Origin of the sequence: Fulvimarina uroteuthidis, from assembly GCF_034321785.1 — a bacterium.
In the GTDB taxonomy this organism is placed as follows: Bacteria; Pseudomonadota; Alphaproteobacteria; order Rhizobiales; family Rhizobiaceae; genus Fulvimarina; species Fulvimarina uroteuthidis.
Map to the genome: position 1 here is coordinate 226,852 of NZ_JAXLPB010000004.1, position 57,671 is coordinate 284,522.

Consider the following 57,671-nt stretch of genomic DNA (forward strand, 5'->3'; position numbering starts at 1 on the left):
CACGCCGGCCATCAGGTCGACGACTGAAGCGACCGGGATGCTACGCAAGCGTCTTAGTTGCTGGATTCCGTCGTCGTCCCGTTACCGGAGCCGGACGTCGCGCCGCTGTTGTTGTTGCTGCTGCCGGAGTGCGGCGATGCCGTGCTGCCGGCCGACGGTGCCTTCTGGGCGCCCATGACGCGACCGCTGGTGTCGATCATCATGAGAACCTGCTCGCCATCGGGGGTCTTGGCCTGAACCATGTAGGCCGCATCCATGATCGATGCGTCCTCATATCCGGCCTTTTCCAGAGCACCCAGGACCTTTTCCTGCGATGCGACCATGTCCTCGGCCGACATCGACGAGGACGTGCTGGCGCCCGACGATGCGGCGGCACTGTCGCTGGTCGCCGCGTCCGGCGACGACGTACCGGAATCGCTGGTCTGAGCCATGACGGGCGAAATGCCGAATGCGAGGACGGCGGCGGTGAGAAGTGTCTTTTTCATGAAGATGTTTCCTTATTCGTATGGATTTATGGATCTTGCCTTGGATCCCGGCAGCGTCGCGCGCCTGGGATCCTTCGACCGTGTCGCGGTGACCGGTCAGGCATGACGACCCGTCGCCCCACGCCCATGTCGTGATCTGTCTTTCCACCCCCCGGTGCCCGCTCCGAACCGAGCCGCGTGGCAAGGGTCCGCGTGGACACCAGGGACCGGCAATCGCCATGACAGCGGGGGCGAAAGTCGGCTGTCAGTCCGGAGTGATCAGTTCCACCAGCCTTCGTCGACGCCAGGCATGGACTCAAGCTCTTCCTCGGAATAACGCGTGACGAAGATGTAGGACTGGTCGTCGACCGGTATCAGATCGACATCCGCCACGCGCAGCAGCACATGCTTGTCGCCGATATCCAGGAATCCGCCGACCTCGGCGACGATCCCGACGAACTGCCCCGACTGATCGAGAATGACGTCTTCGATCTCGCCGATTTCGTTCCAGTCCGAGCCAAGCGCGTCATAGCCCGACTCGCCCCAGGCATCGTCGTCCGAAACGTTCCAGGAGCCTTCGTCATAGGCTTCATTCGTCGTATAAACCGCACCACCCGTAATATCGCGGGTACGGATCAGTTCGCCCCAATTGTTGACCGCCTCGTTCACGCCCGCCGCGGGCGTATTCACGTCGCTCGTGGAAGCATCCTGAGCAATTGCCGGCGAGCCTGCCAGCATAACGGCCGAAAGGGTTGCAACGATATATTTCATGATGGTTCCTCCATATTTCCGATATCTGTAAAGCCAACGGAGCGGATCGCCCCATGTTCCGAAAAAACTGGATTGATTGATGCGCCGTGTTCGATACCGAACATTTACCTTGGCTAAATCGCGCTGAAGAGCACATTTTGCGAACGCAATGCTGAGCCAGTTCTATCGATTCGGATCAGGATCATGTCGCATTGTTTCAAGCCGGTTGCGGAGGGCAGCGGCGGAGCGGAGCGCCGAGACGCCTTCGGGGGCGCTGGGGCCGTGGCGGGTGGCATCCGCCCTTGCCGTTGGCGAAGATGAGACCGCTCCACCCTCGAGACCCGTCAATCCGAAGCCTGCCACGGAACGCCGCGCGGACGGACCGTCGACGCGCCATCGGCGCATCCATGATCCGGCGTAGCGCGCAGAACGTCAGCCTCTCCATGACGCGGGCACCCGTTCGACGCTCTCACAGCGACGGATCGCGACCCGAACGAATGATGGTCTCAGGAGGAAAACCTGGGTAGGGTCCGGTTTGAATTCAGAAATACGGCAAACTCCTCCAACGCTCGCAGGTATTGATGAAATTCGGTTTCAAGTTCTCGAAGATCGTCCGCCAGATGTGGTTTTTGCCGGCGGTGTTCTCCCTCGTGGCGATCGCCACGGCCTCCGCTGCCCGCTACTCGGCCTTTCTGTTGCCGGAGGAGTTGCCTCTCGAAGTCTCGCAGAACGCCATCGAGACCATTCTTACCATCGTCGCGACGAGCATGCTGACCGTTGCGACATTCGCCCTGGCGACCATGGTCAGTGCCTTCTTCGGCGCAGCACAGGGGACCACGCCGCGGGCCGTCAGACTGATTGCCGAGGACAGGGCCGCCCAAGCGCCCATCTCGATCTTCATAGGATCGTTTCTCTTCAGTATCGTCGGCATCATCGCGCTTTCCAGCGGGTTCTACAGCGCTTCGGGACGGTTGATATTGTTCGGCGCCACGATCCTCGTCGTCGGACTGCTTGTCGGCGCGCTCATCCGCTGGATCAACAAGATCCCGTCGATCGGCCAGGTCGGTGAAACGATCAAGCGAATGGAGACCGCAACGTCGGGCGCCTTCGACGAGATTGCACGTCGGCCGCTTCTGGGCTGCCTGAAGACAACGGCGGCGGCGGAGAAGGGAGTGCCGCTTCACGCGAGCCGCATAGGATATGTCCAGCACGTCCAGCCGGACGAGTTGCAGTCGATTGCCGAAGAGTGCGATCTCCTCATCCACATATCAGCCCGTCCCGGCGTCTACGTGACGGCCATCAGGCCCCTTGTCCTCGTCGATGGCGTCGTGACCGACGCCGTCGCGGAGAAAATTCGCGCCGCGTTCATCCTCGGCCGCGATCGAACGTTCGACCACGATCCGCGTTTTGGCCTCATCGTTCTCGGTGAAATCGCCTCTCGCGCGCTTTCTCCCGGCATCAACGACCCGGGAACCGCGATCAACGTGATTCAGACGCACGTTCGCATCCTGACCGATTGGTTCAACGGCGAAGCCGACGCCAACCACGACTGCGAGCATGACCGGGTTTCGATCGTTCCGATCCTGCCCGAACAGATTCTGCACGACGCCTTCCGAGCGATCGCGCGTGACGGAGCCGACAATGTCGAGGTCTGCCTGAAGCTGTTCGAGGCGCTGGAAGCGATCCATGCTGTCGCGCCATGCCGGTTTGACGCTCCCATCGCGCACTTCGCCGAAGACGCTCTGGAACGGGTTCGCGGGGCCATGTCCCATCAGAGGGATCTCCGCGTCGTTGAGGCGGCGGCTGAATGGCTGCACGGACGGCGCGGCCTGCATGACCCCGAACCGTGACCAGTCTCGAACGTCCCTGAGCGGATGCAGGGAAGCGGGCGACCGCCCGAGCGAAGAGAAGGGTTCCTGCTCGATTCGAAGCGTGCGTCCGGCATGCCGGCGGTTCCGACGGCAAGGGCATGTCGCGGCTTCATCCGGGCACCGGCCACCGTCGACATCATCGCAACATGCGTCGTCTGGCCCACATAGCCAATGAGACCGCAACGGAAGGACGCCGCATGACGAAAGACCATGGAAAGCAGAAGGCCGCTACGAAGTCGGGGTCCGAGAAGATCAAAGTGTCCGAGAAGGCCGCCGACAAGATCGAGGCTTTCCAGGCGCTGGCGAACCGGATCGCTTCCGGGGAGCAGGTCGTCCCACCGATTTACATGACGGGTCAGATGCGTCGGGAGCATGTTCGCTCGACGTTGCGGGAGGACCATGCACAGCGGATCGAGCAGCGGAACGAAGGGGCAGAAGAGAAGTTCGAGGAACTGGCGGACAATTTCTTCAAGTTCTTTCGGGGAACGGCATTGCTGTTCTACCGCGACATGGTGGGTGCGGACGCTCACATGCCGACGGTCATGGCCCTTGGCGATGTTCACCCCGAGAACTTCGGCGTGATGCCGGACGAGCACGGCGCCCCCATCTTCGGTGTCAATGATTTCGACGAGGCCCTCTACGCCCCGTTCACCTGGGATCTGAAGCGCGGGGCCGTCGGGTTCTGGATCGGGGCCCGCCAGGAAGGCGGTCTGAAGCGAAAGAAGCGGCGGAAGATCGTCAAGGAGTTCGTGAAGGGCTACCTCGACGCGATGGAGGCATATTCCGAGCACGCGACGGAGAAGAACGACAGCTATCGGATGGACAATTCGCCGAAGGTCATCCAGCGGCTTTTCGAGGAAGCCTGGGAGGAACGGAAAGACTGGCTTTGGGACGATTATCTCAAGGCTTCGGGGCAAGGCTTCCGGCCCAGCGACGAATTGCAGCCAATCTCCAGCGAAGTCGGCAAATTTCAGAAGGCCATCGACGATCTGGCGAAAGCGAACGGCATTTCCGGGCTCGCGCGGGCCGGTGAACTGAAGGTCAAGGACGTCTGTATGCGTCATGGACAGGGCACGGCGTCCCTTGGTCTGCCCCGATACTACGTCCTGATCGAAGGCCCGTCGAAAGACGCAAGCGACGATCTCATCATCGAGTTCAAGCGGGCGCGGACCTCGGCCCTCGACGGGCTGATACCGCAATCCGAGTTCAGTGCCGGCGACAAGGCGGACCGGATTGCCCACGGGCAGGCCGTGCAGCTTGCCCATGGCGACGTCTTTTACGGCGCCGTCGAGATCGACGGAATGAGCTTCATGAGTCGCGAGCGAGCCCCTTTCCGCGACGACATAGATCTCGACGAGCTCAGCTACGGCACATGGAAAGAGTATGCGCGAACCTGCGGAGCGGTTCTGGCACAGGCCCACGCGCTCTCCGACGATCTCGGCCAGATCGACTACGACCTCGAGCCATCGATCATCGCGGCGGCAAGTCCTCGCGCTCTCTTCGTCGCCGATCTTGTCCGATTTGCCGAGGAGGCCGCCGATCGGCTCGAAACCGATCACAAACTGTTCCGCGAGGACCATGCCAACGGGGCATTCGAAAGTGTCGACATGGTCTACCGGTAAGACATGCGGGCCGGATCCCGCCGGGTTTCGGACGCACGTTCGAAGCGTTCGGGATTTTCCGTGACCGGGCAAGATCGCTGACGCCGACCAGGACCCGATCCGGCCGAGCGTGCTCGTCTTCTAGCCGGCGCCGGCAGCGGTCGGTGCACGAAGCGGCAGCACCTTCGCATTTTCGGCCGGAGGGTTCGCTTCGAGATCTGCGATCAGCCGCTTCATCTCGTCGATCTCCCGAACCTGCGCGGCGATGATCTCGTCGGCCAGCTCACGCACCCGCGGATCGGTGATCTCGGCCCGTCTGCTGGTCATGATGGCAATCGAATGATGCGGGATCATCGCTTTCATGTAGGCGACATCGCCCACCGTCTCCTGACTGCGCACGAGGAACAGCGAAGCGGCGAAGATCAAGGCGGCACCGACCAGAATGGCGATGTTGGCGGTCTTGTTCGTATACATCGACCACATGAAAGCGAGCATCACGATCGCCATCACGGCGCCCATGTAGATCGCCATCCAAGTCCGCGTCTGGCTGTAGAACACATGGTCCAGAGCGTAGGTGTTGAGATACATGAGACCGAACATGAGAATGGTCGACGTGACGATCATCGCGCCGAAGCGTGTGTAGGTCATGGGTTGGCTTTCTTTTCCATTTGTCTGACGAACGCGGATCGCCTGGCATTGCCGAAGTTCCGGGCGCCCCGCGTCACGGCGCGGCGGTCTGCACGTGGCTCGGAATGGAGCATCGGCTCCGCGTGCCGCGCCCCTTGCAACATCCCGTCACTGCTGCCGACCGGTCGACGTGCCCTTCTTCCAAGGCAGTCGCCCCTCGATCTCGATCTCGAGCGCGAAGCTGAGAAAGGTCCGGACCAGAACGACGCCCGCGAGGACCGCGACGCTTTCCAGCGTCGGTTCGATGGCGACAGTGTTGATGATGTCGGCCGCGACCAGGAATTCGAGACCGAGAAGTATGGAACGCCCGAGGCTGGCTCGAAACTCGTGATAAGAACCGGAACCGTCTCCGACGAGCCGTCGCTTGAGGAAGGTGATCGTCGCGATGATCGTTCCCACGACGATCACGAAAATTCCCGCAATCTCGATGCTGCGTGTCGTCCAGTGCAACACGGTGCTCAAAGTCTCGTCCATTCGAAATGTCCTGCATCTTCGTGGAAAAATCGTCCCGAGCATGCGCAGGTGCGGATCACGGGATGGCCGGCGCGGCTTGTCCGAGCCGATGGGAAGTCCAGCGTGACGCGCAGCGGCGCCACGGGGAACGGCTCTGGACGTCCTTGCCGAGTTCTTCGAGACGCGCCTGAAGCGGCGTGGCGCCGACGCACTGTCCCGGCTTCGGATCGTAATACGAACGTATGACTTACAGTCAGTTGGTCCAGATGCGGGGCGCGACAAGTTCGAAAGGCCGCAAGGACGATGCCGGCAGCGTGGGCGGGCAAGGTGCGGGAGGCGCATTTCCTCACCTGGCAAGGCATGGGGCGGTGAGGACAGACCCGACACGGTAACGCTTCGCCCGAGATCGCCCGAGAGCGACGACGCCGGACCGATGGGCACCGCAGAGGCGTGACGGTGACGTCGCGCATGAGCGGCCGCGGGCTCCTAGTCGTCCGACAGGAGCCTGGTCGTTTGGGGGTCCGGCGCGCCGCCGTAGAACTCGTCGAGGCCTTCCTGGAAAAGCCGATCATCCTCCGGGCTCGAAGACGCGGCCTTGAACAAGGTCAGGGAGGAGCGGAATTTCATGTCGTCGGGGGTGCCGAGAATGGCGGTGGCTGTCTTCGTCTTGTGTTGGAGCATCAGGCGCACATGCTGGCGCAGCCTGTTTCCGAGGACAGGATCGTCGAGGTAACGGCGCGCCTGCTCCAGATCCGCAATGGCGTACCGCTGTGCGGTCGAAGAGTGGCCGAGCCCGGCCAGCTGCGGGAATATGAACCACATCCAGTGAGACCGTTTCCGGCCGGCGGCGAGCTCCCCGTCGACCTGCGAAAGGACGCCGTCCTGCGCGGTGATGAAGCGTTCCAGATCGATGTCCGTCATGGCGCCGTCCTCTTCCAGGTTCCGCAAGCCGCGTTGTCCGCCGTGACAACGAACAGGGCCGCTCGCCGCATCATTCGGCTGATCCTATCCGACCATCCGCCTGTCATGAACGTCGCCCGATCGCTTCCGGTTCACACCCGACAGAGACTGCCGCCGGCAGGATGGACGTCCCCCGCTTCGATCCGCCCGGCATCGAGGGTCGATGCGCATCCTGCTGGACGATGCAAGCAACCAATCCCCGAGACCGCGCCGACCAGTCTTCATGGCGCCAGGCACATGTCCGGGCGCTGGCGGCACAGCCGAGCGCGAACTGGAGCATGTCGGACATGGCGACAGTCCGGAACGATCTGACAATATTCTGGTTTAACCATGAATGACAGGTCTTGCGCCTGCGGGTTCAAGCCGCGCGTCGCGTCGTCTTTTGATCGGACCGATTATCTCATGCGTAAAAGGCAGACCTCATTGGCCGGCAAGGTCATCGTCGTCACGGGCGCAAGTTCGGGCATCGGCCTGATCACGGCCCGGCGCGCGGCGTCAAGGGGAGCGCGCGTCGTGCTCGTCTCGCGCGATGCTCCGGTCATCGACCAGATCGCACGGGAAATCGGCAAAGGAGGCGGGCACGCGCTCGCGGTAAGGGGAGACGTCAGCATCGAAGCCGATGTCCAGGCCGTCGTTGAGGCGGCTGTCGGGCGGTTTGGACGGATCGACGTCTGGGTCAACAATGCCGGCGTCGCGGCCTACGCAACGCTCGTCGATCTTCCGATCGATGTGCATCGCCGCCTCTTCGAAACCAATTACTGGGGCCTCGTCTACGGATCGCTCGCCGCCGTCCGCCATTTCCGGACGCGCCGGGGGATCGGTCGACTGATCAATATCGGCTCTGTCAATTCCGATGTCGCCGTTCCCTTGCTGAGCGCCTATTCGGCCACCAAACACGCGGTCAAGGGCTTCAACAATGCCCTTCGCCGCGAGCTCATGGTGTCGGATCCGCAGGTCACGGTCACCCTGATCAAGCCCTCCGGCATCGCGACGGCGTTTCCCCAGCATGCGCGCAATTTCCTCAAGGTCGAGCCACGCGTCGTGCCGCCGCTCTACACCCCCGAAATCGTCGCGAACGCGATTCTCCACGCCGCCGCGCACGGACCCCGCGAAATCATCGTCGGGGCCGTGGGGCCGGCGCTGTCCATTCCGCAGGCGCTGATCCCACGGCTTGTCGATCGGCTGCTGGCGAAAGTGGTGCCGCCCCTGTCGAAATCGGCCAATGCGATCACCCGGACCGACAATCTCGACACGCCGACGGGCGGCGCCGAGAGCCACTATCCGCACGCCCCGGGCCTGCCCATCAGCCCGTACACGATGGCCCAGAAACGACCGGTGCTCAGCGCGATCGTCGTCGCGGGCGCCGGCGCGATGGCGCTCGCCTGGGCTCTCGCCCGCACCAGACGCTCCTGAGCAATTGCCGGTGTCCCCAAGCCGGCGAGACACCGTCGCAGACCGCGCGCAGCCTTTGGTGGGTACACCGATGCGAGCCGACCAGCCGCGGAACTTTCAAGAAAACTCCGGGCAGCGCTTCCATCGTCGTCTTCGTCGAAGACGTTCTCGACATTCGCTCGCAGGTCGACCGGTCTGTCGTGGGGACCGGCGACCGTGGATTGGAGACCTGCGTCGATGCGTGTCCAGTCATCGACCCTTTGCAGGTTCGCCTCATCGTAGAACGAGGTGCTAGCGTTGATCGCGCGACCTTGGACGGCCGGCCATCGGTCAGCCTGGGCAGATCGTATTCGGCATAAAGGTTGACCTGAACGTCCGCGACACCGGGCGCCCGTTTGCCATGGAACTCGCCGCTCTGCGATCGCGAATTCTGCATCGAGGAAGGCCAGGCCGTCCAGCAAACGGAAACTGCCGAACCATCCGCAATTCCTATGAATTTCCTATTTCTTTGCCCCTTCCGCCCTCTCGAACCCCTATGCGGTTCCAACCGATATTCTCACCGACAGACGCGAACGGTCGCAAATGTCTGGATCGCTGCCTCGGCAGCCCCGCCGTCCAGCATTCGGGGCCCTCGTCCGTATCGGAACCGGAGACCGCCACCTGGCGCCTCCCATCAGAGACGATCGCAATGACCTTCGAATATCTCCTCAGCGGTGCCGTCACCCTCTTCGTCACGGCCTACCTCATCTATGCGCTGCTTCGGCCGGAGCGTTTCTAGGGTCCCGCCCCCACCGAACGATCGCCGGGCCAATTCCGCACTTTTCCCAAGTCGCACGCCACGAGATCCGGAAGGGCCGAAAGCCTTCCCGCGCATCGGGCATCGTCCCCGCCATGACCGCGGTGTCGCCGGTGTCCGCACGCGACGCCCGGTCCATCAGGCAGGTGTCCGGGCAGAGCCGACGGGCCCGCCGCCGCCATCACACGTCCCACGCTGGAGCCACCCATGAGCCAGTCCAAATCCGCCAGTATCCTCGATACCCGCATTCTTGTCCCCGCGCTCGGGGGCGCATTCAGGAAACTCGACCCGCGCACGCTGTCGAAGAATCCGGTGATGTTCGTCGTCGGCGTCGTGTCGGTCCTGACGACGGTCTTGTTCCTGCGGGATCTCGCGGTCGGGGCGGACGATCTCGGCTTCTCCTTCCAGATCATTCTCTGGCTCTGGTTCACGATCCTGTTCGCGAACTTTGCCGAGGCGGTTGCAGAGGGGCGCGGCAGGGCGCAGGCGGATTCCCTTCGCCGCTCGCGTACCGAAACGCAGGCCAAGCGCCTGACCGGTCCCGACGGACGCCAGGTGAAACTCGTGCCGGGGACCAGCCTGAAGACCGGCGACATCGTCCTCGTCGAGGCCGGCGACATCATTCCCTCCGACGGCGAGATCGTCGAGGGCATCGCCTCGGTCAACGAGGCGGCGATCACCGGCGAATCCGCACCGGTCATTCGCGAGTCCGGCGGCGACCGTTCGGCCGTGACCGGGGGCACGCAGGTTCTGTCCGACTGGATCAAGGTAAGGATCACGGCGGAAGCCGGTTCGACCTTCATCGACCGGATGATTGCCCTCGTCGAAGGCGCCGAGCGCCAGAAGACCCCGAACGAAATCGCGCTCAACGTGCTGCTGGCCGGGCTTACGCTGATCTTCGTGCTGGCCACGGCGACCATCCCCGCCTTCGCCGCCTATGCCGGCGGGTCGATCCCGGTCGTCGTGCTGGTGGCGCTGTTCGTGACGCTGATCCCGACCACGATCGGGGCGCTGCTGTCGGCCATCGGCATTGCCGGCATGGACCGTCTCGTGCGCTTCAACGTGCTGGCCATGTCCGGTCGCGCCGTCGAGGCGGCGGGCGATGTCGACACGCTGCTGCTCGACAAGACCGGTACCATCACGCTCGGCAACCGCCAGGCGACCGAGTTCCGCCCCGTCGAGGGCGTCAGCGAACAGGAACTTGCCGACGCCGCGCAGCTTGCCTCGCTTGCCGACGAAACGCCGGAGGGCCGCTCGATCGTCGTGCTCGCCAAGGAGAAGTACGGCATCCGCGGGCGGGACATGCAGTCGCTCAATGCGACCTTCGTGCCGTTCACCGCGCAAAGCCGCATGAGCGGCGTCGATTTCGACGGTTCGTCGATCCGGAAGGGCGCGGTCGATGCGGTGCTGAGGCAGGTCGAACAGGCATCGGCCGCGAACGGGGTCACCCGCGCCAGCACCGCCAGGGCGAGCGAACTCGAAGTGATCGCCGCCGACATCGCGACCACCGGCGGCACGCCGCTCGCCGTTGTGAAGGACGGGCGGCTTCTGGGCGTCGTGCAGCTCAAGGACATCGTCAAGGGCGGCATCCGCGAACGCTTCGCCGAGCTTCGACGCATGGGCATCCGCACGGTGATGATCACCGGTGACAATCCGATGACGGCGGCGGCGATCGCGGCCGAGGCGGGCGTCGACGATTTCCTGGCCGAAGCGACACCGGAGAACAAGCTGACGCTGATCCGCGAGGAGCAGGCCAAGGGCAAGCTGGTCGCCATGTGCGGCGACGGCACAAACGACGCGCCGGCGCTCGCCCAGGCCGATGTCGGCGTCGCCATGAACACCGGAACGGTCGCTGCTCGCGAGGCCGGCAACATGGTCGACCTGGATTCCGATCCGACCAAGCTCATCGAGATCGTCGAGATCGGCAAGCAGCTCCTGATGACCCGCGGGGCGCTCACCACCTTCTCGATCGCCAACGACGTCGCGAAATATTTCGCGATCGTGCCGGCCATGTTCGTCGTCCTCTATCCCCAGCTGGACGCCCTCAACATCATGGGCCTGGCGACACCGCAAAGCGCCATCCTGTCGGCGATCATCTTCAACGCGCTGATCATCATCGCGCTGATCCCCCTGTCGCTGAATGGCGTTGCCTACAAGGCGATCGGCGCCGACCGGCTCCTGCGCCGCAACCTGTTCATCTATGGGCTCGGCGGCCTGATCGTCCCGTTCATCGGCATCAAGGCGATCGACCTCGCCATCACCGCCATCGGCCTCGCCTGACCCGAAGGAACCCTTCCCATGACCCTGTTCTGTCTGCTTCTCGGCCTCGCCGTCTTCGGTCTTCTCTTGGTGATGACCAACGCCGTCGACCGAGCCTGATCTTTCCAGCGATGTCGGAGACATTCCAATGCTGATCCAATCGATCCTGTTCGTCGTTCTCGTCGTTGGCGGGACGGCACTCCTCTCCTGGCCGCTCGGCCTCTACATGACATGGGCAATGGACCCGGGCGATCCTTCCTCCGGCATCGCCGGATGGAAGAACCGCGCCTTCCGGGCCATTGGCGGCCCCCTGACCGGTCAGGAACAGACGTGGAAGCGCTACATGGTCGCCCTGTTCGCCTTCAACGTCGTGATGTTCGTGGTCGTCTACGGCTTCCTGGCGCTGCAGCAATATCTGCCGCTCAATCCGGACGGCAAGCAGGCGCTCGAAGGCAGCCTGATCTTCAACACGGCCGCCTCATTCACGACGAACACCAACCTCCAGCATTATTCGGGCGAGGTGTCGCTGAGCTACCTGACGCAGCTCGGCGGCCTGATGTGGCTTCAGTTCGTCTCGGCAGCCACGGGCATCGCGGCTCTCGCCGCGCTGGCCCGCGGACTTTCGGGCAGGCCACTCGGCAATTTCTTCGTCGACGTGCAGCGTGCCTCCTTCCTCGTCCTGTTGCCTTTGGCTTTCGTCATGGCGATCCTGCTCGTCATGGGCGGCGTGCCGATGACGTTCGACGGCGCCGCCGTCGCGACGACCCTCGAAGGGGTGCAGCAGACCATCGCGCGCGGTCCCGTCGCGGCCTTCGTCGCGATCAAGCAGCTCGGCACCAATGGCGGCGGCTTCTTCGGTCCCAACTCGACGCATCCGCTGGAGAATCCGGGGTTCTGGACCAACATTCTCGAGATGGTCGCCATCATCATCATTCCGATGGCCTGCGTGTGGATGTTCGGCCGGATCATCGGCCGCATGCGCCATGCCGGCGTGATCTTCGCGGTGATGCTGGCGTTCCTCATGGTCAAGACCGTCGGCGCCGTGTCCTTCGAGGCTGCACCGACCTGGGCCTTCGCCGACCTGCCCATCGAGCAGAATGTCGGCAATCTCGAAGGCAAGGAACTTCGCTTCGGCGCCACGGGCGGCCCGCTCTGGTCGGTGCTGACCACGTCGACCTCGAACGGCTCCGTCGGTTCCATGCATGACAGCCTCAATCCGATGACCGGGCTGATGCCGATGATCGGCATGTGGCTCAACGCCACCTTCGGCGGCGTCGGCGTCGGCATGATCAACATGTTCCTCTACATCCTGGTCGGCGTGTTCATTGCCGGGATGATGATCGGCCGCACGCCGGAATATCTCGGTTGGCGCGTCGAGGCCCGGGAAGTGAAGCTCGCGCTGTTCGCGCTGCTCGCCCATGGCCTGTTCATCCTGGGCGGCACCGCGATCTTCGCGGCAACCCCATGGGGTGCCGACACGCTGAACAATGTCGGGCCACACGGTTTTTCGGAGATCCTCTACGAGTTCACGTCGGCAAGCGCGAACAACGGTTCGGGCTTCGAGGGGCTCGGCGACAACACCGTGGCGTGGAATCTGGCAACCGGCATCGTGATGCTCTTCGCCCGCTTCATCCCGATCATCCTGCCGCTGGCCATCGTCGCCTCGTTGTCGGCCAAGCGCCGCAGCGCGGAATCGAGCGGCTCACTCAGTGTCGAGGGCGGTGTCTTCGCCACGATGCTGGCGGCCACCATCGTCGTCGTCGGCGCGCTCACCTTCTTCCCGGCGGCAACGCTGGGGCCGATCGCCGAACATGTCATGACCACGTACTGACCTGGAGAACAGGACCATGCAGTCTCTACTTGCCAGCATCCGCATCGCTGCGGCGACCATGCTGATCTGCGTCGCCGGCTACGCCACCGCCGTCTGGGCCGTTGCCCAGACCCTCGCCCCGGACACGGCGAACGGCTCGCTCGTCACGGGTGCGGACGGTGCGATCATCGGCAGTCGCCAGGTGGCGCAAGCCTTCACGCAGCCCGGCTATTTCTGGCCGCGCCCCTCGGCGGTGGACTACGACGCCGCGGCCGCCGGCGGCAGCAACAAGTCCCCGACCAGCCCGGACGTCGCCGACCGGGGCCTGGAAATGGTGGAACGCTACGGCGCAACGCCGCAGAACCCGCTCCCGGCCGATCTCGCCGCCGCGTCCGGCGCCGGCCTCGACCCGCATATCTCCGAGGCCGGTGCCCTCTATCAGGCGGCCCGGATTGCCGAGGCGCGCGGTCTGGATCCGGTCCGGGTCGAAGGCCTGGTCCGCAGTGGAGCCTTCTCGCCCGGCGGCCTCCTCGCGGCAGATCGGATCGTCAATGTCCTCGAACTCAATCTGGCACTCGACGCGATGGATCGTGCCCGGGCGGAGTAGCGCGGCGTTCGCCCGCCCTGCCCGACCCCACACCCGTCCGCCCGCCTTCATCGCGCCGGCGCGACGACCCTCTGCGCCCCCGGGACGCCGCTGCCACAGCATTCGGGGCACCGGCCTTCCGGGCCGATCGCCGAAGGCCGGCTCGAAAACCGGGGGCATGGGGCCGGATGCGTTGCATAGGTCGGCCTCGACGGGCAAAACTTCGCCGCATACGGGAAGAGGACGATGAACCTGGAGACAATGGCCCACGACACGAAGCGGCCTTCACCCGATGCGCTGCTGGAGAAGGCGCAGCAGGAGACCCGCGGTCGCCTGAAGATCTTTCTCGGCGCATCCCCGGGCGTCGGCAAGACCTACGAAATGCTGACGTCCGGACGCGCCCGCAAGTCCGATGGCAAGGATGTGGTCGTCGGCATCGTGGAAACCCACGGCCGGGCGGAGACGGAGGCTCTGGTGCAAGGCCTCGAGATCGTTCCGCGAAGCCGGATCGAATACAAGGGCCGCGTGCTTGAGGAAATGGACCTCGACGCGGTGCTGGAACGCCGGCCGTCGCTGGTGCTGGTGGACGAACTGGCGCACACCAATGCGCCCGGCAGCCGGCACCCCAAGCGATATTTCGATGTACTCGAACTTCTCGACCGCGGCATCGACGTCTACACCACCCTCAACATCCAGCACCTGGAAAGCCTCAACGACGTGGTCACCCAGATCACGCGGATCCGGGTGCGTGAGACCCTGCCCGATTCCATCGTCGACAAGGCCGACGACGTCGAGATCATCGACATCACTCCCGACGACCTGATCCGGCGGCTGAACGAGGGGAAGGTCTATGTGCCGAAGACCGCCGAACGCGCCATCGAGAATTATTTCTCCCCCCGCAACCTGACGGCGCTGCGCGAACTGGCACTGCGGCGGACCGCCCAGCGGGTCGACCAGCAATTGCTCACCCAAATGCGACAGAGCGCGATCGAGGGCCCCTGGCCCGCAGGCGAACGCATTCTCGTCTGCATCAGCGAGGATCCGCGTTCGGCAGGGCTGGTGCGGTATGGCAAGCGGCTTGCCGACCGCCTGCACGCACCCTGGGTCGCCCTGTATGTCGAAGGCCGGCGCGCGCAGGACTTGGGCGAGGACGGGCGCGATCGCGTGGCCGAAGCGCTGCGGCTGGCCCAGAGCCTCGAAGGGGAAGCCGTCACCGTTCCCGGCGGTGACGGACGGATCTCCGCCGAGGTCGTGGCCTATGCGCGTGCGAACAACATCACCCATATCGTCATCGGAAAGAGCAGCCGGTCGCGGTGGTTCGAGATCCTGCACGGCTCGGTGGTGCACGAACTCGTTCGCAGTGCCGGCGACATCAGCGTCCATGTGGTGGCCGGCAGCCGGCAGACCGATGTCCGCGCGTCCAGAACATCGGTCGAAACCGCCGACCAGCGGCTGCGCCCGAACTGGGTGGCCTATGCCAAGTCGACCGCCGTGGTGGCGGTCGCGATCGGCACCGGGCTGTTGCTGTGGCCCTTCGTCGGCGTCGAGCACGTCGGCCTGATCTTCCTCACGGGGGTCGTGGCGGTCGCGGTCTGGTTCGGTCTTCTGCCGTCGCTCTATGCCAGCGTCATCTCGGCGGCCTGCTACAATTTCTTCTTTACCGATCCGTATCATACGCTGCTGATCTCGCGGCCGCGCGAGGTCATCTCGGTCGTCTTCTTCACGATCGTGGCCATCATCGTCTCGAATGTCGCCGCCCAGGCGCGCGCGCAGACGGTCGCCGCCAAGGCGAGAGCCCGCACGACCGAGTCCCTCTATTCCTTCAGCCGCAAGCTGGCGGGGGCCGGAACGCTGGACGACGTCCTGTGGGCCTCGGCGCATCAGATGGCATCGATGCTGAAGCTGCGGGTGGTCATTCTCCTGCCCGAAGGGGAAACCGTCACCGTGCGCGCGGGATATCCTCCGGACGACACGCTGGTCGACGCCGACATCGCCGCTGCGCGCTGGGCCTGGGAGCACAATCGCCCGGCGGGACGCGGAGCCGACACGCTCCCGGGGGCCAGGCGCCTCTACCTGCCGCTGGTCACCGGAAAGGCCCCGGTCGGCGTCGTCGGACTGGACAGCGACAGGGAGGGGCCGCTTCTCACGCCGGAACAGCAAAGACTGATCGACGCGCTGACAGACCAGGCGGCGGTCGCCATCGAGCGCATCCAGCTCGTCGCCGACGTCGACAGGGCGCGGCTGGCGGCGGAAGCGGACAAGCTGCGTTCGGCGCTGCTCGCTTCGATCTCCCATGACTTGAAGACGCCGCTGGCGGCGATCCTGGGCGCCGCCGGCACGCTGCGCGACTATTTCCAGGCGATGCCCCAAGCCGATCGAACCGACATGCTGTCCACCATCGTCGACGAGTCGGAGCGGCTGAACCGTTTCATCGTCAATCTTCTCGACATGTCGCGGATCGAGACGGGCGCAATGGAGCCGAACGCGTCCCTTCATTATCTCGACGACATGGTCGGATCCACGTTGCGCCGTGCGGACAAGATCCTCTCGCATCACGAGACGCGCACCGACATTCCGGCCAGCCTGCCGATGATCAGGGTCGATCCCGTCCTGTTCGAGCAGGTGCTGTTCAACCTCCTCGACAACGCGACGAAATACGCACCGCCGGACACACCCATCCGCATCCGCGCCTGGGAGGACGGCCACTGGGCGACGATCCAGGTCCTGGACGAAGGACCCGGTATCCCGCCGGCCGATCTGGACAAGGTCTTCGACAGTTTCTACCGCGTGCGCAAACGCGACCACGTGCTGGCCGGGACAGGCCTCGGCCTGTCCATCTGCAAGGGGTTCGTCGAGGCGATGGGCGGCACGATCAGCGCCGGCAACCGGACCGATCGCAGCGGGGCGATCTTCACGATCCGCATGCCGATTGCGCCCGCACCGCCGAGAATGGGAGAGATGGATGACGAATCCGATCGTGAAGATCCTCATCGTCGATGACGAGCCCCCCATCCGCAAGCTGCTGCGCGTGGGACTGACCGCGGAAGGCTTTGCCGTCGTCAATGCGACCAACGCCGCCGATGCGATGGCCAAGGTCGAAGTCGAAAAGCCCGACCTGATCCTTCTCGATCTGGGGCTGCCGGACATGCAGGGCCACGATCTGCTGGCAAGGTGGCGCCACGCTCTGATCGAGCTGCCGATCATCATCCTGTCGAGCCGCACGGACGAACCCGGGATCGTCAAGGCCCTCGAGCTCGGCGCCGACGATTACGTGACCAAGCCTTTCGGAACGAAGGAACTGGTCGCGCGCATCCGCGTCGCCTTGCGCCACAGGCTGCAGCAGCAAGGCGAGCGTCCGGTCTTCCAGACCGGCGCACTGTCCGTCGATCTCGTGAAGCGGATCGTAAAGGTCGCCGGCAAGGAGGTGAAGCTGTCGCCCAAGGAGTACGAGATCCTGCGGGTCCTCGTACAGCACGCCGGCAAGGTCATCACGCATCAGCATCTTCTCAAGCAGGTGTGGAGCGGCTCGACCGACGTGCAGTATCTGCGCGTCTACGTCCGCCAGCTGCGCCAGAAGATCGAGCTCGGCTCCAACGAGCCGCAATACATCACCACGGAGACGGGGGTCGGCTACCGGCTGCGCGAGGCCGACTGAGGGACCCCGCAGAGTGCAGGACCTGTCAGCGCTCGAGCCATCCGGGGGCGGCGAGACGGAGGACGCCGGGGACGGCAGCGGTTTTATCGTTTCGGCTTGCGACGGCACGCAACGCCGTCGAACGGATCGGGGTCGCAGTGCCGGGCCGGCGTCGCCTCCAAAGCGACAAGAACCCTTGAAGGCTTTGAAATGGTTCACAGATGCGTTTTCAAATCATTCTCTGACGAAACACCTGAAGGACCATGATGATGCGCCTCGCCACTGTTCTTGCCGCGACGGTCTTCGCCGTTCCGCAACTCGCCCATGCCCAGGCGGGTGCTGGTGCCAACGATGCGATCGAGGGCCTGACCAAGGGGGAGGAAGGCGTGCAGATCGTCGGCCACGTGATCAAGCCGCTCGCCCTCGATTGGAACGAGAAGCGAATGGCCGGGCTTGGCCTTCCCGAAGGTTTCACGATCGACGTCTTCGCCGACGATCTCGAGAATCCGCGCATGATGGACGTTGCCGACGATGGAACGCTCTACGTCACGCGCCGCCAGAACGGCGACGTCATGATGCTGCGTGACACGGACGGCGACGGCAAGTCCGACGACCGTCAGGTGGTCGCTCGCAAGGATGGCATGCACGGCATCGAGATCGACGGGGATACGGTCTATCTCATGACCGTCGAGGAGGTCTATCGCGCATCGCGCAACGAGGACGGCACGCTCGGCGAACTGGAACTCGTCGCCGAGGATTTCCCGGCGGGCGGCCAGCATCCGAACCGCATGGTCCAGATGGGGCCGGACGGCAAGCTCTACCTGTCCGTCGGCTCCACCTGCAACGCCTGCGGCGAGACCGACCCGGAGAACGCGACGATCGTGTCGATGAACGCTGACGGTTCCGAACGTTCGATCTTCGCCTCAGGCCTTCGCAACACCATCGGCTACGGGTTCGAGCCGTCATCGGGAACGCTCTACGGCTTCGACCACGGGATCGACTGGCTCGGCGACAACGAGCAACATGGCGAGTTCAACCGGATCGAGGAAGGCGAGCGCTACGGGTGGCCCTACGTCTACGGCTTGTCGCGTCCCAACCCTCAGGACGTTCCGCCCGACTCCTCTTTCGAGGAGTATGCGGCCAACAGCGTCGAGCCGATCGGCCTGCACACGCCCCACGCGGCCCCGATGCAGATGGTGTTCTACACGGGCGATGCCTTCCCGGGCGACTATCAGGGCGATGCCTTCGTCGCCTTCCGCGGATCGTGGAACCGCCAGCCGCCCTCCGGCTACGAGGTGATGCGCGTCGATTTCGAGAACGGCGAACCGGTGGCCATGGAGCCGTTCGTGACCGGCTTCCTCATGCGCGACGAGGAAAGCCCGACCGGATGGGGTCATATGGGCCGCCTCGCCGGCATGACACAAGGGCCGGATGGTGCGCTCTATCTGTCCGACGACACCGGTGGGATCATCTACCGGATCACCTACGAGGGCGAGACAGCGCCGGACCGTCCGGAACCCGCGTTCACGAACGCGGACAGTTCGGCTCTCGATCTTGGCCTGGTATCGGCAAGCCGGCGGAACTGACCGGCCGTCGCGGACCGTTTCGCTCCCGGCAACGACGTCGACAGGCCCTTAGGCCCGCCGAGCGTTGGACCGGGAGTCGAGCACCGTGCGGGGGCGAAGCGGCTCGATCGGATCCACGCCGAAACGCGAACCCGGCCCTCGAACGCTGCCTACCGCGCGACGGCGCGACGGCGAAGTCAGCTTGCGACGAGCGATCATCGTTCGGGGACGGCACCTGCCTGTGCCGTCCGTTCCAGGAGGGCGAAATCCTGGAAGACGAGCGTGTCGGGCGTCGAGGCCACGCCATCGAGTTTGCAGATTACGGCGCGCACCCGCCGCCGCGGGAAGCGGAAGAGCACAGAACGATGCAAACCGACGCTCTGTGCTCTTGTGCAAGATGACGCGACTTCTGTGCGCATCAGCCCAGGTGATCGGCGCGGTCCGGATCCCGAATCGCTCGGCCGTTCACGCGCTCGCGGAACGCGGCCGAGCGGTCGTAAGGCGATTTGCGGGCGCGATTGATCGAGCCCATCGGACGATGCGCGGCGATCCCGTTCCAGGGGGCGAACCGCATCGCGTCGTCGACGGCGGCCGAGCGTTTCTGCGTCCAGGCCGGCTGTGAGTTCGCCGTCACCGTCGCGACCGTGGCGAAAGGAAAGTCGATCTCGTCCCAGACCACTGTCGCGTCCTCGACCGGCTGCTTGTCCAGGTCGCGCAGAAGCTGCACCCGCAAATCCCATTCGACGGATTCGCTGCGCATCGTCCGATCGATGTCTTCGCGCAACGCATCGGGCCGACCGGCCGTGTCGATCTCTTTGCCCGAAAGGCTCCGCAGGTTCTGCGATACGGGCACGAGTTGCAGTTTGGCCACGTAGTCGCCATAGCGGTAAGCGGTTTGCGTGTAGAACGTCTCGCCGAGCGGATGGGTATTCGGGGCGCCCCCGAGCGTCTGGATCGTCGCCGAGGCCCCCACGGTGTCTTCGAGCACTTTCCCAACGCCCTGCAAGGCTCTGGACAGCAGCTTCTTGCCCCATTCCGCGCGATCGGTCGTCGCGGCAAGAAGCTTCAGCGTTTTGGCGAACTCCCTTGCCGACTTTGCGCTGAACGCCGGTCCGTTGATCATCACGAAATCCTGCGAGGCGCTCTCATAGTCCGTGTCGAGCCTCTCGCCTTCGACGTTCAGAACCTTCAGCGCCAATCCGCGGGGAACCGACACGCCGTCATGCAGAAGATCGCCCGGATTGGTCGAAATGCGCAGGATCGCATCGTGCGTCCCGGGCGCGGCGAAGATCCCCTGACGCAGTTCGTCGGGCAGATCGTCGTGAATGCGAAGCTTGCCCGCGATGATACCATGGCTTTTGGCATGGACCGATCGATAGGCGTGGCTCTCGTCCTTCGCCACCCGATCCAGGATCGTTCGCATCGTCTCGTTCATGTCCTCGATCGTCTCGCTTTCGTCCTCGGCGACGGTCTCGAGATTGTCGTGGTAGGCGACCGGATCATTCATGGTCTCGTCCTTCACAGTTAAGGGAAATCGCTGAGCCCCGGCGGTGGCGTGGAATTCCAGGTCGTCACGGGGCCGTCGGATCGACAGGCAGCCGCGCGCATTGCTGGTGCACAGATCAAACTTGAAAAAATATTTCGGCCCTGCGAGCCCGTCAGACGCTGTGAGCGTAGACCGGCTGCGTCGCCTGGAAGGTTCCAGGGTGTTCCGTCCCCCGGAGTGCAATCGGGATCGCGACCCTCGCGTGATCGACTATCATTGGCAGGCTCCCATCGGATACGTCGACCTTTATGGAACGATCGTTCCAGCAAGAACGCGACTTTCCGTCCGTGGTTCCCAAAGAGGGTGGAACGAGCGATCGGACGCCGACAGCTTACGCAATGATCCGTTCGAGGATCGTCCGGATCGTAGCAAGAGGCATGCCGACCTTGCGCATCGTCGTCGCGCCGTAACAGGTGGCGAGGATCGCGTTCGCACGGGCTTCGTCGCCGCCAAGCAAAGGCGTCAGGATCGCGATCACCTGCGCATTGTGATCGCGCAGGAGCGCCGCTATGTCCGCGTTGCGTCCGGACAGCTCCACCATACAGTTGACGATCAAGCATCCCCGCGGATCATCGAACTTGGCGAGCTCGAAGACGATCGTCCGCAACGGGTCCTGCGCGTTCGACGCCGCCATGTTGCGAAGGTCAGCAAGTCCCCTGCGAGAGTATCGCTCCAGCACGGCGAGAAGCAGAGCCTCCTTCGAGCCGAACGCTTGGTAGAAGCTCGATCGGCTGATCTTCATCGCGGAGAGAATCTCTTCCATCGACGTGGCGGTGAAGCCGCCCTCGCGGATCAGATCGGTCGCGGCATCGAGGGCCTCGTCCCTGTTCAGTCGTGGCGGGCGCCCCCTCTTCCTCACTCGTGCCGTGTCGAAGGTCATGGGCAAACGCTCGTGTGGGTTCGAGACGGTGGGAAAGCAGATAGGGCGCGTGCGCGACCCGTTCCATGCAATGACCGGCATCAGTCCGGATCGAGGCGCCTGTCGCTTCAGCTGTACGAAACGCCAGATCCGTTCAATGTCATCGCACGTCAACGGCACGGCGATACTCCAGCGGATGCCACCGGTGAGCCGAATGCCCTGGAAGGAGGCTATGGACGTCGGGCTTCGCCGAATGGCAGACGTCAGCTTTGGACGGGCCCCTGTATCCCGCAACAGAACCGGGAATCCGACCGGCCTCGTGTCCCCTTACCGCCGGGTCAATCGCCGAGCCTGCGGGCTTGCCTCGATAAAAATCGTCAGGACAATGCTGCAAGAATGAAAGGATTTCGTCTTGTCCGGCTCATCGCCCCCGTGCCGGCCCGGCAGGACGATCGTCATGGTGACGGATTCGCCCGCTGCCGCTGTTCTTTGCGAACTGCCGGGCGAAGAGGGCGGGATCAGACCGCCAAAGGCCTAAGTGCTCTTCCTGAAACGCTGGCGGAACCGACTGACCGAGCTCATCGGCCCAGGCGGCGCTCCGCACGGGGTCACCTTTCAGCTCTGCGCCGAACCGATATTGGTGCCGACGCTCCCAGCGTGCTGCACCGTGATCATGGATTTTCCGCTTGCTCACGAGATGGAAGGCGTCCGCCCCGCGGTCGAGAAACCGGTCACGCCTTGCGCTCTCGGCCACCCTGGAGCAACGCGCGTCGCTTCACACGCATGATGGTCCAGCCGTCTCTTTGCTTTCACGCATCGGCCCGAAGATCGATGCCGATCTTCGGGCCGATGCTCACGATCCGCAGGGCCGGTCAGAAGCGGAAGTTCAAGCCGGTCTTGAGGGTGTGGAATTCGATGTCCTGGTTTACACTCACGCCCTGGGCGTCCTTGTAAAGCCGATCTTCGCCGAGATCGTGATAGCCGTATTCGGTCTGCACGGAGACGCTATCGGTCGCCTTCAACTCGAGACCGGCTCCCACCGCATAGCCATACTTCGTATCGCTCTTGCGTGACTCCGAATTCGAAACCAGCAGACTGCCCGTGCGCAAGCCATCATCGATCGTGGTTTCGGTCTTTCCGTAGGCGAGGCCGGCATGACCATAAGCGAGGACACGGTCGCTGGCGTATCCGGCTCGTGCCCGGACCGTTCCGAGATGCTCGACCGTCGTCGACACCGTCTGCGAACGTTCGCTCGTGCCGATCCGCTCCCGCGACGATGCCTCCGCATCGATGTCGGTCAGCGCGAAATCGGCGACGCCACCGACAAGGGCATTGCCCATCTGAACGTCATAGCCGGCCTGCACGCCGCCAAATGCACCGCCGGCGGACTGGTCGTATCCCGTTCCGTTCGAGCGGTCGTAAGTCGTATCGCCGGATGCAATTCCGCCGAAGCCGCCGACATAGGCACCGGTCCAGTCGGTCGAAGAGGATCCGTCGTAGCTTTCGGAATAGGACGGCGACGGCTCGCTATAGGTCAGGTCTGCGGCGGACGCGACCGAGAGAGTGAGACCGAGAATAAGCGGGGCGAAAAGATATCTGCGCATGGCGATAATGGTGATCCCTAAAGTTCGATCGAGCCGCTTTAGCAAACGTTCACCACGCCGGCCAATCGATCTTCGGAACAAGGAAAACAATGTCTTAAGACGGCTTTTGCACGAGGACCCGCCCTGCTCTCTGGTCAAGGTGTGAAGCGATCCTTCGCGCGGGTTCGAGGACGGCGGCGACGCCGCGCCTGTCCGGGTTTCCGTGAGCAATTGCTGGACAGCATCCTCTGCCGTCCCAGGTGAATTTGGACGTCGAGGCGCAGCTTCCTCGATCGGATCGCATCAAGGACGATACCCGCTTCATGCCCGACTTCGGTTCTCTCGGACTCATCGGCAATCTGATCATCTTCGCGCTCGCCGCCGCCGCGATCGGCTATGCCGGCGTCAAACTGTCCAGCGTCGCCGACGAACTGGCCGACCGCACCGGTCTCGGCGAAATCGTCGCCGGCGCGCTTTTCGTCGGCGCCGCCACATCTCTGCCGGGGGCGATCACCTCCGTCTCGACCGCCTATCAGGGCTTCCCCGAGCTTGCGATCGGCAATGCGCTCGGCGGGCTCACAGCGCAGACCCTGTTCATCGCCGTCGCAGACCTGTTCTATCGCCGCGCCAATCTCGAGCATGCCGCAGCGTCCCCCGTCGCGATGGTCCAGGGCATTCTCCTCAATGCCATGATCTGCATCGCGCTTCTGGGGTCTGTCACGGCCGGCATCAGCGTCTTCGGCACGCATCCGGTCTCGAGCCTTCTGCCGATCGTCTATATCATCGGCCTCTTCATGCTGAGGCGCATCCGCAACGAGGACATGTGGCGGGCGGTGCAGACCGACGAGACTCGTGAGGAGGAGTCCGATCCGGCCGACAGCGAGGATGAACGCACCGACAAGACGCTCTGGATCCGGTTCGTCCTCTATGGCGCCATCACGGCTGTCGCCGGTTATGCAATAGGCGAGTCCTCGATCGCGATCGTCGGTCTTACAGGCGTTTCACAAACCCTGTTCGGCACGACATTCACCGCGATCGCCAATTCGCTGCCGGAACTCGTCACGGCGATCGCAGCGGTGCGCATCGGCGCCGTCAGCCTGGCCGTGGGCAACATCATCGGTGGCAACGCCTTCGAGGTGCTGTTCCTGTCGCTTGCCGATTTTGTCACGCCGGAATCGATCTATCGCGCGGTCACGCCTGACGATCAGGCAACGGCGCTCTTCGCCATGCTGATGGTCACGGTCATCTTGCTCGGCATGATGAAGCGGGAGAAGCGCGGCTTCCTGAACATCGGGTTCGAATCGACCATCGTCTTTGCGCTCTATGCGCTCTCGGTTCTCGTGATCGCCCTGTAACGGGCCGCGTCCGTCCACGAAAATCACGGATCGGCGGCTTCGAAGCGATGCTCCCGCTGGGGACGGGCTTCGGTTTCGCAGGCGGATGGACGGTCCACATCCAGAACGATCCTGTGGTACGGATCTTCGGGCTGCGAAGAAAGGCACCGACATCGGGAGACGAAGCCTCAGGAGAGCCCTCCGCCGCGCAAGCAACCCCGCAGAAAATCTCTCTTAGATATCAATACAATTCTACTAAAATTGTATGGTTAACACAAAAATAAAAGAGCATCTTTTACAGATACTCGGTTCGTGCTTCTTATGTTGCAGGAAATTGCCCTGACGCACCATATCAGAACGGACTTGGCCATGATGACGAATCCTCAATCCGATCGCGACTGGATGCAGGACTATATCGACGAACAGAATCGTCGTTATGCCGAAGAGGCCAGGAAGCAGGCCGCTTTGGTCACGCATGAAATGGCAAGCGACGAGACCGACCACACGGCGAGCGGAGCCAAGGTCGACGTCATCGGAAACGATCTCGACAACAGGATCGACGGCGCGCTTCTTCGCTATGCCAGTGGCGGCGCAGGGAACGATACGATCCTTGGCGCGTCGAATTCGCGGATCGTAGGTGGAACCGGCAACGACCTGTTGATCGGGGGGACGGGAACCACCGACATCTCCGGCGACGAAGGAGACGATACGATCATTGCCACTTCCGGCATAAACCGGATCGAGACCGGTTCCGGGACCGACATCGTCATCGTCAAGAAAGACGCCGAAGAGGTCATCCTCTTCGATTTCGATCCCAGTCGGGACAAGCTCGACCTGACCGACCTCGGCATTTCGAGCTTTGAGGATTTCAATGCCAAAGCGGTCATTACGGAAGGCAACGAAATCTTCAACGTCACCCTCATTGCGATCGGCGGCGTCGTCTTGAATCTTCAGAACACATTGAGCCTGGACGGCTTCAAAGACTTTCTGGTCACCGATGCCGAGCAGCCGGTTGTGCCCGATGCGGACGAGGACGCAGACGCGGGCGCCGACGCGACACTCATCCGGTCTTACGAGGCGGGCGGCTATATCGAGGGCACGCACGGAAACGATCGGTTCGAAGGGTCGGACCAGAACGATACCTTCTATGGCGGCAAGGGCGACGATCATTATGTCGGTGGCACTGGCTACAACCAGGTCGACTACGATGGAGCCGCGCCCGACTACACCTTCACTCGCAACGCAGACGGCACTGTCACGGTGACCAGCGAGCTGTACGGGACAGACACTTTGACCGATATCGCAGGTATCTGGTTTCGCGGCTCCGCGGAATGGCATCCGACCGACGATCTTGTTGCCACAAACGGTTCCGGGGGTCTCACCGTCATGACCTCGGATGATGAGGGTGGTTATGTGAGAGGGACCGCGGGCGACGATCTGTTCGAAGGCGGAGCCGGCGCGGATGTCTTCTACGGACGCGGCGGAAACGACGAGTTCATCGGGGGCGCAGGCTATAATCAGGTCGATTACGACGGTGCGGTCGCCGATTACAGCTTTGTCCGCAACGACGATGGCACGGTCACAGCCTCGAACACGTCCGCAGGAACGATCGATATTCTGAGCGATATCAGCGGTGTCTGGTTTAACACGGATGCGCGGTGGGTGTCGGTCGAGGATCTTCTCGATGCCGGCCACCGCACCCTCGTCTCCGCCAGCCGCGATGGTGGCTACATCGAAGGCACCGGAGGCGACGACCTGTTCGAGGGCCGCGATGGGAACGACACCTTCTACGGCGGCACCGGCGACGACCTCTATCGCGGGGGCGAGGGCTACAACCAGGTCGACTACGACGGCGCGGCCGCCGATTACGCGATAACGCAGAATGAGGACGGCTCCGTCACCGTGTCCAGTCAAACCTACGGAACCGACACGCTCTTCGATATTGACGGCCTGTGGTTCCGCAGCGACAGCACGTGGCACGCGATCGACGATGCAGCGCTCACAACACAGATGCATCATGTCTTCGGAAGCGACGTCGGCGGCGACCCGATGGGCATGCCTTCCGCAGACGAAACCATGATGGATCATCAGCACGCCTGATCCGAATCGATTGGCCTGTGTGCCCCCGTACAGGCGATCGATCGCCACGGTGTCCAGGATCCGGGGATCCGCACAGGCAAGGTCGACGAAGCGTCTGGCGATCGCGAGGTTGACGATCTGATGCGGTTTTCCGATTGCCGTCCGCCGCCACGCCTCCTCGAACCCAGTCGGGTCAGCCCGGATCCGCATTATCGGTCCGGGCTTTGGACAGGTCTCCTCTCGGGATCCAGGCGTCGGACCTTCTGGTCATGCGGGCTGGGTTGTCGAGATGCAGGTAATTCGCGTTGAACCCGCTGAAAGCTTTCAGGCGACGCACATCCCTGATCGTGATTTTGCGCACGTCGACTTCGATCAAGGCCTCGTCGCGCAGGCTTGCGAGCATCCGGTTTGCGTGAACCACGGTCAGGCCCATCGTGTCACCCAGATCGGTTTGCGTGATCGGCAGCATGTAGGTGTTGTCCGTCACCAGTCCGACGGCTTCGAGCCGCACCAACAGCTCGCACAGGAGATGGGCGATCCGCTGCTCGGCCGGTCTTTGCCCCATATTGACCAACCACTCGCGCAAAGTTGCAGAATCAACGAGGCTCGCCCACCATAATGAGCGGGCGATCGCGGGGCGATCGGTCATCGCGAGGATCACGGACCTTGGAATTTCGACCACTTGGCAAGCGGACAGCGTGCCGATGTTGTGATCCATTTCATTCAGGATGAAGGCCTGGAAATCGCAGAAGTCGCCCGGGACGAGATAGGCCATGATCTGTCGCCTGCCGCCTTCGATGATCTTGTAGCGGCAGGCGAAGCCCGCGAGAATGAGAAAAACCTTATCAGGCGTGTCGCCTTCACGAATGATGTCTTGCCTGGCACCGACTTCCCGGAGCGGTCGGGTGCACTGCTCGAGCATCGCTTTCTCTTCTTGGGACAAGGGTTGAAAGCATTCGAGTTTTCGGACGAGGAGACTGGTTGTCGACGACACTGGCTTCACTCCCTCCCGCAAGGGACATGGGAGTTTAAGGCGACGCGATGCCGAATGTCACCCTCAAACCTCGGGTGCCGGGATCGATGAACCGAAGTGGCAGCTACCGATATGACCCGATGGTAACGTGCAATTGGATCATGCAGCCATCACATGTGGTGGAATATTGGAGTTCACTGATGCCCATCTATTTCTTCAATGTAACCGGAAGCTTGGTCAAACCCGACCGCTCTGGATACGAACTCGCCGATGAGGATGCAGCATGGTCGACGGCAATTGTCTCGATGGGAGATCTGCTGAGAGACGTCGATGGTGCGAAGCATGATAGCATCAAGACCGTGACGAATGTCACCGACGCCTTCGGGCGCCCACTCATGACCCTAAGTGTTCAGTCCCATACTTTGATGGTGCGGGTTTGATGTGAAGCGCGCAGGCTCTTTTTGCCATGCCTTGCAGATGGCTTCGTAGGGGGTGAGGCCTTTTAGGGTCTTGAACCTTCGGGCGAAGTTGTAGGCGGCGACGAAGTCGCCGAGGTGCTGCCGAAGCTGGTCGTGGCTGTTGTAATGGTAGCGTTTGACGGTTGCCTCCTTGATGGTTCGGTTCATCCGCTCAACCTGGCCGTTGGTCCACGGATGCTTCACCTTGGTCAGGCGATGCTCGATGCCATTCTCGTCGCAGACACGATCGAAGATATGGTGGAAAGCATGTTTGTGATGGGCGTGGTTGGTGAACTGGATACCGTTGTCGGTCAGCACGGTGTGGATCTTGTAGGGTACGGCTGCGACTAGATTGCGCAGGAACTGGGCGGCAATCATCTTGCCGGCCTGCTCGTGCAGCTCGACGAACGCGAACTTGCTGGTCCGGTCGATCGCCACAAACAGGCGCAGCTTGCCCTCGGCGGTCTGCACTTCGGCGATGTCGATGTGGAAGTAGCCAATCGGGTAGGTCTTGAACTTGCGCTTCGGCGTCTTGTCGCCGGCTACTTCGGGCAACCGGCTGATACCATGGCGCTGGAGGCATCGATGCAACGAAGACCGTGTCAGATGCGGGATCGTCGCCTGTAGTGCGTAGAGGCAGTCGTCCAGCGGCAGCAGCGTGTGCCGGCGGAAGGCGACGATGACCGCCTCGTCCTCAATGCTCAGCACCGTCGAATGAGGATCCTTCGGCCCGGTCGGCAGATCCTTGACCGCCGTGCGCTTCTTCCACTTGGCGACCGTCTTCTGATTGACGCCGTGTCGCTTCGCCAGCGCTCTCAAGCTCTCTTCACTATGCTGTATCGCTCGACGGACTGCCTCTGTCGTGCGGGCGCTGCCGTGTAGAACCTGGCCCATAGTCCATCCTTCCAGGCTTGTGCCGATGATGCACCATCAAAGTCTGGGATCAAACACCTAAGCTTCGATGGCCGCCGGAACAGAATGGCCCATTGAGGCCCGATCAACCGCGCGGCGTCGAGGTCGAGCCTGCGGCGTTATCGGCATGATCCGATGGGGATTCCTGCTCGTCCACGAGATCGAGCATCCAAAGGACCTCTTCGATCTCGAAGCCCGCTGAGATCGCGGTTTGAACATCCTGGGGCGAAACGAGCGTCAGACGCGTCTCCCGTTCGTCCGCAGTCGTCTCGTCGGCGCTGGGATGTTCGGACATAGGATTCGCCTTTCAATGAAGCGACAGTCCTGTCCTGTATTCCACGCTATTCTAGCCTTTATATTGATCTACGTTATAGGCTGCGCCATAAAGTTGCGCTGTCTGAAAACGCATCCCGACAAAGTTTGATGTCTACTGAGTGGTATGATGCGCCGGTTGCTCGGCGGCATTCAGACTGCGAAGCGTGGTTCTCAAGGGATCAGGTGCACACTCCGACGTTTCCGTGGCCTGCCTACGTCCACTTCAGGGCCAGCGCCGCCATCGCCGACTGCACGAAGAGGGAGAACACACATCCCGCGCCCCAGACCCGACCCTCTCAAACGAAGCTGAAGCCGGGTCACGTCTCGATGAAAATTCCCAGTCAGTTCCCCCTGGAAATCACCACATGGGATCAAACAAGGACAGTCGACGCACTATTGGGATGCATCGAAGATCCATGCGGGCGAATTGAGATCCCGGACGCCTGCCGATATCGGAGAACAGTAGAGCATCGCGGGGCTCATTCGCCAGTGGGGTCAGCTCGGTCAGATTGGCCCGATCGGTTGCCTCACACTCCGTTCGCCGATCGCCACGACAGAGACACGCGGCGACCAAACCCGACAGTTGGCCGAATGACGGACGGCGCCCCTCCAAATGAGGCCAAACGGACAGACATCGGTCGGCGCTTATGTCTCAAAGGACTGTTCTTGGGTGGGTGTCGCATATTGTGACCGACCTCGGGAGCGGTAGGTGCCATCGCCCTTGCTCCCAAGCAGTTCGCCCTCGTGGACCATGATCTTGCCCCCGAGCACGACGGTCGTCGGCCAGCCGGTCAGTTCGCGTCCCTCGTAGGGCGTGTAGTCCGCGCCGTCGTGCATGTCGGCGTGGCGAACCGTTCGGGTTAGCGTTGAATCCCAGATGGCGATGTCGGCGTCGGCGCCGACGGCGATCGTGCCCTTCCTTGGATAGAGACCGTAGGTGCGCGCCTGGTTGGTGGCGGTCAGCGCCACGAAGCGCGGCAGGTCGATGCGACCTTTCATGACGCCTTCCGAGAACAGGATCGGCAGTCGCAGTTCGACGCCCGGAATGCCGTTCGGAATATGCCGGAAGCTGCGAGACCCTTTCGGGTTCAGCTTGCCGGCGGGGTCGTCGTAGCGGAACGGGCAGTGGTCGGAGGAGAACAGTTCGAAGACACCCCGCTCGAGCCCGTCCCAGCAGGCCGCCTGGCTCGCCGTGTCGCGCGGCGGCGGCGAGCAGACGAACTTCGCCCCCTCCCAGTCCATGCCGTCGAGATCGTCGGCCGTCAGCATCAAATATTGCGGGCATGTCTCGCCGATCACCTTGCGGCCGCGCCGTCGGGCCCGTTCGATCTCCTCCATCGCCTCCCGGTTGGACACGTGGACGATGACCAGCGGCACGTCGGCGACTTCGGCCAGCGAGACGGCGCGGTGGGTTGCTTCGCGCTCGACCGCGATCGGACGCGTCGTCGCGTGCGCCTTCGGTGCGACGGTGCCGTCGGCCTCGTGCCGGCCGATGAGGTAGCGGATCGCGTCCTCGTTCTCGCAATGAACCATGACCAGTGCGCCGGTGCGCCGCGCCACATCCATCGTCTCGAGGATCTGCGCGTCGCTCAGCCGCAAATCCTCGTAGGTCATGAACACTTTGAAGGAGGTGTAGCCGTCTTCGACGAGCGCCGGCAGTTCCTGCCCGAGCACAGCCTCGCTCGGATCCGACACGATCAGATGGAAGCTGACATCGGTGTAGCAATTGCCCTTGGCCAGCGCATGATAGGCCGTCAGCGCCTCGCGGAGCGGCCGGCCCTTTTTCTGCAGGCAGAAGGGCAGCACCGTGGTGTTGCCGCCGAACAGCGCCGAGCGCGTTCCGCTCTCGAAATCGTCGGCCATGACGATCCCCTCGCCGGAGGGCTGGGCGATGTGGACATGGCTGTCGATGCCGCCCGGCAGCACATATTTGCCGGCGGCGTCGATCGTCTGCGCCGCCTCCCCCATCTCGCCGCCGATCTGGACGATGATGCCGTCCTTGATGCCGATATCGGCAGAAAACACGTCGGAGGCCGTGGCAATGGTGCCGTTTGAGATCACGAGGTCGAAGCGCATGGGAAAACTCCGAGTGGATGTTGGAGGACAGGCGGCAAGCGAACGGCGCTAGAGTGCGGGCTCCAACGCGGCGATCAGCCGGTCGACCTCCTCCAGCGTGTTGTAGTGGACCATCGAGACCCGGACGACACCGCTCTGCGGCATCAGGCCCAGATCCTCGATCAACCGTCTGGCATAGAAGTCGCCGTAGCGGATGCCGATGAAGGCAGGATCGATCTGGTCGACGATCTCCTTTGAATTGCGGGTGCCGGCGGTGAAGCTGACCGTCGCCACCCTGTCGCCGATGGCGCTGGAGGTGCGGCCGAGAATGCGGGTCGACGGCCGGCTTTCGAGAAAATCCATCAGCCGCGCGGTGATCACCCGCTCCTGCTCGGCAATGTCGGCAAAGCCCGCTTCGATCGCCGGCCGGCCGGCTTGTGCACCCGCCATGCGGCCGAGTTCGTCGACATAGTCGACGCTGCCGATCGACCCGTAGGCCAGTTCGTAATTGATGTTGCCGGGTTCGAGCTTGTGCGGCACGGAGTCCTTGCCGAAGAAGTAGTGGTAGATGTTGTCGAGCTCGAGCAGTTTCTCGCGCTTGCCCCACATCACCCCGAAATGCGGTCCGAACACCTTGTAGACGCTGAAGAGGTAGTAATCGCACTGGAGCGCCTGCACGTCGATGGCACGATGCGGTGCATAGGCGACGGCGTCGACGCAGAGTTCGGCACCGCTGGCATGGGCGATCGCTGCGATTTGGGAGATCGGGTTGATCGTGCCGAGTATGTTGGACGCATGGGTGACGCAGACGAGCTTCGTGCGCTCGCTCATCAGCGCCTTCAGGTCGCCGAGGTCGAGTTCCAGCGTCTCGGGATTGCAGCGCCAGAACTTCACGACGACGCCGCGGCTCTCGTGCTTTAGCCAGGGCCCGATATTGGCCTCGTGGTCCGTGTTGGTGAGGATGATCTCGTCGCCGGGTTCGAGCTTGCCGGTCATCGCCTCCGACAGCATGCGGATCAGCATCGTGGTCGAGGCGCCCATGACGATCTCGCCGGGATCTGGAGCGTTGACGAAGCCGGCAAAAGCCCGGCGGGCTTCGCGCACCCGCTCCGTCGAGCGCTGGCTGGGCGCGTAGCTCGCACCGGTCTGGACGTTGGAAGTCAGGAGATAGTCCGAGATGCGGGTCGCCACGCGCGAAAGCACCTGGCTGCCGCCGGCATTGTCCATGAACACCCATTCGCCGGAGAGCGCGGGGAACTGGCGGCGAACGAAATCGATGTCGAGTGTCATGAACTTGCCTTCCAGGTGGTTTTGGCGGCTCGCCGGGGCTGCACCCCCCGAACGTCGGCGTCGGGGCCCAGCCGTCAGTGATTGAGAACGGCGTCGAGAAAGGCGCGAGCGCGCTCGTTCTTCGTCGCCGTGAAGAATTGCTGGGGCGTCGCGATCTCCTTGATCTCGCCCGCTTCCATGAAGACGATCCGGTCGGCCACCTGACGCGCGAAGCCCATCTCGTGGGTGACCAGCACCATGGTGACCCCCTCGCCGGCAAGCCCCTTGATGACATCCAGCACCTCGCCGACCATTTCGGGGTCGAGCGCCGAAGTCGGCTCGTCAAACAGCAGGATATGCGGCTCCATGGCCAGCGCACGCGCGATGCCGACGCGTTGCTGCTGGCCGCCGGAAAGCTGGTTGGGGTATTTGTCCGCCTGCTCTGCAATCCCGACGCGCTCCAGAATGCGGCGGGCCCGCGCCCGTGCATCCTCCCAGGACAGTTTGCGGACCCGCACCGGCCCGAGTGCGACATTGTCGAGAACCGTATGGTTGGGAAAGAGGTTGAAGGCCTGGAACACCATCGCGACTTCCTGGCGCACGCTTTGCAAACGCCGGCCCGCCTCCACGCGCGTGCCGTCCACTATGACGTCGCCGGTGTCGTACTGTTCGAGCAGGTTGATGCAGCGGATTAGCGTCGACTTGCCCGACCCGGAGGGGCCGAGCAGCACCACGACCTCGCCGGCCGCAACATCGAGGTCGATGTTCTTCAGCGCCTGGAACTGGCCGAAGCTCTTGCCGACGCCCCGCATCTCGATGATCGGGCCGGCCATCACCGCGCGCCCTTGGCGGCGTAGCGCGCCTCGAACACGGCGACCAGCCGCACGAGCGGCAGAAGCAGCAGCAAATAGAGGATCGCCGCACCGATCAGCGGCGTCGGGTTGGCCGCGAGAGCCTGGGCCTGCGTCGCCTGCTTCAGGAGATCCGGCAGCGCCACGACGGAGGCGAGCGCGGTGTCCTTCATGACGTTGATCGAATTGTTGGTAAGGGGCGGGATGACGATCCGAAAGGCCTGCGGCAGCACGACGTCGCGCATCAGATCCCACTGGCTGAGCCCGATCGACTGGGCCGCCTCGAACTGGCCGCGGGGAATGGCCTGAATGCCGGCGCGGTAGATCTCCGCCGTATAGGCGCTGGAAATCATCGTGAGCGCGGTCGTCGCGGACGCGAAGGCGGATAGGCGAATGCCGACGAAGGGCAGCGCGTAATAGACGATGACCAACCAAACCAACACCGGCAGCGCGCGGAAGATATCGATGTAGGCGACAACGAGAAACCGAAGGACACGGCCGCCGTAAAGTCGCAGCATCGCCAGCACCAGCCCGCCGATGAGACCGAGCACGATCGACAGGGCACCCAGCGCGATGGTGCGCCACAACCCTTCCAGAAGGAGCGGGAAGTAGCGCACCAGGACGCCCACATTGAAGAAGGTGTCGACGATATCCATGGGACGTCAGCGTTCCTTACGTCGACCGAAGGGCCGGGCCGTGGCGCAGCCCTTCGGTCAGGTTGCGGGCCTTCAGGATTTCGGCTTCGGCATCTCGCGCACTTCGACCGTGCTGGTGGTCGCCTCGGGTTCCGTGCCGAACCATTTCTCGTGCAGCTCGGCGATGAAGCCCTCGTTCTTGAGGGTGGTCAGCACCTCGTTCGCCTTGGTGGCGAGTTCGCTGTCCTTGGCGAACATCATCGAATATTGCTCGCCGGTCGCCAGGCGCTCGACCACGGCCATCTCCGGCTTGTCCTTGAGGTAGTAGGCGACAGCCGGGATGTCGGAGACGTAAGCGTCGATGCGGCCTGCCGCGAGATCGAGCATGGCCGGGTTCAACCCCTCGTAACGGCTGATGCCGGCCAATCCCCAATCGGCCTCGCGCTCGGTCGAGTACATGTCGCCGGTCGAGCCGGTGTCCACGCCGACGGTCTTGCCGTCGAGATCGGCCGTGCCCGTAATGCCGGAATCGGTGCGGGTCGAGAGCGACTGGTCGCTGTCGTAGTAGGGCTGCGCGAATGAGACCGACTGCAGACGCTCGTCGGTGATGGTGATCGAAGAGATCGCCACGTCGATGCGACCGGACTGAACGGCGGAAAACAAGCCATTGAACGGCACGTTCTGAATGTCGAGATCGTCGTAGCCGAGGCGCTCGGCGACTTCGCGCAGCAGTTCCACTTCGAAGCCGACGATTTCCGAATTCTCGTCCTGGAACTCCCAGGGCACATTGCCGATATTGGCGCCCGCCGTCAGCGTCTCGGCCATGGCCGGTCCGCCGAACAGCAGGAGGGCCGTGGTGGCGGCGAGGATCTTGGTCCGGATCATGCAGAATCTCCTGTCGCTGCGTTAGGTCCGCCGCTTCTGGCGGCTGGACATCGTGGTGAGGCATCGATCGGCAACAAGCGCGGCAAGGTCGGCGTCTAGCTGCCCATTTATTATGCATACATGTCCCTGCACAGATCGTATGCGATAAATGTATACGATGCCAAGGGGCATCCTAAAATTCGCTTAGTATTCGTGTGACGGAGCCGGACGATACGAACGCCTCACCCCTCCATGTACGGGGCAAGGACGTCGATCAGGCTCTTCGTCCTCGCATGGGTTTCCGGCAGGAAGGCCCGCTGCGCGACCGACTGAAGATGCCCGACCATCAGCCGGATCGCTTCGTCACGGTCGCCCTCCACCATGGCGTCGACCAGGCTGCGATGTTCGGCGACACCGCATTCGGGCGAATGCGGCCGACCGTAGGCCGACAGCGACAGGCCACTGCGATAGGCGACCTCGCTGACATAGCGGATGAGAATGGGCTTGCCGGTCATCCGTGCCAAGAGTACGTGGAAGTCAGTAGCCAGCCGGATCGAAGCCGCCTCGGGGCCTGTGGCAGCGGTTTCCTGGCGGGCGATGTGGGTATTGAGCTCGGCGATCTGGTCGGCGCTCAGCCGGCCGGCCAGATGGCGCACGACCAGCCGTTCCAGCTCGACGCGGATATCGAACGTATCGCGCGCTTCCTCGAAGGTCGGCGTCGCCACCACGGCGATGCGGTTGCGCCGCAAGTCGACGAGCCCCTCCCCTGCGAGCTGTCCCAAGGCCTGGCGTGCAATCGTGCGACTGACACCGAAACGTTCGCCGAGAGCATCCTCCGGCAACTTGTCGCCGGGCGCCAGCGCCCGCTCGATGATCGCCCGCCGGACGACAAGACAGATCCGGTCCACGCGGCTCGCGGAATCGTGCAGAGGCGCCATGGCCGCTCCTTCAACGGGAATGAATGACTGGCAATAGCATGGCGCAAGGGTTCTCGGGAGATCGCGGCTGACCCGTTCATCATGATTCTCGTGCGTTCGACCGCGCCTTCCCGAGAAGACGATCGGCCTAGTCTGGTCTGACCCTCGACGCCTCGGCAAGGCCTGAACGGTTTGCGCCTCAATCCGGCGGCGCATCTTCGGCACCAGCCTGACGCAGGCCAGTGACGTGCCTGTAATGGTCGCGGACTTCCGTCCGCATTCTTGCGACCGTCTCCGCGGTTTCCGCCTCGGATCGCCTGTGCGCCAACGCCAAAGCAACCGAGCGCCAATGATCAAGGCGCGCCCGATCCGCGTCTTGCGCACGATACCGGATCGTGCCGTCGGTCATGGTCAGGATCACATCGCAGCCACGTCCACGACCCATGACGAGATCAAGCAGTTCGCCGGGCGGTGCGGACCCCTCTCCAGCAATGCGATCGAGGCGAATGGCCAAGAGATCGGCCGGGGCGCCTCTTTCGAGAACACCGCAGTTCAAGGGCAGGAACGCCGCGCGTGCCCCGTTGCGCGTCGCGGCCGCCAGCATCTGCCGCGCCGAAGCCCCTTCGGCATCGACCTCGGGCCGCCGTGTTGCGACGGCCGCCAATCGCAGTTCGCGCAGATAATCCTCGTCGTCCGACAGCGCGGTATTGTCCGTCCCCACGGCAAGCGTACAGCCGGCGGCAAGGATCGAGGAAAGCGGCGGCCTGTGGATCGTCTGGAACAGCATCAACCGCACGAAGCGGCGAAACCACCAATAGACCGTCTGCCACGGTGGGACGTCTTTCGGAAGCATCCGCCATCCGGCGCCCCTACGCGTCATGTCCCGGATCGCGTTGACGATCTCGCGCATGTCAACGCCCGGCCTGCGACCGCGCTTCGCCGGCTTCAGTAGAAACGGCGCGAGCGCCGTCCACTCCGCATCCGTCAGATCAGTTGGATAGCGCTTCGTCTTTCGCTCGATCGAAGCCATTCTCGCTCGGATCTGTCGTGTCCACATCCAGAGTGTGAATCATAAATCAGACCCAGGCAAAACCCATTCTCAAACGGTCTCTGAGAAGAGGATTACGGTCTGGGAGGACGCGAAGCCATGATTGCCATCGCCGCTGCCACGGAGCGGTCACACGCTCCAGGACGTGCGCGGAAAGCCGGGAGAGCTGATTCCTTCTTTCGGTGCCGGCGCATGAACCCCGTCACCGGCCACGCCTGCGTCCAATTTTGGAGCGTGTCCACGGCGTCGAATTCATGCTACCGGGGATCATGGATGAGAAACATGGCGTCGAGTAACCATCGATTTTAAGGGCTCGCTCTGCACGATAGAGGTTTCAGATGAATACTTTAAGCACAATTCTACTTCTATGTTTTATAGCATCATTCTTTGTCGTCATCATTTCGATGGCAACCACTCTTGGGAAATCAGATTTCTTTCGCGAAATCGAACGAACAAAGTTTCTCAATACGAGCGAAAAGCAGCAGTCGGGATTTCGGTTGTATAATGAAATGATGAAAGATGAGAAATTTCGCCGCGAACGTATCTTCTTATACAGCGGAATGGGCGGATGTGTTATATCTTTTATTCTATTATTGGTAGCAATGAATTTTCCTCACTAATTCGAACTAATAGTATTATTACAGTTTCTCTCGCGTTACTCAAGCCTTTCTCCAACCAATCCCAGCGCTATTTTGTAGACACCGCAAGTTATACTAAGAACACTTAACGATGCCATCGTCAGCATGGCTGAACCGAAAAATGGAAATACGGGCCATAACAAGAGTGCTTGGTTGCCTAGATATCTCCCTAAAGAAGGGACTTCGAAGACTGAAAGCCATAAACATGCAAATGACATAATTAGATACCCTGAAAACCCAAGAATGGCTTCACCACGAACACGAGATGCTCGTCTGGGACGTATAACGTTCTTTCGATAGGATGAAATCCCGTGATAAATAATGAAAGGAAATAATACAATTCCAACAAGGAGTGTGCTCAAGTAGCCGTACTGTGATATTCCATCGTAGTTTCTAAGGCGTAGACTCCTTTCGATCATTCGATCCGTATACAAAAATTCCACAATCTCTAGATCGAATGAAAGTATTAAAAATATGGTCATAATTACGTAGGATGCAGAAATAGATATCACTAGAGATCTTATCACTAGCTTCGTCATGGTATCATAGAACTGTGGGGCCTCGTATGCAGAAGCCGGCATCCAAAGCTTATGTTTATACTGCTTATCTCGTTCGTCCATGGCAGGACTCCGTTGTAAAGGCTGTTGAACGTTCTACAACGGTTTACTGCCTCCCGCAGCCGCGTTCGGACATTTCTCAAACGGTCTCTCAGTCCCGGCATTCGATGGATTGGATCGAGTTTGAATCTTTCCGGTTTTGCTGTCACTGTTTGCAGGCAGATTCGTATGAGGTCAGGCGCTTGAATGTCTTCGATCATCGTCCGACGTTACAGGCGTCGGGGAAGTCGGCGACTTCGGCGAAGTATCGTGGGAGTTGTGCGTGTTCGTCGTGAACATCACGCTCTCAAAGCGCATGGAGCCTGGCTGCTCTCCTCAGCGATCAATGTCTGGCCCCCGCGGAATGGTGTTTCATGCAGATTGGCTCCGAGCCGCGGATCGACTTCGCTCTTCCCGAAATCCGAGAGAACGCGGTGGGGCAGCCGCGCACGATCGGTGTCGAGATCGAGTTCGGAGCGATCAGCGCACGGCAAGCCGCCACGGCGCTCGCCGAGGGTCTCGGCGGGTCTCTCACCGAGGAGGATCCCCATGCGCTGATCGTCGGCGGGACGGCGCTCGGCGACCTGATGGTGGAGATCGATACGCGCTACGCCCATCCGCAGCGCCATCCTGGAACGCGTTGGGGCCGGCTTGGCAGGGCTTCAGCAGCCAGATTGGGGACGGCGTTGCACTATCTCGTTCCGCGGGAACTGGTGACCCGACCATTGCCGCTCGACCGGCTGGCCCTGGTCGACCGTGCCGTTGACGTGTTGCGACTGGCAGGCGCTCGGGAGACGGGGCCGGTCGCATTCGGCCTCCACTTCAACCCGGAGCCGCCGCGGCGCGACGCGCAGACGATCACCGCCATCCTGAAGGCCTTCATGCTGCTCAACGACTGGCTGCGGCGGGAATGCCGTCCGCGCCGTCTGACCCATCGGCTCGGCGTCGGACGCGATTATCCGCCGGCCTATGTGCAGCGTGTGATTGCGCCTGACTACTGGCCGGACCTGGATGTCCTGATGGACGACTACCTGACAGCCAATCCGACCCGAAACCGCGACCTCGATCTGCTGCCCTTGTTCCTGCATTTCGACGAGCGGCTCGTGCGGGCGCGCCTGCCGAAGGAGAAGATCGGCAAGCGGCCAGTCCTGCATTATCGCCTGCCGACTGCGCGGGTGAGCCAGCCCGGCTGGAGCATCGCGCCGGACTGGAATCGCTGGGTGGCGGTGGAACGCCTGGCGGCCGAGCGGACGCGGCTGGAGACACTCGCTGCGGCCTATGGCGCATCCACCACGACATCCCAGAACTGGGCGGACCTCTCGGCGCGGCTGGCGTTCGAAAACTGAGAACTGAGTGGTCATGGTGTCCGCGCGTGCGAGGCCGACACTGGAAATCCACACGAGCTGGACTTGCTTTCGGGCGCCGCCTTCGGGCCGAAAGCGGTCAGGTCGCTTCCGGGCATGATCGCCGGAAAGCTGTCCTTCGATTCATGGCGATTTCGCACAGGCTCGGTTTGGGTCGACGTGCCCGAGCGCTATGGCCCCTTCAGCATGCGCGACAACCGCTTCGTCCGATCGGCGCGACAGACGCTATCGATGCGCATCTTCACTTGCAGCCTTGTTTCGTGCGATGCCGGCCGAACAGGACAACGCCTCCCCGCCCCGTCCTTTTCCTTCCTCCCTTGAAATCGGGTCGAGCACGATGAGCGAAGCATCCACTATAGGGATCATCTCGGATACGCATGGCCTGTTGCGCCCCGAAGCCATCAAGATGCTCCAAGGCGTGTCGTACATCATTCATGCGGGCGACATCGGCAAGCGGGACATCATTCCACGTCTGTCCGAGATAGCGCCGGTGACGGCGATTCGCGGCAATATCGATCATGCGGACTGGGCGAAGGATTTTGCCGAAACGGCATCAGTCGAACTCTTCGGTCGACGCTTCTTCATCATTCACGACCGAAACGATCTTGCGTTCGATACCGCCGACCAAGGGTATGACGTTGTGATTTCAGGTCATTCCCATCGCCCCGGCACCGAGACCGTCAATGGCGTTCTGTACCTGAATCCCGGCAGCGCCGGGCCCAGACGCTTCAAGCTTCCGATTACGCTCGCAACAATCCGAGTGGCAGGAAGCCTGCTCTCCGCGACCATCGACGAGATCTTGTAAGCGCGCTTTCGGGCCGAGGCGAAACCGGAAGCGGCGGCCTTCGTAGATATGGCCGTCAATCTCAATCTGCGGACATGATAAGGACTACGGTGCCCTGCGGCAGGTCGAATGACGGGGCGAGGTTGCCGATGCACGTAGGGAAGAGCGCCGCTGACGAACGCGACTTTCCCGTCGATCAACGGGTGAGACGGATCGCCCTTGCTTGTTTTCATTCGAGGTCGACCCCCTCGAACTGATAGTAGCCGAGCGGATCCATCACGAAGTTCTTCACTTCCGCGCGCGTTGCGGCAAGGAACACCGAATGGGCGATCGGAACCCAGGGAAGCTGATCGCGAAAGACGGCCTGGGCCTCGTCGTAGAGGCGCTTGCGCTCGCTCTGGTCGGCGGAGACCTTCGCCTCGGTCACGAGATTTTCGAACGAGCGGTCGCACCATCGGGCGATGTTGTTGCCGCCTTTCCGGGCCGCGGTGCAGCTGAGGAGCGTGTGCATGAAATTGTCTGGATCGCCGTTGTCGCCGGTCCACCCGTAGAGCGAGAGCGTCGTCTCGCCGTCCTGAAGCGTTTGACGGTAGATGTCCCAGTCGGCGGTCTTGAGATCGAGACGGACGCCGAGCGGTTCGAGGTCCGCCGCGATCATCTCGGCCATTCTACGCCCGTTCGGATTGTAGGGCCGGTTAACCGGCATGTACCACAGATCGGCCTCGAGACCCTCGTTGATTCCGGCTTCCTCGAAAAGACGTCGCGCTTCGCCCGGATCATAGGGAATATCCGCGACCGTGTCGTCATAGGCCCATAGAACCGGCGGCAGGGGGTTCTTCGCGGCCATCCCCGTTCCGGCGAAGATCTCGTCAAGGATCGCCTTGCGGTCGATGGCGAGATTGAGGGCGCGGCGGACACGGACATCGTCGAAGGGCGGGCGTTCGGTGTTCATGGCCAGATAGCCGATGTTGAAGCCGCTGAGGGACATCAGCCTGAGGTTCGGATCGCGTTTGATCTCCGCCACATCGCCTGGCGAGGGAAATGCAGAAACGTGGCATTCTCCCGCCGTCAGCTTCGTCATGCGGGCCGCCGGCGTCGGAGTAATCGAGAAGACGAGCGTATCGATCGGCTGGCGACCGCGCCAGTAGGCGTCGAAGGCCCGGTAGCGGATCGCGATGTTCTTGCGAAAATCCGCAAAGGCGAATGGACCGGTTCCGATTGGTTCCAGGTCGAGCTTCTCCGGCGTACCTGCTGCCAGCATCGCATCGGCGTATTCGGCTGAAAGGATCGCGTTGAACGGAAGGGCAAGATCCGCGAGGAACGGTGCTTCCGGCCTCGTCAGCGTAATCCTGACCGTCATGGCGTCGACCGCCTCGATGCCGGCGATGAGGTCGGGCATTCCCATGTCGACGAAATAGTCGAACTGGCCGCCGCCGACCGCGTGGAATGGATGATCCTCCTTCCATTGGCGCGCGAGGGAAAAGACGACGTCGCTGGCATCGAAGTTGCGGCTCGGCGTAAAGGCCTCGTTCGAATGAAACCTCACGCCGGGCCGAAGCTTGAAAGTGTAGCCGAGCCCGTCTTCCGAGATTGTCCAGCTTTCGGCGAGCGCGGGCCTGAGCTCGGTGCTGCCCCGGGCGAACTCGACGAGATTGTTGAACATCGGCCGCGCGGCGTCCATGGCCGTTCCCGTGATCGCGAGCGGCGGGGAGATCGTCTCCGGGCTCCCCTCGGAGCAGAAGACGAGCGTCTTCGCCTCGGCGCCCATCGCGAGCCCGGTACCAAGACCGGCAGCGAGGAGGAATGAGGTTATCAGACGGCGGAACGTGATCATCTGTTCAAGTCCTTTTGCGGTTCGCGTGTCGGCGGAGCGGCGGGGAGATCGATCTCGATGCAGGTTCCTTTCCCGCGTTCGCTTTCGACGTCGATCCGCCCGCCGAGAATGCCGGTGACGATATTGTGGACGATGTGGAGGCCGAGCCCGGTCGAGCCCTTGGCGCGGCCGGTGGTGACGAAGGGGTCGAAGATGCGCCGACGTACGGCAGGCTCGATGCCCGCGCCGTCATCGGCGAAGGCGATCGAAACGCCGCCGCCTTTGCGGGACTCGACCGAGACCTGCACATGGCCGCTCTTGCGATCGCCGAACCCGTGCGCATAGGCGTTTGTCAGAAGGTTGGTGAGCACCTGCGCGAGGGCGCCGGGATAGGTATCGAGCTCGATAAGGTCGGGACAACGGACCTCCACTCGGTGGCCGCCCTTGCGACCCAGAGGTCCGAGACTCGTGAACACCTCGTCGAGGAAGGCTGCAAGGCGGACGCGGCGGAGCTCGTCGTTCGTCTGGTCCGTCGAGACCTGCTTGAAGCTCGCCACCAGCCTCGCCGCACGTTCGAGATTGGCGACGGTCAATCGCATCCCGTCGCCGACCCTGTCGATGAATATCTCGAAGGATTGCTTCGTGACCTGACCTTGGGTCGCGGCATCACCGAACTTGCGAACCTCGTCCTTCAGGACGGAAGTGGTGGTCAACGCAACGCCGAGGGGCGTGTTGATCTCATGGGCGACGCCCGCGACCAACTGGCCGAGGGAGGCGAGCTTCTCGCTTTGGATCAACTCGCTCTGGGTCCGCTGGAGCCGTTCGAGGGCATCCTCGGTCTTCGTCTTAGCCGCACGAAGGGCGGCCTCCCGCTTCTTGATCTCGTCGAGAAACTGATTGGTCGCCCGGGTCATCAGACCGATCTCGTCACGGCGCGAAGCACCAGGGAGAGGCAGATTTTCCCGGCTCTCGGCACGGTCGAGCATGCCCGCTTCGAGCGTCTTGAGGGGCCGGGTGATCGAACGCCCGACGATCAATCCGAAGAAGGCGGCAAAGAACAGGGCGATACCGGCACCCAGGACAAGCGTTCTGCGCGCGGTGGTTCCGATTCTGTCGGCGCGCGAGGAAAGATCGGAATTGAGATTTGCGACCTCCAGCACGAGTGCGTTCGCCGTGATGTTCATGGCGGAGATCGCCTGTTCCTGGTCGGCAAGCGCGGCTCGCGCTTTTTCCAGACCTTGGCGCCAGCGATCGAGGGCGTCGAGCATCTCGGTCTGGATCAGGGGGGAGATCGGTAGGTCGGCGATCCGTTCGCCCAGCGCGTCGCTGTCTGCCTGCACGCTATCGAGAGCGTCGAGGTCTCGATGTTCAACCGCTTCCCGCGTCCGTCCCGCCAGCTTCACCGTCTCAACGGCGACGTTCTGCGTCGCCTGCTCGGTCTCGTGCGCCTCGACCGTATAGGTCAGGAGTTCGCCGACCTCGTTCTGGAGGGAGCGGGCCAGGGTGCCATCGATCTTGATGCGACGATCGATGAAGGCAAGCGCATCGCCGGTCTCTCCATTTTCCAGAAAGCGGCCGACCGCCGTCTCGAAAGCGGCCCTTTCCGAGGCGGGGAGAGTCGAAAGCCCGGACGTCATAGCATCGACGGCATTGCCGATCCGCGCGACGGAAAAGCTCTCCGCCCCTGCATCGGCTCGGCCTTCCAACGCGAAGTCAACGATGGAGGAGCGGGTCCTATGGGCGTCGGCCAACCGTTCCTGGCTCTCGCTCAGAATGGCGTCGCGTTCGCGCAAGGACTCCACAATGTCGACATTCGATGCGTGCTGGCGCTGGCGGGCCTCGTCGGTCAGGGTCAGGAACGAGGCGAGCCGTTTGTCCATGTCCTCGAGCAACGCATCGCTCCTGCGGATGGCAGGAGCGAGGTCCGTCATCTGAGCCCGATAGCGCTCGAGGCCGCCGAGCGTCGCGTCCGTACCGCCCGTCGAAGCCTCTTCACTGGAGGCCTTGTCGAGCGTGTCGACGCCATCGGTCGCTGCGTCGATCGCCGACAGTGCGAGCCGCAGGTGGCTGTCGCGGCGCTCCGGTACCGCGGCGATGAAGGCGTCACGCTCATTCATCCCGGTGACCACGTGACGGAAGACCGTTGCCACCGTATGGGCACCGCGCCTTGCCGTGTCGGCCCGGTCGAGAAGGTAGAGCGAAACAATGCCGATCAGGACGGCGACGATGATCGGCACCGCGCCGACGAGATAGATTCGATGCTCGATCGAAAGAGCCCACAACCCGCCTCTCGAAGCCGGTCTGTCGGAAGAGACCAGATGATCGCTGGCTTGGGTCGCGGTCTCGAAAGGGTGGGTCAACTCAAGTACTTTCGGAACAGGGCGCGGTCCGATCAGCCGCCGTCGCGCGGGTTTCCGAAGCTTTGTCACGCTCGTGTTTCTTCATCATTTCGTCGGTCGCTGCCGTCAGCCGTCAGGCGAAAAGAGATAGCCGGCACCACGGACCGTCCGGATGATGGTCGGATGAGCAGGATCCGGCTCGACCTTCTTGCGGATGCGTGTGATCCTGACGTCGATCGCGCGATCGAACGGATCGCTGTCACGGGCGCTCGCAAGATCGAGAAGTCGTTCTCGGGAAAGGACGCGCCGCGGGTTTTCCGCGAACGCCTTGAGAAGGCTGAACTCGCTCTGGACCAGCTGCATCTCCGGTCCGCCCTCGTCGCGCAGGGTCTGGGCGTCGAGATCCAGCCACTTCGTCCCAAATCGGACCTCCCGCCGTTCCTCGCTGACGTGGCCGGCGGTTTCCGCCGATAGTCCTTTCTGCATCGCACTCCGGCGCATCACAGCGCGAATGCGCGCGAGAAGTTCGCGCAGTTCGCACGGTTTGGCGAGGTAGTCGTCCGCCCCGAGTTCAAGACCCACCACACGATCGATCAGGCTGGCGGTCGCCGTCAGCATGACGACCGGGATCGTCGTCTCGCTTTTGAGAAAACGTACGAGAGACAGGCCATCCTCGCCCGGCATGTTGAGATCGAGGACGATCAGGTCGGGCGAGGCCTCGGCCAGCGCGACCCGAAGCGCGACCGCGCCGTCGTAGTCGCTAACGCAGAACCCGTTCATGACGAGATAGTCCGCGATCATGGCACGGGTCTGCGCGTCGTCATCGACGACGAAAATGGAAGGTTGGTTCATCGACGGGTCCGTTCCGGCACCAGAGGCAAGGTGATCGAGAAGGACGCGCCGCCGAGTTCGCCATTCTCGACGACGCCAACGCTACCACCGTGCAGTTCGACGATGCGCCGGACGATCGACAGTCCGAGACCGGTCGAAGCCTCTCCGGCCGTCGGCTGCGCGGAAAGCCGCTGGAACCTGCCGAAGACGCGCATCGCATCCTCCTGCGTAAGGCCAGGACCGGTATCGTCCACCCGAATGACGGCCTCGAATTCGCTCGCAGCGAGCGTGACGAGTATACGCCCGCCGACGGGCGCATATTTCACCGCATTTGACAGAAGGTTCTCGACCGCTTCCGCCATGCGGTCGGGATCGCAGATGACAGCCAGACGCTGCGGCAGGCTGGTATCGAGTCTCTGGTCCTTCTCTTCGCAGAGCGTTGCTGCCAGGCTCGCGGCATTCCTGATGATCGCCGCCAGATCGGTCCTGCGGCGATCGAGCGTAATATCGAGAGCGTCCGCGAGGGCATCGGCCATGGAAACGTCGACGATCCGGATCATCCGCTGGGCCGCCGTCCGGATGTTCTCGACCTGGGTGAGGATCATGGTCGCCTTCGGCTCGGGGATCGTCTTTGCGATCGAGGACAGCATTTCGCCGCGCCCCAAGATCACGGCGAGCGGGTTCTTCAGATCGTGCGCGACCGTGCCTAGGATCTCGTTCTTGAAGGCGTTGACCCGCCGCAGGAGGCCTGCCTGGGCGTCCAGCCGCTCGTTGGCGGCGGCAAGGTCCGCAGTACGTTCGGCGACACGGTCTTCCAGATCGGCATTGGCGATGCGCAGTTCGTCGTAAAGACGAGCGTTGTCGATGGCGATCGCAAGCTTGGACGAAAACACGGAGACGAGATCGATCTGTGTCTGCGTCAACGCTGCAGCGCTGTCCAGAAGGACGAGGATTTCCGCGCCACCGCCAGTGCGCACGAAGAGCTGGGTGAGCGTGTCCACATGGAGCGGATGCCTTATCGAGCCTGCTTTCGTGAATAAGCCCTCGAAGTCGAGCTCGGCGAGCCTGTCCGCGAAGCTCCCAGTGCTCGCAAGAACGCTATGGCTGCCGTTCGCCGCCTCGCGCAACACAAGAATGCCCGAGCAGTCGATCGCAAGAAGCGTGTTCAACTGAATGAGGATGCCGTGCGCGAGCGTGCGCAGCGAGCGGTCGTCGAAGAGGGCGTCCGCGCCGTCGACGATGAGTTCGAGGCCATGCCGGGTCTCGTCGAGACGTTTCAGCTGTTCGAAGCTGCGCAGCGCGGCGGTGATCGAGATGTAAAGCTTTTCGGCGGTGAGCTCGGTCTTCGCCTTGTAGTCGTTGATGTCGTAGTCGAGGACGATCCGATGCTCCGGCACTTCGCCGGGATGGCCGGTTCGGAGAATAATGCGCACGAATTCATTGCCGAGGTCCGAGCGGATCTTGCGGGCGAGATCAAGGCCCGCGCTGTCGTTCTCCATGACGACGTCGAGCAGGACGACGGCCGTATCGGGATGATCGGCAAGGAGCGCGTAACCGTCCGCGGCCGAGCGCGCGCCGATGAGGGCCATCGGCCGATGCTCGAACTCGAAATGCTTCAGGGCGAAGCTCGTCCCTTCGTGGACAGCCTCGTCATCGTCGATGATCGCGATCTTCCAGGGCTTTGCCGCTACGGAAGAGGCGGCACCGGAAGGCGCATCGATCAGTTCAAGAAAATCACCCGCCATTTGATGACCTAAGGGCCCGCGCGTCCCACAACGTAAGTGTTACGATTTATACATGCTTCGCATCCGGGCGCTACAGGAAGAGATGCAGCTTTCCCCGATCATCATCGGACCTCAAGCGAACCGACGCGCGAACGCTTCACTAGGGCGCCACGGCGCTTGTCTTTTCGCGAATCGTGCGTTGGATACCGCGGTAGAATTCGTAATCGAATTCATCGAGGTTGGGCCGTACCGACGCCAAACGCCGACGCTGCGGACTTTCGGCACTTCGACCGCTTGACGTGGCACTCGATATGTCGAACTCGGCGAGTATGCCGAAACGGTCGAGCAGCACGGCCAGCCGGCGGGCGACCCGCGGCCCCGAGCCGACGCGCGCTTCGACCGCCGATCCCTTATCCGTGTTCTTCCGGTGCATGGAACTTCTCCTGCGATCCGCAACCTGCGGCGTTGGAGGTTTCCTAGCGGCGAACTGTTTCCGCCGTCGTTCGCGACATGAACCATGTGTTTCACGAATATTTCGTCCAGGCTCGCTGCGCTAAAATGCTGCAATCCTTTCGTCGAAAGTGCCTTTGCTGACGAGGCTCGAGATATTTCCGGCTGAAACGGGAGCGACATCTTCGAGCCATCATGACGAAAACCGCGCCTTGCTAGAACTGCACGAAACGAGGCTGGAAGTGCCCCTTCGAACGGGCGCTCGATTTGGTTCGACCAACATGCAGTACGCACGAAGCACAGACGATGTTATTCACACCCTGCCGGAACGCACGATGGCGCGAAGTTACCTGAGGAAACTGGCACCGTTGTTCAGCGGCGTCCCGCATCTCGCAACGCGGCGGGTCCTCCGGGGCGCAACGTTCTCTCTCCTCGGCCTTCTCGCGGCCTATGCCAGCGCCGATCTCGTCCAGTCGCTCGTCTACTCGGCGACCGCCCTTGCCATGGCTTTCGTCATGGCAACGAAGGAGATGATCGCCGGGCTTTTCGGGGGGATCGTGCGCAGAGCAAGCCAGACGATGGCGGTCGGCGATCTGATCGAGATCGGTTCGGTCCGGGGAACACTGAAGAAGGCCGGCCTCTTCATGACGAGCATCGAGGAAAGCGAGGATTTCCCGAACCTCGGCTGCAAGGCCGTGCGGACGGTTCTGATCCCCAACGGGCGGTTCTTCGAGGATTGCGTCATTGTCCAGCCGCAGGAGGCCCGCTCGGTTACAACAAGGTTCGAATTGACCTTCGAGAGCACGCGCTCGATGGCCGAGGTTGCGGCGTGGTGGGACGAGAAGGTCGCGCTCGGCAAAACGCAGAACCTTGCAGAGGTTGGCGCAACGCTCGACTTCACTCTCGCAACCACTGCAGGCGCAAGACCCTGCGTCGTCGTCGCCTTGTGCTCGGCCCCGGCTGAGGCTGCCTGCCTGCGGCGCGAGCTGACCGTTGCGTTTCTCGATTGGCTCCGCAGCAATACCGATCAAGGCTGCGCTTCGATCCAACCGGCGAAACGTGCCGGGGACGTCGTCCTTGAACTCGTCGCCTGAGGGAAGGCTCGCGCTTCCCGGAGGATCGAAATATTCAACATAGCCTGGTTCGGTAAAGTCCTTTGATAGCAAACCTGACCGAGTCCGAAGACGCGAAAAGCGCATCTTCGTTCGTGATCGCCTGGTCGCCACTCCTCCGATCAGCGGCTTCCAAACGCGAGTGAAATGTCACATGCAACCGTATCGGCGCCGCAAAGACGACCGCTTTCGGATGGCATGAAAACCGGTCTGAATGTCCGCGATGGGCGCAACAAAACCTTAAGCTTCGCGGTCAAGCAGGGCGCGCGACGCAAGCCTTCTGGCGCGGTACACCCGGCACAGATCCTGTCACCTGCTTGACTTGGCCAGCGGGGCAGGATCCGTCGTCAACGAGAACTGTTTGTCCTGTTTTCAGCTGACCGGCTGCTGGCTCTGTGGTTCGCATGGTCTGCTGACAACCGGAAACTGCGAACATGGCAGCGCATAGAATGATGACACGCTTCATTGCGTCCCGCTCCTTTGACGTTGGGTCAGATAAGAGTTGCCTATCCGTAAGGTTATGGCAAGTTCGTTCGCTCTTCGCCGGGGTCAGTCCCCATTTGGGGTTAACGGATAAACCGCTCACAATATGCAATCTCCCCCCCATCCATATCAATCTGCCGGGTTCTCCGCACCGGGCGCATCGCGGCTTTCTTGCGACGCAGGGCCGGCGAATGTCCGTCAGGCGTCATTCTGTCGAGATCGAGCAAGGTATCGCGGCCGCATGGATGGCATGTCCCCGTGATGGTGCCACCGACCGTATCAATCGGGTAGATCCTTATGCACCGATCGACAGCCCTCGACGGCAGGGGGTAGCGTTGCCAGTCTAACGAAACGACGCAACGGGAGGTCGCGATGAGATCTTTTTGCCTACTTCTTTCTGCGACTGTTTTTGCCTTCGGCCTTTCATCATCTGCGTTAGCGGACGCTGCGGAAGATGTGAAAGCTGCTTACGACCAGTGGAACGAAGACTTCAATAGTGGTGATGCAGAAAAACTTGCATCCCATTATTCCGATGATGCGATCTTCCTTCCGCCGACTCATACCGTAGTCGAGGGCCCGCAGGCTGTTCAGGAATTTTTCGCGGCACTGTTCGACAGCGGCGTTACCGGACACACGTTGGAGATCATAAAGGTTATAGAGCACGGCGAAGAAATCACGGCAGCCGCTCGGTGGGCCGCTAAGGGTGGCGATGGGGCCGACATTGGCGGCATCGGTACTCATGTTTTTCAGCGTCAGGACGATGGCAGCTTGAAGCTAGCGCTTCATACGTTCAACTGACCACAAATGACGCGGCCGGATCATCCGGCCGCGGTCTGCCGATGCCTTCAATCGGAATTTAAGAGGTCGGATGGTCTATCGGGGAACAGCGGAAACGGGACTTGCCTTATGGAAAACCTTTACTCGACCATCGACGTCCTCGCATCGGCGAACACAGACGATGTGGACGTGATGCAGGAGGCCCTCACTGCAATTCGCAACCATCTTGGAATGGAGGTTGCGTATATCTCGGAGTTCGTCGAGGGACGGGCCCACTTTCGTCGTGTCGATGCACCGGGCCTCGAACATCTCATCAAGGTCGGAGATTCTCAGTCGCTCGATGACGTGTACTGCAATCACATCCTGGCAGGTCGCCTCCCGCAACTCATTCCCGACACGTCGAAGGAACCCTTGGCCGAATCGCTGCCCATCACGCGGGCCGTCCCGATCGGCTCGCATGTCAGCATTCCGATTCATCTCGCGAACGGTGCGCCCTACGGCATGTTTTGTTGCCTCAGTCCGCGCGCCATTCCAACACTGAACGAGCGTGATCTCGAAACGATGCGTGTTTTCGGGGGCATCGCCGCCAAACAGGTGAACAAGGAAATCGAGGAGCTACGAGCAACACGTAGCAGCCGTGCAGGAACCGAAAGCGTGCTGCTGGAAAAAGACTACCAAGTCGTCTTCCAGCCGATCGTGAACTTGCTGACCATGGAGATGAGCGCGGTCGAGGCGCTCACCCGGTTTGGACCCCAGCCCTACCGTTCTCCCGACAAATGGTTTCAGGATGCCTTCGATAGCGGCCTTGGTATCGAGTTGGAACTGGCGGTCATTCGGTCGGCAGTCGAAGCATTTTCGCTTCTTCCAAACGACGTAGATATGTCCGTGAACGCCTCGCCGCAGACGATCGTAAGCGGGAGATTGGCGGAGGTGCTGGACGGCAAACAGCTTCATCGAACAATTCTGGAGCTGACGGAGCACGCTCATGTCGCCGATTATGCGTTGTTACATTCCGCTCTTGCCCCACTGCGGAAGGCGGGTGTGAAGATCGCAATCGATGACGCCGGCGCTGGTTACTCGGGTCTGCAACATATCGTTCAGATCGCGCCCGACATCATCAAGCTCGACATGAGTCTGATCCGATCGATCGATGCTCACCAAGCCCGACGGGCCTTGACCACGGCCATGATCTATTTCGCCCGCGAAACAGGTGCCTCAGTCGTCGCCGAGGGTATTGAAACGTCGGCCGAACTCAAGGTGCTTCAGACACTCGGCGTGAACAAGGGGCAAGGATATCTGCTCGGCAAACCCGGACCCTTGCCTGCTTACGTAAGCCCAGTGGAGTTCGCTGACGAACTTATGTCAGCGTAACAGCGGATTCGGAATTCGCGATCGCCGACGTCTCCGGCAGGATGGTCCGGGACCTCACGGTCGCCGCGGTCGAAAGGCGGTTTGGCGGAACGAACACGCCCCCTCCGGTCGAGTGGCTGTCGGACAACGGAAGATCGCTACGTCGCGGCAGATACCGCCGACACCGTGACGGCCCTCGGCCTCGAGCAACTCTTCACGCCGGCTCGCAAGCCCGGAGTCGGACGGCATGTCGCAAGCCTTTGTGAAAGTCTTGAAGCGCGAATATGCAAGGCTTGCGTAATCAGACGCTTAGGATCTGGCGGAGAAGAAGGGATTCGAACCCTCGATACCGTTTCCGGTATACTCCCTTAGCAGGGGAGCGCCTTCGACCACTCGGCCACCTCTCCAGCTCCCCTCATAATGGGTTCGCGGGTTTTAACGCAACCCCGTTTCTTCACGGTTTCATGTCGGTCCGGCAAACGGTGCGGTCGGGCGGCCGGCGTTCGCGCGTTTCGGGGACGGTTCGCGGTTTGCCGGACGGGGCTTGCGGTTTCGGCAAGGCGTGTCTCGGCCTTGCCGAAAGGCGTTTCCTACCGGACCTCGTGTCCGGTCGACCCGGTGCCGGGAACTGATCCGACGAAACGGAGCGGCCGGTGCATCGGCCGGGAAAGCCGGACGAAGCGGCGACGGCGCAAGCGACGATCCGCACTGGCCCTCCGGGTGCCGGCTTGCCACCGCGGGGCGGGAACGCGATAGGGTAGGCACGGCCGGCAATCGCAAAGGAATACGGGGCAATGGGTGATCTGCAAACGCGCATCGCGCAGGCGCGCGGGGACGAACCGGCCGATCTCGTCCTTCGCGGCGGCACGGTCTGGGATCTGGTGACCGACACGCGGATCACCGGGGACGTCGCGATCTGCGGCGAGACCATTGTCGGCATCGGCGCCGACTATGACGGCCGCGCGATCGTCGACCTGAGCGGGCTGACGCTGGTGCCCGGCTTCATCGACACGCATCTGCATATCGAATCCTCCCTCGTCACGCCCTTCGAGTTCGACCGCTGCGTCACGCCGCTGGGCGTGACGACGGCCATCTGCGACCCGCACGAGATCGCCAACGTCATCGGGCTCGACGGCATCCGCTACTTCCAGGATGCCAGCCGCCACACATTGATGGATATTCGGGTGCAGCTCTCGTCCTGCGTGCCCTCCACCGACATGGAGACCGCGGGCGCGCGGATCGAGGCGGAGGACCTTCGCTCCGTGATGGGCCACGCGTCGGGGATCGGTCTGGCCGAGTTCATGAACTATCCCGGCGTGATCCACCGCGATCCCGCCGCGATGGCCAAGCTCGCACTGTTTGAGAACGCTCACATCGACGGTCACTGCCCGCTCCTGACGGGCCGCGACCTCAACGCCTATGCCGCCGCCGGCATTCGCACCGAGCACGAGGCGACGAGCGCGCAGGAGGCACGCGAGAAGCTGCAGAAGGGAATGCGCGTCCTTATTCGCGAGGGCTCCGTCTCCAAGGATCTTCACGCCCTGCAGCCGCTGCTCAGCCTGACGACCGCCGCCTATATGTGCCTGTGCACCGACGACCGGAACCCGCTCGATATCGCCGAGGAAGGCCATCTCAACCATATGATCGCCGAACTGATCCGGCTGGGCACACCGCCGCTGGCCGCCTATCGCGCGGCATCCCTTTCCGGGGCGGAAGCGTTCGGGCTCAAGGATCGCGGCCAGATCGCGCCGGGCCGGCGAGCCGACATCGTCGCGCTTTCCAACGTCGAGAGCTGCGTCGTCGAGACCGTGTTCGCGGGCGGCGTCAGGGTCACGGACACGGCGTTCGCAGCGCGCGGCGCGATCCCGCCGGTCGGCCGCAACTCGGTGCGCGCGCCGCGCCTTTCGGCGTCGGACTTCCGCAGCACGGCGAACCGCGAAGCGACCGACGTGATCGGCATCATCGAAGGCAAGATCCTCACCGACCATCTCCACGCGACCGTGCCGATCGTCGACGGCGACAAACGCCCCGATCCCGACCGCGATCTCGTCCGCATCGCGGTGATCGAACGACACGGGAAGAACGGCAACATCGCCACCGGCTTCGTCAGGGGCTTCGGGCTGAAGGCCGGCGCCATCGCCTCGACGGTCTGCCACGATCACCACAACATCGTCAGCATCGGCACCGACTATGACGACATGGCGCTGGCCGCCAACCGCCTGTCCGAGATCGAAGGCGGCTTCGTCGTCGCCCGCGACGGCCAAGTGTTGGCCGAACTGCCCCTGCCGGTCGCAGGCCTGATGAGCCTTGCGCCCTTCGAGGCGGTTCGCGCATCGCTCGCGACACTGCGCCAAGCTGCGACATCGCTCGGCGTCACGCTGAACGAGCCCTTCCTGCAACTGGCGTTTCTCGCCCTGCCCGTCATTCCCGCGCTGAAGATCACCGACCGTGGCATGGTCGACGTGACCCGGTTCGAACTGATCGGCTGAGGAACCCCGCCCGGTCCTCGACGCCACCGGCGTTCAGGCCGGGCCCGGTGGATCGCATGGCACCGGCCCGAAACTCCGGTTCGCCGCCTGCCCCCCATCCTTCGCATCGCACGCCCATCGCAAGGTCTCAGCGCTTCCGGCTCGGCGATCCGGCCGATCGCACGTCACCCGATCGCGATATCGCCTTGCCCGCATCGCTTGCCCGCCGGCGCGAACGAGCGGCATGGCGGGTGATACCGGCCGGTTCACTCGATCCCGGCAGACGCATCGGAACATTCGCTCCCGCCGATCATTAGCGGTTCATAAGGTCTAGAGGTCAGGAGGGTTCGAGATGGTTCGATCCATGATCCGGCACCGGACCCGACAAGACGTCGGCAGCTCGCCCTTGCGCCTTGCGAGAGCTGCGACGGCCGCCCCCGCAGACACATCACACAGGCAGGTGACGAGTCGAGGCTCCGCTCCCCCTCATGGAGCCAACCATCTTGAAGACCACAGCCACGATCCTGCTCTCCTGCGTTCTCGTCGTCCTTGCGGCTGCGAGCCTCGTCCCGCTGATCGAGACGAACATCTGGTGGATCCGCTACATGGATTTCATAAGATGGCAGCTCGTCGCCGTGCTTCTGTTCGTTCTGGTGCTGTCGCTGCTTCTCGCCTTCGCGGGACGGGGCATCGGGACGGGCCTTTCGATGGCGGCGGTCTGCGCCGGCCTCCTCGGCTATCATGCCTACCGTCTTTATCCCTATACGCCGCTCGTTTCGGTGATGGCGCCCGACATCGCCGCCTGTCCGGCCGATGCGCAGGTCTCGGTGATGAGCGCGAATGTGAGGAAGGGCAATCGCGATGTCGATGCCTTCATGGCGGTGGTGGATGCCGCGGATCCCGATCTCCTCTTCGTCATGGAGACGGACGAATGGTGGGACAAGGCCCTGGCGCCGCTTGCCGATCGCTATCCCGACATCATCCAGGCCATACCCGATGGCGAGACCTATTACGGGCTCCATCTCCTGTCGAAGCACGAACTGATCGAACCTCAGATCCTTCGCTATTTCGGCGCGGAAACGCCGACGGTCCAGACCGGAGCGAGACTCTCGAACGGCTCTGTCTACAGCTTCATGGGCCTTCATCCGCGCCCGCCGCAGTCCTTCGACCAGCCGACGACGATGCGGGACGGCCATCTGGCCGAAATGGCGTTCCACGCGGAAAACGCCGCCGCCCCGCTGATCGCGGCGGGCGACTTCAACGCCGTGTCCTGGGAGCGGATCGTGCGCCGGGCCATGCGCGTGGGAAACCTTCTCGATCCCCGGATCGGGCGGGGCACGATCCCGACCTTCGACGCGAACAGCGCGCTGATGGCCTGGCCACTCGACCATATCCTGTTCCAGCAGCCGTTCGGCCTGATGGCGTTCGAGCGGCTTGCGGACATCGGCTCGGACCACTACCCGGTGATGGCGACCTTCTGCCTGTCCCCCGAACCGGGACCCGTCCAGAGCGCCCCGGAGATCGAGGAGGACGACCGCGCGGAGCTGCGCCGGACGATCGACGCAGCCGAGGCGATGAACCCCTGAGCCGAACCTTCCGGCTCCGGACGATGGGCCCATCATCTTCGTTCACGCGATCGTCCGGACGCCATCCGATGCCGGGAACGCGCCTCAGAAGCTGTAGGCGACGTTCAGCTTGAAGGAACGGCCCGCTTCCGAATAGAAGATGTCGGGCTGTGAGCGGACGTCGGGAACGTTGAGCGCGTCGTAATAGGTCTTGTCGAGAATGTTGAAGACCCCGCCGCCCACCTTCAGGCCTGGAATCCGTTCGGGCGCATACCAGGCGGTGACATCGAGAACGCCGTAGCCCGGCGCCTCGAAGCCCTCGTCCACCTTGTCCCGTGCGCCCGCGAGCCGCGCCGAGATCTCGCCGCCCCAGTCGCGGCGCTCGTAGCCGAGGCCCAACAGTCCGGTCAAAGGTGCGACACTGTCGAGATAGGTGCCGTCGGTGATGTTCTCGCCTTCCATGTAGGCAAGGGAGCCGCGCGCGCGCCAGCCATCGCCGAAGCTGATGTGGCCGCCCGCTTCGACACCGGAAATGCGGGCTTCCGGAATGTTGATATAGCTCGAAACGCCGGCGATCGGATATTCGCCGCCGGGCGGGGCGATCTGCACCACGTCGATGAAGTCGTCGTAGTCGGTGCGGAAGAGGTTGACGTAGGCGCCGTAGGTTTCGCGCCGAAGTTCCAGACCGGCCTCGAGGCCGCGACTGGTCTCGGCTTCGAGGTTCGGATTGCCGGCGCGCAGATAGGTTCCGACGCCGCCGAAGCGGGAATAGAGTTCGCCCACGGTCGGCGCACGAAACCCTTCCAGATAGCTGACATGGGTCGTGAGACCGGGCAGGAGATCGTAGGCGATCGTGAGCTTCGGTGAAACTTCCGTTCCCGAGGACGAGGGCGGCAGAGTCCCGTCGAAATCCTCGTTGCGCCGGTAGGCGTCGGTGAGTTCCGGCCTCTCCTCGTACCAGTCGAAGCGCAGGCCGGGCGTCACGCGCATACGCCCGTTCAGCATGCCGATCTCGTTCTCGGCGAACAGACCCACCGCACGGCCCTCGATCTTCGGCGTGTCGGCCTGGTTGGTCTTCAGGAAGCGACAGGAGAACACGTCCTGGCGGCGGCCGAGCGCGCAGGCATCCGCACCGCTCGCATACTGATCGCTCGTCGAGATCCGCATCTCGGTCCCGACCGTCAGGATATGGCTGAACAGGCCGGTCTCGAACCCGCGCACGGCATGGGCATTGAGGCCGACGGTCTCTTCCTCGATCGCGTTCTGCCGGGTGAACGGTCCGACGACCGAGACGGAGCGAACCGCATCGACGCCGTCGAGGCGTTCGACGTTCTGCCAGTAAAGGACGGCCGAGGCCCCATCGGCCCATCCCGCGCCGAAATCGGGCGCCTCGTAATCGTAGCTGAGCGAGACGCGTCGCCGTTCCACCTCGCTGCGCGTGGTGTAGTCGCCCGGCCGATAGTTGCCCGAGCCGCGAACGGCCGGATCCGACAGGCTTTGCGAGGTGCGGGCGTCGATCTCGTCCTCGCGGTGGAAGATCTCGCCGGCGATGCCGAACCGGTGCCCGCCCTCGACATGATGATGGATCTTGGCAAGCCCGTTATACTGGTCGTAGTCGAGCGGGTTCGGCGCGGTGCGCGTGCTGCCGAACGTGTCGAGCAAGCCTTGCGTCTCGATCTCGTTGCCGCCGCGATAGCCGCCCTGCAACAGCACGGAGGTCTGCCCGAAGCGCGCGGCCGCCGCGGTCGCGTTGAACCAGCTGTCGTCGATGGAATCATATCCGGTCTTGGTCACCCCGCCGAGACGCCGCTCCCCGGGCAAGAGATCGTCCGGGTCGAGCGTGTCGAGGGCGAGAACGCCGCCGAGCGCGCCCGAGCCGAGCAGCGGGTCGGCCCCGCGCGTCAGATCGAAGGACGAGAGGGTGTTGAAGTCGAACGCGTCCGGACCGCCGACCGCGCCGCGCGTCACGTCGAACAGATAGGGCACGCGAATGCCGTCGACCGTGGTGAGGACGCGCGGGCCCGCCAGTCCGCGAATGTTGATGGAGCGGTTCGCCCGGTCGAAGGTCACGCCGGCCTCGACGCGCGCGACATCGTCGAGCCCCTCGATCAGCCGGTTCTCGATCACCTCGCGCGTCGTCGTCGAGGTGGTCACGGTCCCACCGACGCCGCCCCCCGCACTGCCGCCGGAGGCCTCCACCGTGACGGTGTCCAGGAGAACGGACGCCGGCAATGCCGTCTGCGCCCCGGCGCTCGCCGCCGTTAATCCGCCGACGGCGACCGTCGCCATGGCCATGTTCCAAATTCGCATCGCGGCTGGCTCCCAAGCGGCGGGCCCGCCGGGCTCCGCGCATTCTCAAAACAGTTCACGGCCGGTGAGGACCGGTCATCAAACGCCGATAACGGAAGAACAAGTGACGAGTCAACGAATAACAATTCCAATATATCGACTGCATTGGCACTAGTTACTTTGGAATGATGACAGATTGAAGTGTTTCTAAAGATTCTTTACAGTGATTCTAAGAAATATACACTTGACGCCCTCGCACGATGCGTTCAATCACAGGGATCACAAAGGCGTCTGGCGGCACGCTATCACCCGCTTCCGCTTCGTCATCCGTTCGGAGAACCCATCGTGCGCTTCCCGCTCCCGACCCGTCCCGCCGGCTTTTGGCCGGCCGCCTTCGCCGCCCCGCTGGTCGCCGCATGCCTCTGGCCGCTCGGCACCCTCGCGCAAGCAACCGCCGGCGGCACCGGCGCGGCGGAGTCGCGCCACGAGCGCATCGTTTCGATCGGCGGCGCGATCACCGAGATCCTCTACGCGCTCGGCGAGGACGAGCGGATCGTCGCCG

General features: G+C 62.7%; 46 protein-coding genes, 1 tRNA gene and 3 pseudogenes (1 of these 50 running past the window's edge). 23 read left to right on the plus strand and 27 right to left on the minus strand.

The genetic code is table 11. The features are described 5' to 3' along the window. Positions 1-53: 53 nt before the first annotated feature. Together U0C82_RS13325 and U0C82_RS13330 are read right to left on the minus strand one after the other, a co-directional pair. Positions 54-485, minus strand: coding sequence for a hypothetical protein (locus U0C82_RS13325; RefSeq protein WP_322187656.1), 432 nt, complete (start codon positions 483-485; stop codon positions 54-56). A gap of 258 nt (positions 486-743) precedes the next feature. Then, entirely contained in the window at positions 744-1,235 is a 492-nt protein-coding gene (locus U0C82_RS13330; RefSeq protein WP_322187657.1) for a PRC-barrel domain-containing protein, read from the minus strand. A gap of 560 nt (positions 1,236-1,795) precedes the next feature. Here U0C82_RS13330 and U0C82_RS13335 point away from each other — a divergent pair. Together U0C82_RS13335 and U0C82_RS13340 are read left to right on the plus strand one after the other, a co-directional pair. Continuing rightward, positions 1,796-3,064, plus strand: a complete 1,269-nt coding sequence (locus U0C82_RS13335) for a DUF2254 domain-containing protein (RefSeq protein ID WP_322187658.1) — start codon at positions 1,796-1,798, stop codon at positions 3,062-3,064. 218 nt (positions 3,065-3,282) lie between these two features. Continuing rightward, positions 3,283-4,707: a DUF2252 domain-containing protein gene (locus U0C82_RS13340; RefSeq protein WP_322187659.1), complete on the plus strand. Its 1,425-nt coding sequence runs from the start codon at positions 3,283-3,285 to the stop codon at positions 4,705-4,707. Positions 4,708-4,827: 120 nt separating this feature from the next. Here U0C82_RS13340 and U0C82_RS13345 read toward each other — a convergent pair whose 3' ends face one another. The 3 genes from U0C82_RS13345 to U0C82_RS13355 all read right to left on the minus strand — a co-directional run bounded on the left by U0C82_RS13345 (position 4,828) and on the right by U0C82_RS13355 (position 6,747). After that, positions 4,828-5,334, minus strand: coding sequence for a DUF305 domain-containing protein (locus U0C82_RS13345; protein ID WP_322187660.1), 507 nt, complete (start codon positions 5,332-5,334; stop codon positions 4,828-4,830). 147 nt (positions 5,335-5,481) lie between these two features. Next, positions 5,482-5,847: a DUF1622 domain-containing protein gene (locus tag U0C82_RS13350; RefSeq protein WP_322187661.1), complete on the minus strand. Its 366-nt coding sequence runs from the start codon at positions 5,845-5,847 to the stop codon at positions 5,482-5,484. Positions 5,848-6,312: 465 nt separating this feature from the next. Continuing rightward, on the minus strand, positions 6,313-6,747 hold the full coding sequence (locus tag U0C82_RS13355; protein WP_322187662.1) for a DUF1810 domain-containing protein: 435 nt from the start codon (positions 6,745-6,747) through the stop codon (positions 6,313-6,315). Positions 6,748-7,188: 441 nt separating this feature from the next. Here U0C82_RS13355 and U0C82_RS13360 point away from each other — a divergent pair, with 441 nt between their 5' ends. From U0C82_RS13360 to U0C82_RS13395, 8 genes are all read left to right on the plus strand, one after another. After that, positions 7,189-8,199 (plus strand): SDR family oxidoreductase, encoded by a 1,011-nt coding sequence (locus U0C82_RS13360; protein ID WP_322187663.1) that lies wholly within the window; start codon positions 7,189-7,191, stop codon positions 8,197-8,199. A 667-nt stretch (positions 8,200-8,866) separates the two neighbouring features. After that, positions 8,867-8,956 carry a K(+)-transporting ATPase subunit F gene (kdpF, locus tag U0C82_RS13365; protein ID WP_322187664.1) on the plus strand — a complete coding sequence of 30 codons (90 nt, stop codon included), beginning with the start codon at positions 8,867-8,869 and terminating at the stop codon, positions 8,954-8,956. Positions 8,957-9,181: 225 nt separating this feature from the next. Continuing rightward, the gene (gene kdpB / locus U0C82_RS13370; protein WP_322187665.1) at positions 9,182-11,254 is read left to right on the plus strand and encodes a potassium-transporting ATPase subunit KdpB; all 2,073 of its coding nucleotides are present in this window, start codon (positions 9,182-9,184) and stop codon (positions 11,252-11,254) included. A 127-nt stretch (positions 11,255-11,381) separates the two neighbouring features. After that, positions 11,382-13,064 carry a potassium-transporting ATPase subunit KdpA gene (gene kdpA / locus U0C82_RS13375; RefSeq protein WP_322187666.1) on the plus strand — a complete coding sequence of 561 codons (1,683 nt, stop codon included), beginning with the start codon at positions 11,382-11,384 and terminating at the stop codon, positions 13,062-13,064. A gap of 16 nt (positions 13,065-13,080) precedes the next feature. Next, positions 13,081-13,650: a potassium-transporting ATPase subunit C gene (locus tag U0C82_RS13380; protein ID WP_322187667.1), complete on the plus strand. Its 570-nt coding sequence runs from the start codon at positions 13,081-13,083 to the stop codon at positions 13,648-13,650. A 225-nt stretch (positions 13,651-13,875) separates the two neighbouring features. Continuing rightward, positions 13,876-16,629, plus strand: a complete 2,754-nt coding sequence (locus U0C82_RS13385; RefSeq protein ID WP_322187668.1) for a sensor histidine kinase KdpD — start codon at positions 13,876-13,878, stop codon at positions 16,627-16,629. Then, positions 16,592-17,284 carry a response regulator transcription factor gene (locus U0C82_RS13390; RefSeq protein ID WP_322187669.1) on the plus strand — a complete coding sequence of 231 codons (693 nt, stop codon included), beginning with the start codon at positions 16,592-16,594 and terminating at the stop codon, positions 17,282-17,284. The genes U0C82_RS13385 and U0C82_RS13390 overlap by 38 nt, the downstream gene beginning before the upstream one ends. Before the next feature lie 248 nt (positions 17,285-17,532). Next, positions 17,533-18,849 (plus strand): PQQ-dependent sugar dehydrogenase, encoded by a 1,317-nt coding sequence (locus U0C82_RS13395; RefSeq protein WP_322187670.1) that lies wholly within the window; start codon positions 17,533-17,535, stop codon positions 18,847-18,849. Between the two features lie 397 nt (positions 18,850-19,246). Here the strand turns inward: U0C82_RS13395 and U0C82_RS13400 are convergent, their stop codons facing one another. The 3 genes from U0C82_RS13400 to U0C82_RS13410 form a co-directional block, all read right to left on the minus strand. Next, positions 19,247-20,335, minus strand: a complete 1,089-nt coding sequence (locus U0C82_RS13400; RefSeq protein ID WP_322187671.1) for a catalase family protein — start codon at positions 20,333-20,335, stop codon at positions 19,247-19,249. A gap of 370 nt (positions 20,336-20,705) precedes the next feature. Beyond that, positions 20,706-21,254: a TetR/AcrR family transcriptional regulator gene (locus U0C82_RS13405; RefSeq protein ID WP_322187672.1), complete on the minus strand. Its 549-nt coding sequence runs from the start codon at positions 21,252-21,254 to the stop codon at positions 20,706-20,708. A gap of 851 nt (positions 21,255-22,105) precedes the next feature. Beyond that, positions 22,106-22,837: an outer membrane protein gene (locus tag U0C82_RS13410; protein ID WP_322187673.1), complete on the minus strand. Its 732-nt coding sequence runs from the start codon at positions 22,835-22,837 to the stop codon at positions 22,106-22,108. Positions 22,838-23,139: 302 nt separating this feature from the next. Here U0C82_RS13410 and U0C82_RS13415 point away from each other — a divergent pair, with 302 nt between their 5' ends. From U0C82_RS13415 to U0C82_RS13425, 3 genes and pseudogenes are all read left to right on the plus strand, one after another. Next, positions 23,140-24,171, plus strand: a complete 1,032-nt coding sequence (locus tag U0C82_RS13415) for a sodium:calcium antiporter (RefSeq protein WP_322187674.1) — start codon at positions 23,140-23,142, stop codon at positions 24,169-24,171. 29 nt (positions 24,172-24,200) lie between these two features. Then, positions 24,201-24,311, plus strand: a pseudogene (locus tag U0C82_RS13420) (IS6 family transposase); the annotation flags it as partial. Positions 24,312-24,474: 163 nt separating this feature from the next. After that, entirely contained in the window at positions 24,475-26,250 is a 1,776-nt protein-coding gene (locus U0C82_RS13425; RefSeq protein ID WP_322187675.1) for a calcium-binding protein, read from the plus strand. A 172-nt stretch (positions 26,251-26,422) separates the two neighbouring features. Here the strand turns inward: U0C82_RS13425 and U0C82_RS13430 are convergent, their stop codons facing one another. After that, on the minus strand, positions 26,423-27,151 hold the full coding sequence (locus tag U0C82_RS13430; RefSeq protein WP_322187676.1) for a Crp/Fnr family transcriptional regulator: 729 nt from the start codon (positions 27,149-27,151) through the stop codon (positions 26,423-26,425). A gap of 251 nt (positions 27,152-27,402) precedes the next feature. Between U0C82_RS13430 and U0C82_RS13435 the strand changes: the two genes are divergently transcribed. Further along, positions 27,403-27,642 (plus strand): DUF6894 family protein, encoded by a 240-nt coding sequence (locus tag U0C82_RS13435; protein WP_322187677.1) that lies wholly within the window; start codon positions 27,403-27,405, stop codon positions 27,640-27,642. On the opposite strand, the gene U0C82_RS13440 is transcribed toward U0C82_RS13435, so the two are convergent. From U0C82_RS13440 to U0C82_RS13485, 10 genes and pseudogenes are all read right to left on the minus strand, one after another. Then, positions 27,604-28,554, minus strand: coding sequence for an IS481 family transposase (locus U0C82_RS13440; protein WP_322187678.1), 951 nt, complete (start codon positions 28,552-28,554; stop codon positions 27,604-27,606). The two genes, U0C82_RS13435 and U0C82_RS13440, sit on opposite strands and share 39 nt — an antisense overlap. A 103-nt stretch (positions 28,555-28,657) precedes the next feature. Continuing rightward, on the minus strand, positions 28,658-28,867 hold the full coding sequence (locus U0C82_RS13445) for a hypothetical protein (protein WP_322187679.1): 210 nt from the start codon (positions 28,865-28,867) through the stop codon (positions 28,658-28,660). Positions 28,868-29,532: 665 nt separating this feature from the next. Beyond that, positions 29,533-30,963 carry a dihydropyrimidinase gene (gene hydA / locus U0C82_RS13450; protein WP_322187680.1) on the minus strand — a complete coding sequence of 477 codons (1,431 nt, stop codon included), beginning with the start codon at positions 30,961-30,963 and terminating at the stop codon, positions 29,533-29,535. A gap of 48 nt (positions 30,964-31,011) precedes the next feature. Continuing rightward, on the minus strand, positions 31,012-32,232 hold the full coding sequence (locus U0C82_RS13455) for a cysteine desulfurase-like protein (protein ID WP_322187681.1): 1,221 nt from the start codon (positions 32,230-32,232) through the stop codon (positions 31,012-31,014). 74 nt (positions 32,233-32,306) lie between these two features. After that, the gene (locus U0C82_RS13460; RefSeq protein WP_322187682.1) at positions 32,307-33,044 is read right to left on the minus strand and encodes an amino acid ABC transporter ATP-binding protein; all 738 of its coding nucleotides are present in this window, start codon (positions 33,042-33,044) and stop codon (positions 32,307-32,309) included. Beyond that, on the minus strand, positions 33,044-33,718 hold the full coding sequence (locus U0C82_RS13465) for an amino acid ABC transporter permease (protein WP_322187683.1): 675 nt from the start codon (positions 33,716-33,718) through the stop codon (positions 33,044-33,046). The genes U0C82_RS13460 and U0C82_RS13465 overlap by 1 nt, the downstream gene beginning before the upstream one ends. Positions 33,719-33,790: 72 nt before the next feature. Continuing rightward, complete coding sequence (locus U0C82_RS13470) at positions 33,791-34,582, minus strand: transporter substrate-binding domain-containing protein (RefSeq protein ID WP_322187684.1); 792 nt, start codon at positions 34,580-34,582, stop codon at positions 33,791-33,793. Positions 34,583-34,803: 221 nt separating this feature from the next. Further along, a complete protein-coding gene (locus tag U0C82_RS13475; protein WP_322187685.1) occupies positions 34,804-35,499 on the minus strand; it encodes a GntR family transcriptional regulator in 696 nt (231 codons plus the stop codon). Between the two features lie 178 nt (positions 35,500-35,677). After that, on the minus strand, positions 35,678-36,265 hold the full coding sequence (locus tag U0C82_RS13480) for an amidohydrolase family protein (RefSeq protein WP_322187835.1): 588 nt from the start codon (positions 36,263-36,265) through the stop codon (positions 35,678-35,680). Continuing rightward, positions 36,245-36,535 (minus strand): annotated as a pseudogene (locus U0C82_RS13485) (transposase); the annotation flags it as partial. The pseudogene U0C82_RS13485 and the gene U0C82_RS13480, both read right to left, overlap by 21 nt. A gap of 1,599 nt (positions 36,536-38,134) precedes the next feature. On the opposite strand from U0C82_RS13485, the gene U0C82_RS13490 reads away from it, so the two are divergent. Together U0C82_RS13490 and U0C82_RS13500 are read left to right on the plus strand one after the other, a co-directional pair. Next, positions 38,135-39,106, plus strand: coding sequence for an amidoligase family protein (locus U0C82_RS13490; protein WP_322187686.1), 972 nt, complete (start codon positions 38,135-38,137; stop codon positions 39,104-39,106). 355 nt (positions 39,107-39,461) lie between these two features. Beyond that, entirely contained in the window at positions 39,462-39,929 is a 468-nt protein-coding gene (locus U0C82_RS13500; protein WP_322187687.1) for a metallophosphoesterase family protein, read from the plus strand. Between the two features lie 208 nt (positions 39,930-40,137). On the opposite strand, the gene U0C82_RS13505 is transcribed toward U0C82_RS13500, so the two are convergent. From U0C82_RS13505 to U0C82_RS13525, 5 genes are all read right to left on the minus strand, one after another. Next, the gene (locus U0C82_RS13505) at positions 40,138-41,742 is read right to left on the minus strand and encodes an ABC transporter substrate-binding protein (RefSeq protein ID WP_322187688.1); all 1,605 of its coding nucleotides are present in this window, start codon (positions 41,740-41,742) and stop codon (positions 40,138-40,140) included. Beyond that, positions 41,739-44,081 (minus strand): sensor histidine kinase, encoded by a 2,343-nt coding sequence (locus U0C82_RS13510; protein ID WP_322187689.1) that lies wholly within the window; start codon positions 44,079-44,081, stop codon positions 41,739-41,741. Before U0C82_RS13510 ends, U0C82_RS13505 begins: the two co-directional genes overlap by 4 nt. Positions 44,082-44,186: 105 nt before the next feature. Continuing rightward, on the minus strand, positions 44,187-44,912 hold the full coding sequence (locus tag U0C82_RS13515; RefSeq protein ID WP_322187690.1) for a response regulator: 726 nt from the start codon (positions 44,910-44,912) through the stop codon (positions 44,187-44,189). Beyond that, a complete protein-coding gene (locus U0C82_RS13520; RefSeq protein WP_322187691.1) occupies positions 44,909-46,636 on the minus strand; it encodes a sensor histidine kinase in 1,728 nt (575 codons plus the stop codon). Before U0C82_RS13520 ends, U0C82_RS13515 begins: the two co-directional genes overlap by 4 nt. A 139-nt stretch (positions 46,637-46,775) precedes the next feature. Next, complete coding sequence (locus U0C82_RS13525; RefSeq protein WP_322187692.1) at positions 46,776-47,048, minus strand: hypothetical protein; 273 nt, start codon at positions 47,046-47,048, stop codon at positions 46,776-46,778. A 352-nt stretch (positions 47,049-47,400) separates the two neighbouring features. Here U0C82_RS13525 and U0C82_RS13530 point away from each other — a divergent pair, with 352 nt between their 5' ends. Then, positions 47,401-48,159, plus strand: coding sequence for a mechanosensitive ion channel domain-containing protein (locus tag U0C82_RS13530; protein WP_322187693.1), 759 nt, complete (start codon positions 47,401-47,403; stop codon positions 48,157-48,159). A gap of 271 nt (positions 48,160-48,430) precedes the next feature. On the opposite strand, the gene U0C82_RS13535 is transcribed toward U0C82_RS13530, so the two are convergent. Then, positions 48,431-48,784 (minus strand): DUF6719 family protein, encoded by a 354-nt coding sequence (locus U0C82_RS13535; protein WP_322187694.1) that lies wholly within the window; start codon positions 48,782-48,784, stop codon positions 48,431-48,433. A 248-nt stretch (positions 48,785-49,032) separates the two neighbouring features. Here U0C82_RS13535 and U0C82_RS13540 point away from each other — a divergent pair, with 248 nt between their 5' ends. From U0C82_RS13540 to U0C82_RS13550, 3 genes and pseudogenes are all read left to right on the plus strand, one after another. Beyond that, positions 49,033-49,458 (plus strand): YybH family protein, encoded by a 426-nt coding sequence (locus U0C82_RS13540; RefSeq protein ID WP_322187695.1) that lies wholly within the window; start codon positions 49,033-49,035, stop codon positions 49,456-49,458. Positions 49,459-49,566: 108 nt separating this feature from the next. After that, on the plus strand, positions 49,567-50,808 hold the full coding sequence (locus U0C82_RS13545; protein ID WP_322187696.1) for a sensor domain-containing phosphodiesterase: 1,242 nt from the start codon (positions 49,567-49,569) through the stop codon (positions 50,806-50,808). A 23-nt stretch (positions 50,809-50,831) separates the two neighbouring features. Continuing rightward, positions 50,832-51,085: pseudogene (locus U0C82_RS13550) on the plus strand (IS3 family transposase); the annotation flags it as partial. Between the two features lie 19 nt (positions 51,086-51,104). Here the strand turns inward: U0C82_RS13550 and U0C82_RS13555 are convergent. Further along, a tRNA-Ser gene (locus U0C82_RS13555) sits at positions 51,105-51,194 on the minus strand. Between the two features lie 387 nt (positions 51,195-51,581). Between U0C82_RS13555 and ade the strand changes: the two genes are divergently transcribed. Both ade and U0C82_RS13565 read left to right on the plus strand, forming a co-directional pair. Further along, entirely contained in the window at positions 51,582-53,276 is a 1,695-nt protein-coding gene (gene ade / locus U0C82_RS13560; RefSeq protein WP_322187697.1) for an adenine deaminase, read from the plus strand. A 482-nt stretch (positions 53,277-53,758) separates the two neighbouring features. Beyond that, positions 53,759-54,841 (plus strand): endonuclease/exonuclease/phosphatase family protein, encoded by a 1,083-nt coding sequence (locus U0C82_RS13565; protein WP_322187698.1) that lies wholly within the window; start codon positions 53,759-53,761, stop codon positions 54,839-54,841. 84 nt (positions 54,842-54,925) lie between these two features. On the opposite strand, the gene U0C82_RS13570 is transcribed toward U0C82_RS13565, so the two are convergent. Then, entirely contained in the window at positions 54,926-57,130 is a 2,205-nt protein-coding gene (locus U0C82_RS13570) for a TonB-dependent hemoglobin/transferrin/lactoferrin family receptor (protein WP_322187699.1), read from the minus strand. Positions 57,131-57,454: 324 nt separating this feature from the next. On the opposite strand from U0C82_RS13570, the gene U0C82_RS13575 reads away from it, so the two are divergent. Next, positions 57,455-57,671, plus strand: partial view of a heme/hemin ABC transporter substrate-binding protein gene (locus tag U0C82_RS13575; protein ID WP_322187700.1) — the 5' end (the start) only. Its footprint extends 716 nt past the window's final position; the window shows 217 of its 933 coding nt (coding positions 1-217); its start codon is at positions 57,455-57,457; its stop codon lies off the right edge, out of view.

Bases quoted from the DNA above. Each gene is read 5' to 3' on its own strand.
- U0C82_RS13325 (WP_322187656.1), bottom strand. From the start codon at position 485: ATGAAAAAGACACTTCTCACCGCCGCCGTCCTCGCATTCGGCATTTCG.
- U0C82_RS13330 (WP_322187657.1), bottom strand. From the start codon at position 1,235: ATGAAATATATCGTTGCAACCCTTTCGGCCGTTATGCTGGCAGGCTCG.
- U0C82_RS13335 (WP_322187658.1), top strand. From the start codon at position 1,796: ATGAAATTCGGTTTCAAGTTCTCGAAGATCGTCCGCCAGATGTGGTTT.
- U0C82_RS13340 (WP_322187659.1), top strand. From the start codon at position 3,283: ATGACGAAAGACCATGGAAAGCAGAAGGCCGCTACGAAGTCGGGGTCC.
- U0C82_RS13345 (WP_322187660.1), bottom strand. From the start codon at position 5,334: ATGACCTACACACGCTTCGGCGCGATGATCGTCACGTCGACCATTCTC.
- U0C82_RS13350 (WP_322187661.1), bottom strand. From the start codon at position 5,847: ATGGACGAGACTTTGAGCACCGTGTTGCACTGGACGACACGCAGCATC.
- U0C82_RS13355 (WP_322187662.1), bottom strand. From the start codon at position 6,747: ATGACGGACATCGATCTGGAACGCTTCATCACCGCGCAGGACGGCGTC.
- U0C82_RS13360 (WP_322187663.1), top strand. From the start codon at position 7,189: ATGCGTAAAAGGCAGACCTCATTGGCCGGCAAGGTCATCGTCGTCACG.
- kdpF (WP_322187664.1), top strand. From the start codon at position 8,867: ATGACCTTCGAATATCTCCTCAGCGGTGCCGTCACCCTCTTCGTCACG.
- kdpB (WP_322187665.1), top strand. From the start codon at position 9,182: ATGAGCCAGTCCAAATCCGCCAGTATCCTCGATACCCGCATTCTTGTC.
- kdpA (WP_322187666.1), top strand. From the start codon at position 11,382: ATGCTGATCCAATCGATCCTGTTCGTCGTTCTCGTCGTTGGCGGGACG.
- U0C82_RS13380 (WP_322187667.1), top strand. From the start codon at position 13,081: ATGCAGTCTCTACTTGCCAGCATCCGCATCGCTGCGGCGACCATGCTG.
- U0C82_RS13385 (WP_322187668.1), top strand. From the start codon at position 13,876: ATGAACCTGGAGACAATGGCCCACGACACGAAGCGGCCTTCACCCGAT.
- U0C82_RS13390 (WP_322187669.1), top strand. From the start codon at position 16,592: ATGACGAATCCGATCGTGAAGATCCTCATCGTCGATGACGAGCCCCCC.
- U0C82_RS13395 (WP_322187670.1), top strand. From the start codon at position 17,533: ATGCGCCTCGCCACTGTTCTTGCCGCGACGGTCTTCGCCGTTCCGCAA.
- U0C82_RS13400 (WP_322187671.1), bottom strand. From the start codon at position 20,335: ATGAATGATCCGGTCGCCTACCACGACAATCTCGAGACCGTCGCCGAG.
- U0C82_RS13405 (WP_322187672.1), bottom strand. From the start codon at position 21,254: ATGACCTTCGACACGGCACGAGTGAGGAAGAGGGGGCGCCCGCCACGA.
- U0C82_RS13410 (WP_322187673.1), bottom strand. From the start codon at position 22,837: ATGCGCAGATATCTTTTCGCCCCGCTTATTCTCGGTCTCACTCTCTCG.
- U0C82_RS13415 (WP_322187674.1), top strand. From the start codon at position 23,140: ATGCCCGACTTCGGTTCTCTCGGACTCATCGGCAATCTGATCATCTTC.
- U0C82_RS13430 (WP_322187676.1), bottom strand. From the start codon at position 27,151: ATGCTCGAGCAGTGCACCCGACCGCTCCGGGAAGTCGGTGCCAGGCAA.
- U0C82_RS13435 (WP_322187677.1), top strand. From the start codon at position 27,403: ATGCCCATCTATTTCTTCAATGTAACCGGAAGCTTGGTCAAACCCGAC.
- U0C82_RS13440 (WP_322187678.1), bottom strand. From the start codon at position 28,554: ATGGGCCAGGTTCTACACGGCAGCGCCCGCACGACAGAGGCAGTCCGT.
- U0C82_RS13445 (WP_322187679.1), bottom strand. From the start codon at position 28,867: ATGTCCGAACATCCCAGCGCCGACGAGACGACTGCGGACGAACGGGAG.
- hydA (WP_322187680.1), bottom strand. From the start codon at position 30,963: ATGCGCTTCGACCTCGTGATCTCAAACGGCACCATTGCCACGGCCTCC.
- U0C82_RS13455 (WP_322187681.1), bottom strand. From the start codon at position 32,232: ATGACACTCGACATCGATTTCGTTCGCCGCCAGTTCCCCGCGCTCTCC.
- U0C82_RS13460 (WP_322187682.1), bottom strand. From the start codon at position 33,044: ATGGCCGGCCCGATCATCGAGATGCGGGGCGTCGGCAAGAGCTTCGGC.
- U0C82_RS13465 (WP_322187683.1), bottom strand. From the start codon at position 33,718: ATGGATATCGTCGACACCTTCTTCAATGTGGGCGTCCTGGTGCGCTAC.
- U0C82_RS13470 (WP_322187684.1), bottom strand. From the start codon at position 34,582: ATGATCCGGACCAAGATCCTCGCCGCCACCACGGCCCTCCTGCTGTTC.
- U0C82_RS13475 (WP_322187685.1), bottom strand. From the start codon at position 35,499: ATGGCGCCTCTGCACGATTCCGCGAGCCGCGTGGACCGGATCTGTCTT.
- U0C82_RS13480 (WP_322187835.1), bottom strand. From the start codon at position 36,265: ATGCTGTTCCAGACGATCCACAGGCCGCCGCTTTCCTCGATCCTTGCC.
- U0C82_RS13490 (WP_322187686.1), top strand. From the start codon at position 38,135: ATGCAGATTGGCTCCGAGCCGCGGATCGACTTCGCTCTTCCCGAAATC.
- U0C82_RS13500 (WP_322187687.1), top strand. From the start codon at position 39,462: ATGAGCGAAGCATCCACTATAGGGATCATCTCGGATACGCATGGCCTG.
- U0C82_RS13505 (WP_322187688.1), bottom strand. From the start codon at position 41,742: ATGATCACGTTCCGCCGTCTGATAACCTCATTCCTCCTCGCTGCCGGT.
- U0C82_RS13515 (WP_322187690.1), bottom strand. From the start codon at position 44,912: ATGAACCAACCTTCCATTTTCGTCGTCGATGACGACGCGCAGACCCGT.
- U0C82_RS13520 (WP_322187691.1), bottom strand. From the start codon at position 46,636: ATGGCGGGTGATTTTCTTGAACTGATCGATGCGCCTTCCGGTGCCGCC.
- U0C82_RS13525 (WP_322187692.1), bottom strand. From the start codon at position 47,048: ATGCACCGGAAGAACACGGATAAGGGATCGGCGGTCGAAGCGCGCGTC.
- U0C82_RS13530 (WP_322187693.1), top strand. From the start codon at position 47,401: ATGGCGCGAAGTTACCTGAGGAAACTGGCACCGTTGTTCAGCGGCGTC.
- U0C82_RS13535 (WP_322187694.1), bottom strand. From the start codon at position 48,784: ATGGGGGGGAGATTGCATATTGTGAGCGGTTTATCCGTTAACCCCAAA.
- U0C82_RS13540 (WP_322187695.1), top strand. From the start codon at position 49,033: ATGAGATCTTTTTGCCTACTTCTTTCTGCGACTGTTTTTGCCTTCGGC.
- U0C82_RS13545 (WP_322187696.1), top strand. From the start codon at position 49,567: ATGGAAAACCTTTACTCGACCATCGACGTCCTCGCATCGGCGAACACA.
- ade (WP_322187697.1), top strand. From the start codon at position 51,582: ATGGGTGATCTGCAAACGCGCATCGCGCAGGCGCGCGGGGACGAACCG.
- U0C82_RS13570 (WP_322187699.1), bottom strand. From the start codon at position 57,130: ATGCGAATTTGGAACATGGCCATGGCGACGGTCGCCGTCGGCGGATTA.